The sequence below is a fragment of the Chloroflexota bacterium genome (assembly GCA_026708035.1).
In the GTDB taxonomy this organism is placed as follows: Bacteria; Chloroflexota; UBA11872; order UBA11872; family UBA11872; genus JAJECS01.
This window is the reverse complement of sequence record JAPOVQ010000001.1, coordinates 115,344-173,014: the sequence shown is the minus strand read 5'-3', so window position 1 is coordinate 173,014 and position 57,671 is coordinate 115,344. Positions and strand designations below refer to the sequence as shown.

The 57,671-nt window shown below is 67.5% G+C and carries 46 protein-coding genes and 5 tRNA genes (2 of these 51 cut by a window edge); 24 read left to right on the top strand and 27 right to left on the bottom strand.

What is annotated here, in order from left to right; translation table 11 throughout:
• Window positions 1–1,254: the 3' portion of a hypothetical protein gene (locus OXG33_00755; protein MCY4112453.1), read on the top strand. The gene continues 645 nt to the left of window position 1, outside the view; only the last 1,254 of its 1,899 coding nucleotides appear in the window; its start codon lies off the left edge, out of view; it ends in the stop codon at window positions 1,252–1,254.
• A 533-nt stretch (window positions 1,255–1,787) separates the two neighbouring features.
• Here OXG33_00755 and OXG33_00750 read toward each other — a convergent pair.
• The 11 genes from OXG33_00750 to OXG33_00700 all read right to left on the bottom strand — a co-directional run bounded on the left by OXG33_00750 (window position 1,788) and on the right by OXG33_00700 (window position 10,932).
• Window positions 1,788–1,871 (bottom strand) — tRNA-Leu (locus OXG33_00750).
• Between the two features lie 7 nt (window positions 1,872–1,878).
• Window positions 1,879–1,950: transfer RNA gene (locus OXG33_00745), tRNA-Met, on the bottom strand.
• 225 nt (window positions 1,951–2,175) lie between these two features.
• Complete coding sequence (locus tag OXG33_00740; GenBank protein ID MCY4112452.1) at window positions 2,176–3,477, bottom strand: hypothetical protein; 1,302 nt, start codon at window positions 3,475–3,477, stop codon at window positions 2,176–2,178.
• A complete protein-coding gene (locus tag OXG33_00735) occupies window positions 3,374–5,242 on the bottom strand; it encodes a hypothetical protein (protein MCY4112451.1) in 1,869 nt (622 codons plus the stop codon). Before OXG33_00735 ends, OXG33_00740 begins: the two co-directional genes overlap by 104 nt.
• 225 nt (window positions 5,243–5,467) lie before the next feature.
• Window positions 5,468–7,141 carry a purine/pyrimidine permease gene (locus OXG33_00730; GenBank protein MCY4112450.1) on the bottom strand — a complete coding sequence of 558 codons (1,674 nt, stop codon included), beginning with the start codon at window positions 7,139–7,141 and terminating at the stop codon, window positions 5,468–5,470.
• A 400-nt stretch (window positions 7,142–7,541) separates the two neighbouring features.
• Window positions 7,542–8,999, bottom strand: a complete 1,458-nt coding sequence (locus tag OXG33_00725; GenBank protein MCY4112449.1) for a DUF2867 domain-containing protein — start codon at window positions 8,997–8,999, stop codon at window positions 7,542–7,544.
• A 255-nt stretch (window positions 9,000–9,254) separates the two neighbouring features.
• Window positions 9,255–9,473, bottom strand: a complete 219-nt coding sequence (locus tag OXG33_00720) for a hypothetical protein (protein MCY4112448.1) — start codon at window positions 9,471–9,473, stop codon at window positions 9,255–9,257.
• Between the two features lie 104 nt (window positions 9,474–9,577).
• Window positions 9,578–10,483: a phosphate/phosphite/phosphonate ABC transporter substrate-binding protein gene (gene phnD, locus OXG33_00715; protein ID MCY4112447.1), complete on the bottom strand. Its 906-nt coding sequence runs from the start codon at window positions 10,481–10,483 to the stop codon at window positions 9,578–9,580.
• Window positions 10,484–10,624: 141 nt separating this feature from the next.
• A tRNA-Ile gene (locus OXG33_00710) sits at window positions 10,625–10,697 on the bottom strand.
• Between the two features lie 25 nt (window positions 10,698–10,722).
• A tRNA-Asp gene (locus OXG33_00705) sits at window positions 10,723–10,799 on the bottom strand.
• A 49-nt stretch (window positions 10,800–10,848) separates the two neighbouring features.
• Window positions 10,849–10,932, bottom strand: a tRNA-Tyr gene (locus OXG33_00700).
• Window positions 10,933–11,063: 131 nt separating this feature from the next.
• On the opposite strand from OXG33_00700, the gene OXG33_00695 reads away from it, so the two are divergent.
• A complete protein-coding gene (locus OXG33_00695; GenBank protein MCY4112446.1) occupies window positions 11,064–11,801 on the top strand; it encodes a hypothetical protein in 738 nt (245 codons plus the stop codon).
• On the opposite strand, the gene OXG33_00690 is transcribed toward OXG33_00695, so the two are convergent.
• The gene (locus tag OXG33_00690) at window positions 11,798–13,282 is read right to left on the bottom strand and encodes a hypothetical protein (GenBank protein MCY4112445.1); all 1,485 of its coding nucleotides are present in this window, start codon (window positions 13,280–13,282) and stop codon (window positions 11,798–11,800) included. The genes OXG33_00695 and OXG33_00690 overlap by 4 nt on opposite strands.
• A 93-nt stretch (window positions 13,283–13,375) precedes the next feature.
• On the opposite strand from OXG33_00690, the gene OXG33_00685 reads away from it, so the two are divergent.
• The 8 genes from OXG33_00685 (at window position 13,376) to OXG33_00650 (ending at window position 21,624) form a co-directional block, all read left to right on the top strand.
• Window positions 13,376–13,939, top strand: a complete 564-nt coding sequence (locus OXG33_00685) for a mechanosensitive ion channel (GenBank protein MCY4112444.1) — start codon at window positions 13,376–13,378, stop codon at window positions 13,937–13,939.
• A gap of 4 nt (window positions 13,940–13,943) precedes the next feature.
• Window positions 13,944–14,408 carry a DUF4395 family protein gene (locus tag OXG33_00680; GenBank protein MCY4112443.1) on the top strand — a complete coding sequence of 155 codons (465 nt, stop codon included), beginning with the start codon at window positions 13,944–13,946 and terminating at the stop codon, window positions 14,406–14,408.
• 1 nt (window position 14,409) lies between these two features.
• Window positions 14,410–14,661, top strand: a complete 252-nt coding sequence (locus OXG33_00675; GenBank protein MCY4112442.1) for a hypothetical protein — start codon at window positions 14,410–14,412, stop codon at window positions 14,659–14,661.
• 52 nt (window positions 14,662–14,713) lie between these two features.
• A complete protein-coding gene (gene fdhF / locus OXG33_00670; protein ID MCY4112441.1) occupies window positions 14,714–17,509 on the top strand; it encodes a formate dehydrogenase subunit alpha in 2,796 nt (931 codons plus the stop codon).
• Between the two features lie 24 nt (window positions 17,510–17,533).
• Window positions 17,534–18,016 carry an HIT family protein gene (locus tag OXG33_00665; GenBank protein ID MCY4112440.1) on the top strand — a complete coding sequence of 161 codons (483 nt, stop codon included), beginning with the start codon at window positions 17,534–17,536 and terminating at the stop codon, window positions 18,014–18,016.
• Between the two features lie 187 nt (window positions 18,017–18,203).
• Complete coding sequence (locus OXG33_00660; protein ID MCY4112439.1) at window positions 18,204–19,331, top strand: hypothetical protein; 1,128 nt, start codon at window positions 18,204–18,206, stop codon at window positions 19,329–19,331.
• Between the two features lie 390 nt (window positions 19,332–19,721).
• On the top strand, window positions 19,722–20,621 hold the full coding sequence (locus OXG33_00655) for a hypothetical protein (GenBank protein ID MCY4112438.1): 900 nt from the start codon (window positions 19,722–19,724) through the stop codon (window positions 20,619–20,621).
• Window positions 20,622–20,763: 142 nt separating this feature from the next.
• Window positions 20,764–21,624, top strand: a complete 861-nt coding sequence (locus OXG33_00650) for an endonuclease/exonuclease/phosphatase family protein (GenBank protein MCY4112437.1) — start codon at window positions 20,764–20,766, stop codon at window positions 21,622–21,624.
• A 153-nt stretch (window positions 21,625–21,777) separates the two neighbouring features.
• Here OXG33_00650 and OXG33_00645 read toward each other — a convergent pair whose 3' ends face one another.
• Window positions 21,778–23,385, bottom strand: a complete 1,608-nt coding sequence (locus OXG33_00645) for a sialidase family protein (GenBank protein MCY4112436.1) — start codon at window positions 23,383–23,385, stop codon at window positions 21,778–21,780.
• Window positions 23,386–23,541: 156 nt separating this feature from the next.
• Between OXG33_00645 and OXG33_00640 the strand changes: the two genes are divergently transcribed.
• Window positions 23,542–24,594, top strand: coding sequence for a sialidase family protein (locus OXG33_00640; protein MCY4112435.1), 1,053 nt, complete (start codon window positions 23,542–23,544; stop codon window positions 24,592–24,594).
• Here the strand turns inward: OXG33_00640 and OXG33_00635 are convergent.
• On the bottom strand, window positions 24,591–25,691 hold the full coding sequence (locus tag OXG33_00635) for a Gfo/Idh/MocA family oxidoreductase (protein MCY4112434.1): 1,101 nt from the start codon (window positions 25,689–25,691) through the stop codon (window positions 24,591–24,593). The two genes, OXG33_00640 and OXG33_00635, sit on opposite strands and share 4 nt — an antisense overlap.
• 158 nt (window positions 25,692–25,849) lie before the next feature.
• Here OXG33_00635 and OXG33_00630 point away from each other — a divergent pair, with 158 nt between their 5' ends.
• From OXG33_00630 to OXG33_00620, 3 genes are all read left to right on the top strand, one after another.
• A complete protein-coding gene (locus OXG33_00630; protein ID MCY4112433.1) occupies window positions 25,850–26,800 on the top strand; it encodes an aldo/keto reductase in 951 nt (316 codons plus the stop codon).
• Window positions 26,801–26,844: 44 nt separating this feature from the next.
• The gene (locus OXG33_00625; GenBank protein MCY4112432.1) at window positions 26,845–27,645 is read left to right on the top strand and encodes a phytanoyl-CoA dioxygenase family protein; all 801 of its coding nucleotides are present in this window, start codon (window positions 26,845–26,847) and stop codon (window positions 27,643–27,645) included.
• 157 nt (window positions 27,646–27,802) lie between these two features.
• On the top strand, window positions 27,803–29,719 hold the full coding sequence (locus OXG33_00620) for an ABC transporter substrate-binding protein (GenBank protein ID MCY4112431.1): 1,917 nt from the start codon (window positions 27,803–27,805) through the stop codon (window positions 29,717–29,719).
• A 540-nt stretch (window positions 29,720–30,259) separates the two neighbouring features.
• On the opposite strand, the gene OXG33_00615 is transcribed toward OXG33_00620, so the two are convergent.
• The gene (locus tag OXG33_00615; protein MCY4112430.1) at window positions 30,260–31,168 is read right to left on the bottom strand and encodes an ABC transporter permease; all 909 of its coding nucleotides are present in this window, start codon (window positions 31,166–31,168) and stop codon (window positions 30,260–30,262) included.
• Window positions 31,169–31,245: 77 nt separating this feature from the next.
• The gene (locus tag OXG33_00610) at window positions 31,246–32,208 is read right to left on the bottom strand and encodes an ABC transporter permease (GenBank protein ID MCY4112429.1); all 963 of its coding nucleotides are present in this window, start codon (window positions 32,206–32,208) and stop codon (window positions 31,246–31,248) included.
• A 143-nt stretch (window positions 32,209–32,351) separates the two neighbouring features.
• Here OXG33_00610 and OXG33_00605 point away from each other — a divergent pair, with 143 nt between their 5' ends.
• The 3 genes from OXG33_00605 to OXG33_00595 all read left to right on the top strand — a co-directional run bounded on the left by OXG33_00605 (window position 32,352) and on the right by OXG33_00595 (window position 34,939).
• Entirely contained in the window at window positions 32,352–33,572 is a 1,221-nt protein-coding gene (locus tag OXG33_00605) for a pentapeptide repeat-containing protein (protein ID MCY4112428.1), read from the top strand.
• 110 nt (window positions 33,573–33,682) lie between these two features.
• Entirely contained in the window at window positions 33,683–34,465 is a 783-nt protein-coding gene (locus OXG33_00600) for a hypothetical protein (GenBank protein MCY4112427.1), read from the top strand.
• 57 nt (window positions 34,466–34,522) lie between these two features.
• Window positions 34,523–34,939, top strand: coding sequence for a RidA family protein (locus tag OXG33_00595; GenBank protein MCY4112426.1), 417 nt, complete (start codon window positions 34,523–34,525; stop codon window positions 34,937–34,939).
• Between the two features lie 45 nt (window positions 34,940–34,984).
• On the opposite strand, the gene tatB is transcribed toward OXG33_00595, so the two are convergent.
• The 4 genes from tatB to OXG33_00575 form a co-directional block, all read right to left on the bottom strand.
• Window positions 34,985–36,262, bottom strand: a complete 1,278-nt coding sequence (gene tatB, locus OXG33_00590) for a Sec-independent protein translocase protein TatB (GenBank protein ID MCY4112425.1) — start codon at window positions 36,260–36,262, stop codon at window positions 34,985–34,987.
• 87 nt (window positions 36,263–36,349) lie between these two features.
• Window positions 36,350–37,438 carry a tartrate dehydrogenase gene (locus tag OXG33_00585; protein ID MCY4112424.1) on the bottom strand — a complete coding sequence of 363 codons (1,089 nt, stop codon included), beginning with the start codon at window positions 37,436–37,438 and terminating at the stop codon, window positions 36,350–36,352.
• Between the two features lie 235 nt (window positions 37,439–37,673).
• Window positions 37,674–38,570 (bottom strand): alpha/beta hydrolase, encoded by an 897-nt coding sequence (locus tag OXG33_00580; protein MCY4112423.1) that lies wholly within the window; start codon window positions 38,568–38,570, stop codon window positions 37,674–37,676.
• Window positions 38,567–40,555 carry a glycogen debranching enzyme N-terminal domain-containing protein gene (locus OXG33_00575; protein ID MCY4112422.1) on the bottom strand — a complete coding sequence of 663 codons (1,989 nt, stop codon included), beginning with the start codon at window positions 40,553–40,555 and terminating at the stop codon, window positions 38,567–38,569. The genes OXG33_00580 and OXG33_00575 overlap by 4 nt, the downstream gene beginning before the upstream one ends.
• Before the next feature lie 79 nt (window positions 40,556–40,634).
• On the opposite strand from OXG33_00575, the gene OXG33_00570 reads away from it, so the two are divergent.
• The 7 genes from OXG33_00570 (at window position 40,635) to OXG33_00540 (ending at window position 49,870) form a co-directional block, all read left to right on the top strand.
• Window positions 40,635–41,459 (top strand): sulfite exporter TauE/SafE family protein, encoded by an 825-nt coding sequence (locus tag OXG33_00570; protein ID MCY4112421.1) that lies wholly within the window; start codon window positions 40,635–40,637, stop codon window positions 41,457–41,459.
• A 31-nt stretch (window positions 41,460–41,490) separates the two neighbouring features.
• Window positions 41,491–42,699, top strand: a complete 1,209-nt coding sequence (locus OXG33_00565; protein ID MCY4112420.1) for a CoA transferase — start codon at window positions 41,491–41,493, stop codon at window positions 42,697–42,699.
• A gap of 32 nt (window positions 42,700–42,731) precedes the next feature.
• Window positions 42,732–43,232: a GNAT family N-acetyltransferase gene (locus OXG33_00560; protein ID MCY4112419.1), complete on the top strand. Its 501-nt coding sequence runs from the start codon at window positions 42,732–42,734 to the stop codon at window positions 43,230–43,232.
• A gap of 87 nt (window positions 43,233–43,319) precedes the next feature.
• The gene (locus tag OXG33_00555) at window positions 43,320–44,273 is read left to right on the top strand and encodes a branched-chain amino acid transaminase (protein MCY4112418.1); all 954 of its coding nucleotides are present in this window, start codon (window positions 43,320–43,322) and stop codon (window positions 44,271–44,273) included.
• A 108-nt stretch (window positions 44,274–44,381) separates the two neighbouring features.
• Window positions 44,382–45,107: a ribonuclease III gene (rnc, locus tag OXG33_00550; protein ID MCY4112417.1), complete on the top strand. Its 726-nt coding sequence runs from the start codon at window positions 44,382–44,384 to the stop codon at window positions 45,105–45,107.
• A gap of 3 nt (window positions 45,108–45,110) precedes the next feature.
• Window positions 45,111–48,698 carry a chromosome segregation protein SMC gene (smc, locus tag OXG33_00545; protein ID MCY4112416.1) on the top strand — a complete coding sequence of 1,196 codons (3,588 nt, stop codon included), beginning with the start codon at window positions 45,111–45,113 and terminating at the stop codon, window positions 48,696–48,698.
• Between the two features lie 80 nt (window positions 48,699–48,778).
• Window positions 48,779–49,870, top strand: coding sequence for a PASTA domain-containing protein (locus OXG33_00540; GenBank protein ID MCY4112415.1), 1,092 nt, complete (start codon window positions 48,779–48,781; stop codon window positions 49,868–49,870).
• A gap of 63 nt (window positions 49,871–49,933) precedes the next feature.
• On the opposite strand, the gene OXG33_00535 is transcribed toward OXG33_00540, so the two are convergent.
• From OXG33_00535 to secA, 7 genes are all read right to left on the bottom strand, one after another.
• On the bottom strand, window positions 49,934–51,256 hold the full coding sequence (locus OXG33_00535; GenBank protein MCY4112414.1) for a S41 family peptidase: 1,323 nt from the start codon (window positions 51,254–51,256) through the stop codon (window positions 49,934–49,936).
• Window positions 51,257–51,367: 111 nt separating this feature from the next.
• Entirely contained in the window at window positions 51,368–52,069 is a 702-nt protein-coding gene (locus tag OXG33_00530) for an ATP-binding cassette domain-containing protein (protein ID MCY4112413.1), read from the bottom strand.
• An 11-nt stretch (window positions 52,070–52,080) separates the two neighbouring features.
• Window positions 52,081–52,971, bottom strand: coding sequence for a permease-like cell division protein FtsX (gene ftsX / locus OXG33_00525; protein ID MCY4112412.1), 891 nt, complete (start codon window positions 52,969–52,971; stop codon window positions 52,081–52,083).
• Window positions 52,964–53,644: an ATP-binding cassette domain-containing protein gene (locus tag OXG33_00520; protein MCY4112411.1), complete on the bottom strand. Its 681-nt coding sequence runs from the start codon at window positions 53,642–53,644 to the stop codon at window positions 52,964–52,966. Before OXG33_00520 ends, ftsX begins: the two co-directional genes overlap by 8 nt.
• 66 nt (window positions 53,645–53,710) lie before the next feature.
• A complete protein-coding gene (locus OXG33_00515; GenBank protein ID MCY4112410.1) occupies window positions 53,711–55,012 on the bottom strand; it encodes a peptidase MA family metallohydrolase in 1,302 nt (433 codons plus the stop codon).
• A protein-coding gene (prfB, locus tag OXG33_00510) for a peptide chain release factor 2 (protein ID MCY4112409.1) occupies window positions 55,009–56,140 on the bottom strand; the annotation gives its coding sequence in 2 pieces (ribosomal slippage) (window positions 55,009–56,055 and window positions 56,057–56,140; 1,131 coding nt in all). The genes OXG33_00515 and prfB overlap by 4 nt, the downstream gene beginning before the upstream one ends.
• 11 nt (window positions 56,141–56,151) lie before the next feature.
• Window positions 56,152–57,671, bottom strand: partial view of a preprotein translocase subunit SecA gene (gene secA, locus OXG33_00505; GenBank protein MCY4112408.1) — the 3' portion only. 1,123 nt of this gene lie beyond the right edge of the window; only the last 1,520 of its 2,643 coding nucleotides appear in the window; its start codon lies beyond the right edge, outside the window; the stop codon is at window positions 56,152–56,154.

Here is a 57,671-nt window from a genome sequence, read left to right as displayed (position 1 = left end):
TGGCATGGGATCCAGCGACCGGTGAGGCGGCTGAGGCGTCTCGAAGGACCGGGCGCCGATTCGGGTACCGGCGACACGCCGACGTTGGTCGGCCGTGTGCTGGCGACGCCCTGGTATCCGTGGCCGGCCGCGGCGATCCCGATCCTGCATTTCCTGACCAGCAACCCGGTGCACTTCGCCCCAATCGAGGCCGTCCTTCCGCTGGCCGTTGCCTTGGCGGTGGTGACCGGCGGCGTCGTCAGCCTGCGACTGCTTCTCAAGGATTGGCACCGGCCCGCTGCCGCGACGGCCGGCGTCACGGTCGTCGCTTTTGCGTACGGCCACATCGCGCGCGCGCTCGATGGAATCCTGGACGAACGTGCGCTCTTTGCGGGTGCGGTTGTACTCGCCGCGGGAGCGGTCGTGATGGCCATACGGGCTGGTTTGTTGGCCGCTCGGGGGACGCAACTGCTGAATCTCACAGCCGCCGTCTTGCTTGTCTTCCCGGTCGCAAGCCTCGCCGGCGGCATTGCGGCGGCGATTGCACGGCCGTCGGCGTCGGAGTCCGAATCGGCGGAAGATCTTGCGGCCCGCTTGCTTCCATCCGGCCTGCCGACTGTGAGCGGAGACCGTCCCGACATCTACTACCTCATCCTCGATTCGTACACGCGGGATGCAGGGCTCGGGGAGTTCGATAACACTGGCTTTCTGCGCGAACTTGAGCGTCGAGGTTTCTACGTGGCATCGGAGGCCGTCAGCAACTATCGGCACTCCGTTCCGTCAATACCTTCAATTCTCAACATGTCCTATGCGGACGAAATCAAACGACTCTTGCCGGAACGTGGTAACGACTTGGTCAGTCTCACCGAGAGCCATGCGCTTGGCGCGATCCTGAAGAACCTCGGGTACACATATGTGCATCTTGAATCGGGATTCCGCTACACGAGCGATTCGCCGCTCGCCGACGTCATCGTCACATTTTCACCTGCCGGCGTACGCGCCACTGATCGCTCGGGCGGATTCGTGGCTTCAGAGGGAGCGCCAAGTCAATCTGTGGTTTCAATCAGATTCATCGGTTCGCTCATCAATACTACAATTCTGAAACCGATTGTTGGCAACCGATTCTTGCTTGGCGATTCCACCCCCTATAGCTTTTGGTCATCGCTCCGCACCCTTGAGATGTTTGAGTTCCTAACAAATCCTATTGATGTAGACGGTCCAAAATTTGTATTTGCACACATCAACAAGCCACACGGTCCGGCGACGTTTGATTAGCACGGCAATTTCATTGAGGCTGACACCTCGACTGTGGCGTTCAGACGCAATCATGACCCGAGTGTTCCTGAGCCATATATTGGGCAAGTGATCTATATCAACTCGTTGGTGTTGCGAATGGTCGATGGCATTCTACAATCGAGCGATCAGAATCCAATTATCGTCATTACGGCTGATCATGGCCTCAATAGACCAGGAATAGTGAAGCACTATATTTTGTCCGCATTTTACTTGCCGAACGGTGGTAATGAGGGTCTGTATCCTTCCATTACACCCGTCAATCACTTCCGATATATTCTAGACTATTACTTCGATGTTGATCTGGGACTGCTTGAGGATCGAGTGGTCGGTCTTGAATGAGGCCAATTCAACTTGGCGGTCCGGCGTATGTCGATGTGGGTTGGGGGACGGCGGGACGCTCGGATTGACGCATGCCAATGTGCAAGCGGGCGGGCCACACCCTCGGAATCGCTCGGAAAAGCTAGGGCAGCGGCTGCGAGGATGAGCCTCGCCGCGCGAATTGCAGATCGCGGTGCCGAGGGCGGGATTCGAACCCGCACGAGCGGTTGCTCACAGCCTCCTGAGGACTGCGTGTCTGCCAGTTTCACCACCTCGGCCGGCCGGTAGCGGAGGCAGGAATCGAACCTGCGGCCAAGGGCTTATGAGTCCCCTGCTCTACCTCTGAGCTACTCCGCCGCGCCCCCGCACGAAAGGCGCCGGGGCTGGGCTTGAACGGTACCACGGCAGCGGTGCGTGAAATGTTCTCGACGTCCGTCCACCATCGCGGGGGCCGGGAGACTGAACGCGGTTCGATGGCGGGAGACCGCGGGCATCCGCATCCAGGGCGACGGAGGTCCCGTTCGTCTTCCCCAGGAGGAGAGTGTAAGGACGCGGGGACTCCGCGGCGGGAGCCCCCACCGCCTAGCGCGGCCTGAGGGTTGCGTCCCTGCCGAGCCCACCGTCGTAGCCCGTGCGCTGGTAAATTGAGCCCGGCGCATGGTGCTCGATGGTGACGATCCCGGAAAGCACCTCGTAGGCCACACCGGTCTCACCCACCACCACGCGCGCCACGGGTACGACGTGCTGGATCTCCACCAGGCCGTAGCGCGGGTCCGTGCCCACCACGTTCAGCGTCAGCAGGTAGGTTTTCTCGGGCATGAGGCTGGTCGCCGCGCCGCCGCCCGTATCGCCGTTGATCTCGAGGCGCCGGGCGTCAAACTCGATTCGGGCGATCTGCTCGGGCGCCCGCAGCGCCACGGGACCTGGCCACCACCGCAGCGACGCAGTCCGCGGGTTCGGATTGTCGGGCTGGAGGTCCACCCCGAGCGGACTGGCTTCGTAGAGGCGAAACTCGGTTCCTGTCGTGAAGGCAATGTCCTCGGGATTGCGGAACCAGAAGTTGAGCACCGCGCGCTCGCCGTCGACGCCGCCGTCGAAGCCAAGCCCGGCGCTGGGCGCCTGGCGATCCACGCTTGGGCCCGCGCGACTCGGTCGAATCTGCGCAAACGGCGGAATGTTTGTGCGGGCGCTCAGGCTTAGCGCGCCGCAATCCGGGACCGCGAGCGCGACCACCTGCGGCAGCCCGGTGAGCACTGTTTCCACCGAACCGGCCGTCACCCGCGACCCAGGCTCGCCGAGCAGGTACAGATCAACCTCGCCGTCTGCCGACTCGCAGACGGCTTGCTGCGGTCCCGGCAGTCCCGCGCCGTCGGACCCGATGCGCCAGACCGGCGACCACGCCGTCGCGAGGTCGTAGGCCCGCAGTCCATGCCCGGCCCACAGCGCCTCGTCGCGTGACACGCCCAGCGCAGTCGGTTCGAGCGGCTCGGCGAGTACGACCACCCCGCGCAGCGGCAAGTCGGCCATGGTCTGAATTTGTGGCGTGAGCGTGGCGCGCTCCGCCGGGAGCGCGATCGAGGACTGCAAGATCTCGTGATCGGCAAGTGCGCTAATGGCGACGAGTTGGTGCAAGGGAGGCGGCGATCCCAGCGTGGTCACGGGAGCGCTGCGCGGCACAATCTGGCGCAGGGCGCGATAGCTGGCCGAATCGACCTCGGTCGTACCGGCGCCCGGCATGACCTGATACACGCGGCTTCGCAGGCCTGCGGGCGTGGTCACGTCAGTCAGCAGCCTGAAGTGGCTCGGGTCGTCGAGCAGGCGCTTGGCGGAAGGATCGAGGTTGGCGGCCGTGGCGTCTGTCAGGTGGAGGTGCGTGATGCCCATATCCAAGAGGTCGTCGCGATGCAGGAACCGCAGCCCGTCTTCGTAGACCCACGTGGTGTGAGTGCCCACGAACATTTGCTGATCGCGGTGGGAGAGGGGGGATGCAACGCCGGCGGCTGATGCGCTGATGTGCGGCCTTGGCGTAAGGAGGCGCGCCTCGGTTGGCAGATTGTCCCGGAGCCAGGTGTATAGCTCCCAACTCGCTTCGATCTCCCAGCCCCAGGAGGTCCGGTCTCGGTAGTGATGCCCCGAGTCGTCGGCCGCCGGGTCGACGATTTCGAGGTCCTTGAGCGCCAGCTGCACACCAGCGGCCGCCCGAGGAAGGCCGGTCGGCACGAGAACCAGGAGGGCAACCAAACACCACGGCCAGGCGCCGGTGCACCGGCCTCCGCAACGCACCGATGAGCGCCCCGACGCCGGAAAGCGCAGCGATCATCGCCACGGCGTGGGTAAGCCAGAGAATCCGGTCGTCCTGCCACGGTATAACCGACTGCAGCAGTTGGGCTTCCAGCAGCCCGAAGGCGCCAGCCGCCGTCAGGACGCCCAGACCCCAACTGCGTCGCCGGTAGGCCGCGAAGGCGCCGACCGCGATCAGCGGGATTGCCCCGAGCCTGACCAGCGCCGACCCACTTTGATGGAAGAGCAGGAAATGGTCCACGTCCGGCTCCCATGCCACGCGTACGAGTCCGGCGGTGCCGCCGCGGTCGAAGATTTCATCGGAAATGGGACCGCCGGCCAGCACGACGAGCAACGCGCTCGCGACGAGCGCCCCGGCCAGCGTGAGCCGCTCACTTCCTCGCAGCCGGACCAGGCGAATGACGCCCACCAGCGCCAGCGCCGCGCAGCCGAAGATCGTCACCGAGGTGTCGCCCAGGGCCAAGACCCCGGCTGCCGCGGCCAGCAGCAGCGCGTGCCGTGCCCGCGTGAAGGCGGCGGCGACGAGGACGACGCAGCCGACGGCCAGTGGCCGTTGCAACATTTTCATCCACAAGAACGCTGGCCTAGGGGTCGGCTGCGACCCGAAGATGGCGAGGTCCTCGAGGTATCCGGTGCGATATCCGAGGAACACGCCGCCATCGAAATACCCGAATATCCGTCCATAAAACAACCCCACGGTGACGCCGATCCCAAGCGCCAGGGGAAGCGGCGCGCCTGTGTCGTAGGCGAAGCCGGCGACGGCGAGGACGAGTGCGCCGACGAGGAAGGCCGCGAGGGCGTCGAAAGCCGTCCACGGAAAAACCCGGGCCACGTTGATGATGCTGGCCGCGAGCAGGTCAGCGCCGTAGTGATACCCGATCCCCGCGTCGACTCCGTAGGGCGTCACGGGCGGAAACTCCCCGCGAGCCAAGCGGAAGATCAGCGCGTAGTGCCATTCGCCATCGAATGGGTACTCGTGCGTTCGAGTCGCGTAGGCGAGAGCAAATACGCCGACGGCCATCGCCGCCATGGCCAGCAGCGCGGTCCGGGACCCTTCGGGCGGAAGACGCAGCGCGCCGCTGCGCCGAGCGGCGACGATCCCCAGCGCTGACGTCGCAATCAGCCCAAACCAGGCCGAGGGCGCGCCCGGGATCACGTACGCCGCAAGATTGGTGACCAGTAGCACCACCGCCACGCCCACGAACGGCGCGTAGAACGGCCAGACCAGTCGCGGCCGATCCCGAAAGACGGCGTAGGCGAAGAGCGCGCCGATGGCCGCAATCCACAGGCAGACCGCCACGGACGCGATCACCCCGGGCCAGAGAGATGCGGCCGGATCCAGGCTCATGCCGTCATGCCCCGTGGAGCTAGCGCGGCTGGACCCCTCGTCTCCTTAGGAGACGCGTGCAAAACCATCCGTCATTCCGGCGAAGGCCGGAATCCAGGCCTCGTCGAACCCGGAATCCCCACGAAGCGCTATAGAGACCCAGCGTCCGAGCATGTTTGGCAAGAATCTCCTTGGTCGAGAGCCGCGATGCGGCTCGTCGGCGTGCACGGGGGTGGCTGGGATTGTCTAGCCCGCCTCGGGCGGATCCACGCGCACGGTGATGATATCCGTGCCGTGAAATTGCTGGTGGTTCACGGACGTGGCGTAGTGCCGCAGCAGCTGCAGCGAGAGCTCGCTCTCGGCCACGATTTCCGAGTCGTGCTGCTGGAGTTGGCGCACGCGGTCTTCCAGGTTCTCTTCGCTGCCGCCGCCGATGAACTCCAGGTCCGCCACCGGGCCCTCGCTCGAAGCCACCACGACCAGGCGACGTCCGTCGTCGTCATCATCGTCGTCGTCGTCGAGGCTGAGTTTCATCGGCGCCAGCGTCAGCAGCGTTTCTTCCGCCACCGCGTTCAAGCGGTCTTTCATCGCGGTGTCCCAGCCGCGGCGGTCGGCGAACTTGGTAACGAATGCCGAGAGCTCGGGAAGCACTTCGATGTTGAGCCTCGACTCGAATCGCATCCGCCGATGGCTCGTCAGTTCCATGAACAGGATCATCGCCACCACGGCGAATCCCCCGGTCGTCACGCCGCTCTTGAGCAGCGTGCCCCACACCGTGCCGAGGTCCGGCAAGCTGAACAGCCCGAACTGAAACGCCGCGCCGATCCAAAACGAGAGGCCCGCGATGGTCAGCCGTTGCCGGTTCTCTTCGGTCTGGATCACCGTGCGCGCGCCGTCCACGAACAGCGTGCCCGTCACCAGGATCAGGTAGCCCGCCATCACGGGTCCCGGCAGCGAGCTCAGCAGCCCCGAAACCTTGGGGAAGAACGCCAGCAGGATGAACAGGCCGCCAATGAGGTAGCCCACCCGGCGCGACGCGACGCCCGTGACCTGCGTGAACGACACGATGCCCGGACTGACGATGGTGGGTACCGAGCCTGCGACGCCGGCGAGCACGTTGCTCACACCCGTGCCGGCCAGGGATCCCTGCACCTCGCGGAAGTTGATGGCCAGGTCTTCGCGCCGCGCCACCCGCTGCAGCGAGATGGATTCGCCGTTCACCTGGATGGAGATGATCACGCCCAGGAACAGGAACGCCGGCAGCAGCGTCCAGAAGGGGATGCCGAAGTCGAATCCCAGCTGCGGCCCTTCGCTGGGAAGTCCCACCCAGCCGGCCTCGGTCACCCGGTCGAAGTCGTAGATGCCGAAGGCCGCGGCAGCCACCGAGCCGACCACGATGCCGATCATCGGCGCCCACAGTCGCCAGACTGGTGAACCGCGAAGGGTGAGCGCGGCCACCACGACCAGCGTGACCAGCGCGGTCAACGGCGCCGCCACGGGTTCGGCTTCCGCGGCCTCGTCCAGCAGGCCGAAGACCACCGAAGCCAGCGTGATCGAGAGAATCATCATCACGGTGCCGCTGATCGTCGGCGTCACGATTCGGCGCAGGATGAACAGCCACCTGGAAATCACCAGCTGGAACGCCGCCGAGGCCAGGATTAGCCAGGTCAACGTCGCCGGTCCGCCGTCCTTCAGCGCCGTGATGCAGAACGGAATGGAGAAAGCCGCCGTGAACAGCGGCAGCACGGCGCCGGCGCCGAGGGGCCCGATCCGGCGAACCTGCAAGAACGTGGCCAGTCCGACCACCACCAGCGTCGCGAAGACCATCCAGCCGAGGTAGGCGTCGTCCTGTCCCGACGCCTTGGCCACGATCACCGGCGTGACCAGCAGGGCGGCGGACGCGATCAGACCGAATTGCAGGGTGTACCCGAGCGAGGCCAGCAGCGGCGGATTCTCGTGCGCCTCGTAGCGTGGATGCTGCTGGGTCGCCGCCGCCAGAACTACCTCCCCGCAACCGTGTCGCGCGGCAAGTCTGGGCGCACTATACGACGAACCAGGGTCCGACGATGGATCTAGCGGGCTGCGCGCAGCGTCGGACTCGTCATTCCCGCGGGGTGAGACCCTTGCGTGATCCGCCCGTCATTCCGGCGGAAGCCGGAATCCAGTCCGGTCGAATCCGGACGCGCGCCGGATGCATGGCGTCGGGCGGGTCCGAGACCTGCACCTCCCGGACCTTGCCGAGGTCTCTGGAGGCGGCAAACCCGCCCAATTCACCCCGGAGACTCACCCAGCACTCCGCGCGCCCATCGACTCCCGCGGATCACACCCGCTCGGCGCGGCGGGCGATTGCCCTGATCAGCCCGCCGAAGATCCAGCGATGAAGCGGATACAAGCCATACCAGTACGCCAATCCCGGCAGGCCCTTGGGAATGAACGCCGCCGTTTGCTCCAGGTGAGACGTGCCGTCCCCGGCTTCACGCGCCTCGAACTGGAGCCAGGCTCGGCCCGGGAGCTTCATCTCCGCGCGCAGGCGAACCGAGCGATCGGCCTGCAGGTCCTCGACCCGCCAGAAGTCCAGCGCGTCGCCGATGCGCAGGTGGTCGGGATGGCGCCGCCCCCGGCGTAGACCGACGCCGCCCAGCATGCGGTCCAACGCTCCACGCAGCCGCCAGGTCCAGGTGGCGAAATACCAGCCGCGTCCGCCGCCGATGCCGGTGAACACCCGGTACACCTCTTGCGCCGGCGCCGACACCCGCATGCGGCGGCGCTCGATGATCATCCCGTGACGCGACTCCAGCCCCACGGGTTGCTCGCGCCACGCCGGCGCGCCCAGGGCGTCGCTCCACGACGTGTCGATCCGCCCCGCGTCGAGATCGTCGACCACGCGGGCAATCGCTCCGGAATAGTCCATCGGATCCACGTCTGGAAAGAGCTCTCGGGCCGAATCGTTGGTCACCACCACGTCGTTGTGCAGGCCCTCGATCAGCGCCGAGCTGATTCCCGCATGAATCGGGGTGATCCAATGCACCCAATAGGCGGACAGGCGCGGCGTCAGCACCGGTACCGGCACCAATAGCCGTCTGAGCCCCCGCGCCCGGGCATAGCCCAGCATCATGCCCCGGTAGGTGACCACGTCCTTCCCGCCGATCTCGACGATCTGCCCTTGGCTTTCCGGCGCATCGAGGGCCGACACCAGGTACACCAGGAGATCGTCGACGGCGATGGGCTGGATGTGCGAATAGATCCACTTCGGGCAGATCATCACCGGCAGCCGCTCGACCAGGTAGCGAATCATCTCGAAGGAGATGCTGCCCGCGCCGACGATCACGGCCGCCCGGAACTCGGTGACCGGCACGCCACTCTCTCGCAGCGCCTGGCCCGTGGATTGCCGGGATCGCAAATGGCGGGAAAGCTTCGACGCCGGATCTCCCAGACCCCCCAGGTAGATGATCCGGTTGACGCCCGCGGCCTTCGCGGCCCTGCCGAACGCGCGAGCGGCCTGCATGTCCCGCTCGTGGAAATCGGCGCCGCTCGACATGCTGTGAACCAGGTAGTAGGCCGTGTCGACCCCCGCCAGCGCCTCCGACAACGCCTGCGCGTCCAGCACATCGCCCACCGCCACCTCGACCTGCGACTGCCAGGCACGGGCGGCCACCGGCGACCGGCTGCGGACTAGCACCCGAACCCGACGACCCGACCCGACCAGCCGCGGCACCAACCGCCCGCCGATATACCCCGTCGCGCCGGTGACGAGGATTGTCTGGCGGCCCACTTGCATTCTCCGCCCTACGCCGGAGCGTCCGTTCGTCGGAGTCTTCCCACGCTACCGCTTATTCGCGATGCCAATCGTGCCGATTGTTTCGCAACCACTGGCAGAATCCTCATAAGCAGCCAAGAACTCGGATGGCTCTGAAACAGGCCCCGGGACTTAATCCCATCCGTTCGCCCTGAGCTTGTCGAAGGGATTGCCGAACGGATGGGAGTCGGTGCCTTGCATTCCAGGCCAGACCGTTCGGCGACACGCGCCGACGCCTCAGTACTTGCGCCAGCTCCCGGTCGTCATCAAGTCGCCCCGCACCTCGATCTTGTGCCGCAGGCTGCCAATCAGATCCGCGTCGTCGCCCTCGTAGGGAAGCACGCGCGCCACCGGCTTGCCGCGCCTGGTGACGATCAGTCCCTCGGCGTCCATCTCATCCAGCAACGCCAGCCACTGCTCCTTGAACTTCTCGGCCTCGATCTCTCGCACTGTCATTCCTCCGATATCGACATGTCATCTGACTGGTCACCTGGAACGTCCACTTGGCTGCGCACCGGCACCGGGGAACCGACCGAGTATCGTCACATCTCTCCCGGCTGCTAGTTGACGCTGGCCAATTGCGCCCTGGTGGCCTCGAGCGTACGGACGACGTCGTAGTCTCCGTCCTCGGTAGGGATCCAGCCTTGAATCCGCAGCACGCCGAGAGCCGCCGGGTCGTCGAAACTCAGGAAGGCTTCTTTGACCGCAGTGTGGAAGCTCGCGGGCAGGCTGTTCTGCACCGAAATGGGGTCGGTGGGAATCAGTGCGGACGTCCAGATGATCCGTAGGTCGTCCTCGTTTAGTTTGCCTGTCTCAAAGAGTCGCGGCAGGGTCTCGTTGTTGTTGGAGGCCAGGTCAACGGTGCCGTTGACCACGGCCAGAGCCGTAGCTTCGTGGGAACCCGCGAATGACACGTCGCTGAAATAGGACTCGGGGTCGATGTTCCGTTCCAGAAAAAACACCGTGGGAACCAGGAAACCCGACGTGGACTCGGGATCGTTGAAGGCAAACGTACGGCCCCGCGCGTTTTCGATGGTCGTGATGCCGCTGTTTTTGTGGGTGATGAGCAGGCTGTTATAGCCAGCGATCCCGCTGTCCTCGTTAATCCACCTGACCACCGGCTCGATATCGGCACCCTGTTCGCGGGCCTTGACGTAGGACGTAGGGCCCAGCTGCACGATGTCGACGTCGCCGTTCCTGGCGGCCGTGATGGTGGCGGTGTAGTCGGCGCCTACGAATACTTCCACCTCCAATTCAAGCCGAGCCTCCAGATGTTCCACCACCGGGGTCCAGTCGGCGATGACGTTGGCTTCGGTGGGAATCAGACCCAGCCGGACCTTCGCCGGCCAGCCCGTCCGATCGACCGTGGCCTCGCCAAAGGCTGCTGGCGCTTCCGTCGGTGTCGCGGTATCTGGGCCGCAGGCCATGAAGACTGCGGGAAGGGCCAGCGCGAGGACTACGCCCAAGATTTGAAGCCGTCTCCCCGGCCGAACCTGCGTCATGCTCTTCAGCTCGCGTTTCTCGATGGCAGGAACCTGGAGGAGTCCCCACCAGACGTTCTGGACAATCGTTGAATCAGGCTCGGTTCGCTCTATCGTCAAGTCCGGTGGGCCCACCTGGATTCGAACCAGGGACTGGCCGGTTATGAGCCGGCTGCTCTGACCGCTGAGCTATGGGCCCATGGCAGGCCCGCAACAGGCGTGTCTGGCGGTCCCGACCGGATTCGAACCGGCGATCTTCTCCTTGACAGGGAGATATGCTAGGCCACTGCACCACGGGACCAGCGTTGCGGGCGCGCCGCCCACCATGGTATCCGACGCCACGGTGGCGGTGGGCCGGGTAGGATTCGAACCTACGTAGCCGTAAAGGCGCCGGATTTACAGTCCGGTGGTATTAGCCGCTCACCCACCGACCCGCGAAAGGCGCACCCGTTCGCTTGCGTTGTAAACAATCGCGCGGGCACGACAACCCCTCAGCCGCCGCACCCGCCAATCGCCGCCATGGTACCAAGCACCCGGCGCTCGCCCGCCTTCGCTAGCTAGCCCCATGGAGTGGCTCACCGAGCAGCAAGCCGTGCTCGCGCCCTATTTCTTTCTGCCCCATCCCGTGGCCGTGGTCGCCGTGCTGGCGTTTGGCCTCTTCTGGTCCCGGCTCGGGCCGCCGCTCATGCCGGACCGCCCCGCGGCGTGGTTTGGGTTCGTCGCCGGCGCCGCCGTCTACGCCGTCGCCCAGGTGTGGGTGCGCGGTGAGCCCACAGTCGCGGTGGTGGACCTCATCACCGACAACATCGACCCGGTCCGCATCGCCGACGCCCGACCGCTCACCGGCGTCGTCGAGGCCCTGATCGCCGGCTACGCCCAGGAGATGGTCAAGCTCATCCTGCTGCTGGTGGTGCTCTTTGCCATGGCCTACCCGCGCGAGCCGCGCCCGGTGACCACTGCCGCCGCGGCCCCCGCGCTCGGCTTCGCCCTGTTCGGGGCCAACGCCGCGCTCTCCCCCGCCATCCAGCAACTCCCGGTGGGCGGTGACTTGGTGTATCCGATCGTCCAGCAGTGGCTCTGGATCGGCCTTCACCTCGGCACGGCCTATCTGCTCGCCAAGGGCTGGCTGACCGATCGCCTGGGCGTCTATCTGATGAGCGCCGGGCTGCTGCACGCCGCCGCCGTCTACACCGCCACGCTCGAGTCGCTCGGCTGGCACCCCGTGGTGGTCACCGTGATCCTGGCGGCCGTCGCGCTCAGCGCCTTCTCCGGCGGCGCCGGCGCCATCCCCGCGCGGCGCTAGCTCGAACGCCGCCGACCGACGCGCCCCGACACCACCGAAGCCGCAATCGCCCCCACGGCGACCACGAGGCTCACCACCCCCAACCAGTCCCCGCTGGCGCTATAGGGAGAGCCCGGCGTCGTGACCGCCACGTCGGCGGCCAGCATGGTCTCCAGCTGGGTGGCGTGGGGCGTTGCGGCGACGATGCTCCCATCCGGTGCAACGATGGCCGACCCGTAGCGCCAGTCGGTCTTGACAATCGCCAGCCGGTGCTCGGCCGCCCGCACGCGCAGGTGCGCCAGCTGCGTGCCGGCGTAGGCGGCCCAATCGTGCGTCGGCACCGCCACCACCTGGGCGCCGTCGCGGGCCAATCGCGCCAGCGCGTCGGTGTAGCTGCCATCCGGCCCCAGAGCCAGTCCCACGTTCACGCCGTCAACGGCATACACGGGGTGCAGCCCTTCGGTGATGCTGCGCTCGCCGATCACCCACACCGGATGTGCCTTGGTCGTGGGTGCCGAGAGCCGGCCATCGGGAAAGACCAGCACGGCCTCGTTGCGCGTGCGTTCGCTGTCGATGCGAATGAAATAGGGCCACACGATCGTCGCGTCCGATCGCCCCGCCACGTCGGCCACCTGCTGCGCCAGCGCCTGCCCGGTCGGCGTCAGCGGGTCGACCCAGCCCGAGGCCTCGGGCCACACCACCAGTTGTGCACCCTGCGCCGCGACAGTCGGCGGCCCATGCACCGCCGTGATGACCTCGGTGAGCTCGGCATATTGGCGACGGATGATCAGTGGCCGCGTGAGCGGATGGTCCGGCACGTGCTCGCCCGGTTGCACCAGGGCCGCCCGCAGCGTGCCGGTTGGCGCCGGCGCCGGCAGCAGCGCCAGGATCCCGCCCAGGGCCCAGGCCCCGGCCACTGCACCCACGGTCCAGCCCAGCGCCCGCCGCGATCCCGTCCATCGTCCCCGGGCGAGCAGAATGAGCGCCACGATTGCGCCGTTGGTGGCCATCACGATGATCGCGACCGGCCACATGCCGGCCAGCGGCAGGAACGCCCGCAGCGGCGCGACGTCGATCTGCGCGGTGGCGGTCATGCCCCACTGGTGGCCGGCCGTCGTCACCAGCCGCAGGTACTCGACGCCCGCCCACACCAGCGCCGGCAGCCACACGATCCCCCAGCCCCGCAGCGCCGTGTGCAGGCGCGGCGTCAGCACGGGTAGGGCCTGCAACCCCGCCACGAGGCCGAACGCCGCGGCCACCGCCGCGCTCACCCCGACCCACGCCGCGCCCGTGATCACCTCCGGCGGATCGATGCTCAGCGCCAGAAGACCGAAGAGCGTGCCGCAGCCGAGTCCCGCCAGCATTCGCGCCGCGGCATTCGAACGCTCGGGCGCATGCACCGCCAGCATCAGCGGCACCCAGGCGACGAATCCCAGGGCCGTCCACGAGAGCGGCGGAAAGCTCGCGGCAACGAGGGCGCCCGTCGCCACAGCCGCCAGCACCGGTGGTCCTCCGTGCGCTATCCGACGTCCGGTAGCGGCTACCATTCGACTCGGTTACCGGAACGCCGAGCGTGGGGGAAGTCGCTCGTGGACATGTGGCAGCAAACCTTGGACGTGCTCAACGCACCGATCACGGAAATCGACGGCAAGATCCTGACGCCGCTCGGCGTCATCCAGATCGTAATCATCCTCGCGATCACCATCATTGCGCTGCTGCCGTTGCGGCGGCTCCTGCGCCGGTCCTTGAGCGAGCGGCTGAACACCGACGAACGGGCCTCGGCGTGGATCGTACGCCTTACGACCTGGCTGGTGGTGCTGGTTGGAATCTACGTCGCCCTCACGTCCGTCGGCTTCAACCTCAACGTGCTGCTGGCGATCATCGGCGGACTGTCGGTCGGCATCGCCTTCGGCACCCAGGACATCGCGCGGAATCTGATTTCGGGCGTCATTGTTTCGGCGAAGCGGCGGATTGGCGTCGGAGCCGAGATCGAGATCCGCGGCTTTCGCGGGTTTGTGGAAGAGGTCGGTCCCCGGTCGGTTCGCCTGCGCCTGCCCGACGGTCGCCGTGTGCTGCTGGCGAGCGTTGACTTCATGGCGCAGCCGGTGACGCTGCACGCGCCGCCGGCGGAAACGGACGAGGCCGAGCAGAACGAATGATGACTTGACGCCCGAAGGACGGCCGCCCGACGCGCCTGGCGGCGTCTCGACCGGCGACCGGGCCGAGCGCCGCTTTCACCAGGGCGTGCTGGCGACGTGGTATGCGCTCGGCATCGTCGTGGCGAGCACCGCGGTCGGGCCGTGGATCATCTTGATCGGCGTGCTTGTCCAACTGTCGGGATCGGTGAATTCGCGCCTGAGCTTGCCGCGCGCCCTGCACTGGTGGCTCATCGCGCCCGCGCGGCGCCAACGCGCGTCTGAACCTCGAGCGGCGTTCGATCGCGCCGATGCCTTGACCGGTACCGTGGCGCTGGCCGGGTCGGTGTTTGTGTTCGCGGGCAACCATCCGCTCGGGTGGACGCTCGTCGGTGTGTCCATCGTCTCGCTGGCGCTCGACGCGGCGCTCGACTGTGGGCCGCTGCGGAGCCTCGCCGACTTGCTGGCACGCCTGGCCGCAAAACGCCCCTAGCATGTCGGGGCTTATCCGGCTGCGGGGTTCGGCCGCGCTCGCCGCGCTCCTGCTCACCCTGCTGATGGGGGCCACCTGCGCCGGCCCTACCGGCGCCGCGCCCGACGCCGGCGGCGCGGCGGCTGTCGACACCGGCCTACTGCTTGCCGTGCTCGTACCGCCGGTGATCCTGGTTTCCCTCGGCTGGCTGGCATACGTCTTCCGGCTCCTCTTCCGAGAGCCGCCCGAAGGACCTCCGTCCCGCAAGCGGTGACCGTCGCCTTTCCTGGCGTAATCTGTTGTTACAGGGGTGCGGGGAATTGGCAGTGCCGATCGAAGACATCAGCCTCACGATTGACGGGCGACTTGTGTCGGTGCCGGCTGGCGCCACGCTGCTGGATGCGGCATCCGCGGCCGGCGTCGAGGTCCCCACGCTCTGCTTTCACCCCAACATGGCGGCCTCGGCCAACTGCCGCCTGTGTGTCGTGGAACAGTCGCTCAGCCCTGACGGCTCCCACGCCGAACCCCCGCCCGGCGCCCCCGACCGCCAAGCGTCGAAGCTGTTGCCGTCCTGTCGCGCCAAGGCCGAGCCGGGCCAGGTCGTCTACACGAGCAGCCACAACGTGCTCGCGTCGCGCCGCGGTTCCCTGCGACTGCTCCTCGGCGGCGTCGACCTCAGCGAAGCGCCGGAGCTGGAGGACCTCTGCGCCGAATATGGCCTCGCCGTCGGCACCGCCGCCGAGCGCGAGCCCTTTCCGATCTACGTCGACAACCCCTACTACATCCGCGACTACAACAAGTGCGTCATGTGCTGGCGCTGTGTGGACGTCTGCGGCGACCAGGTGCAGTTCACCTTCGCCATCGAGCCGGCCGAGCGTGGGTTCGAGGTCCGCGTGGGCACCTCCGAGTACGACGGCATGATGGACACCACCTGCGTCTACTGCGGCAACTGCGTCCAGGTGTGCCCCAGCGGCGCCCTCAAGGGCCGCGCCCACTGGGAAGCCGAGCGGCGCGGCCGGCTCACCGACGATCGCGTCGTCGAGACCACCTGCTCCTTCTGCGGCGTCGGCTGTGGCCTCACCGCCCACGTCCGCGATGGGGCAATCACCCACGTGGATTCGCCCGACGATCACCCGGTCAACCAGGGCTGGCTCTGCGTCAAGGGCCGCTACGGCTGGGACTACGCGCAGCATGAAGACCGGCTCACGCATCCCCTCATTCGGGTTGGCGCACGCGGCGAGGGCCGTTGGCGGCGCGCGAGCTGGGACGAGGCGCTCGATCTGACCGCCGAGCGGCTGGCGCACCACCGCGACTCGCAGGGACCCGGCTCGGTGGCGGTCTACGCCTCCTCCAAGTGCACCAACGAGGAGAACTACCTGCTCCAGAAGTTCACCCGCGCGGCCCTGCACACCAACAACATCGACAACTGCACTCGGCTCTGCCACGCCTCGTCCGTCGCGGCGCTCGACATTGCCCTCGGAACCGGCGCGTTCACCAATTCACTTGATGAGATCGCCGAGAACGACGTGATCTTCGTCACTGGCTCGAACACCACCGAAACTCACCCCATCACGGCCCTCAAGATGAAGGCCGCCGTGCGTGACGGGGCACGGCTGATCGTGGCCGACCCGCGTGCCATCGAGCTCACCCGCTGGGCCGACGTGCACCTCCAGTTCCGCACCGGCACCGACGTGCCCATGTACAACGCCCTGCTCCATGTGGTGATCCGCGATGGGCTGGTCGACGAGGACTTCGTAGCGTTGCGGGTCAACGATTTTGATGCCGTCGCTGAGTCGGTGCGCACCTGGACGCCCGAGCGTCAAGAAGCGCTCACCGGCATACCGGCGGCTGAAATCGAGCGCGCCGCCCACATCATTGGCGAATCTGGCAAGACGTCGTTCTACTGGGGCGTCGGCATTTCCGAGCAGACGCATGGCACCGACGCCTGCCTCACGCTCATCAATCTCTGTTTGGCCACGGGGAACGTCGGCCGGCGCGGAACGGGACTCAATCCGCTGCGCGGGCAAAACAACGTCCAAGGCACCAGCGACGTGGGCGCAATTCCGATGTACTTCACGGACTACCGCTCGGTCGAGGATCCTGGAGTTCGCGGCGTGTTCGAGAAGGCCTGGGAAGTCACGCTGCCGTCGGCCCAGGGCCTCACCACCATGGAAATCGCCGATGCCGTGGGGCGCGGAGATCTGCGGGCCATGTTCATCATGGGTGAGAACCCGCTCATGTCGGACCCTGACCTCAACGCCGCTCGCGAGCACTTCAACCACATCGACTTTCTGGCGGTGCAGGACATCTTCATGACCGAGACGGCGCAAATCGCCGACGTCGTGCTCCCCGCCGCCAGCTGGGCCGAGAAAGACGGCACCTTCACCAACACCGATCGGCGCGTGCAACGGGTTCGGCCCATCCTCGACCCGCCCGGCGAGGCGCGGCAGGACTGGGAAATCGTCTTAGACCTCTCCCAGCGGATGGGCTACGACCCCGGATTGAGCACACCGGCGGAGATCTTTGATGAGATTGCGCGGCTCACGCCCAGCCACGCCGGGCTCAGCCACGCCCGGCTCGACCGCGAGGGCGGCCTCCGCTGGCCGTGCCTCGACGACGCCGACCCCGGCGCACTGTGGCTATTCGGCGACCGCTTCCCCACCAGCGACGGCAAGGCCACCATGACGCCCATCGACTGGACTGAAAACGTGGAGATTCCCGACGCGGAGTATCCCTTCATCTTCAATACCGGTCGGGTGCTCTACCACTGGCACACCGGCTCGGTCAGCCGCCGCTCCCGGCTCGACGACGCCTATCCCGAGCCGCTGGTGGAGGTGTCGCCCGAGGACGCCGACCGTCTCGGTATTCCCAAGAGCGGGCTGGTGCGCGTCAGCAGCCGCCGCGGCAGCCTCGAGGCCCGCGCCTGGATCACCCGCCGCGTCCCGCCGGGCACCGTCTACATGGGTTGGCATTTCGTCGAAGCCGCTGCCAACTTGCTCACCATCAACGCCCTCGACCCGATTTCCAAGATCCCCGAATACAAGATCTGCGCCTGCAAGATCGAGGTGTTGGAGTCAGAACCCAGCCGCCAATCTCGCTCGCTGACCAGCGCCCAGGCCTAGACGCTGGCTGATGGTCCACGGCCCATGCCGCGGTTGACCGTCTCACACGCCCCGCCCGGCTACGACTGCCCCTTCTGCGCCATTGCGGCAGGCGCCGAATCGGAGTTCACCGCCTGGCGTGACGCCCACGTCGTGGTGCAAATCTCGAGACGCCATAGCCCGCACAATTCGCAAGGCGGAAACGCGCTCGTGATCCCGCTGGCGCACTACGAAAACCTCTACGCGCTTCCGGACGACTTGGCGAGCCGCATTGCCCAAGTGGCGCGCCGCGTCGCCATCGCCATGCGCACCGGATATCCCTGCGACGGCGTGACCGTGCGCCAAAACAACGAGCCGGCCGGCGGCCAGGACGTTTGGCACCTGCACACGCACGTGATCCCGCGCCACCTGGGCGACGGCGCGACCAAATCGCGCGGCCGGCGCGCGGACGACGCCGAGCGTGCTCGCTACGCGGCTCTCCTGCGCCGCAGCCTCGCCGCCCTCGACCGTACGCCCGGCCTGTCCTGAGGAATCGTCCGCCCGGGCGATCTCGGCAGCCCGATGCGCGACCGCGCCACGGTGCCTGCCGTCATGAATCCTGTGATGTTCATACTGGTTGACGTGTGTATTCGTTTATGAAATATGGGGCAAATGGGCAGAATCTTCCATTGCGTTGTGAGCGTAACTCGATATCTGGTACGATGAAGCCTGAGGAATGCACGACCGTCGTTCGTTCCTCAGGCGCGGCCTGGGGCTGCTGTCGGGAGGCGCGGCAGGAGCACTTTGGGGAGGGCTAGCCGCTGCGTCGGGTCCGACCGAAGCCCGCGGCGCACCCGTTGCCTCGACGCCGGACGCAGAGCCCGGAAATACCGGCCGCCGGTCGATCATCGAGATCATCTGCGATGTCGCCAACCTTGCTCCAACCGAGTGCGAACCGTGGTTGGAGCGACCGCCCACGCCATCCGAACCGCAGTCGGTGTTGCAAGCAACCCCGATGCTCACGGTCTACGGCCGCAGTTTCGGCGTGGCCCCGATTCTCGGCATGCTCGGGGCGCTCAACTCGTTCGATGAGCTTCAGCGGAGCGTCGAGCCGTGGGTTCGCGGCATGTCGGAGCTCGCCAACGCGCCCGTCACGGTTGCGCCGCACCTGATCTATGGGCTGGCTCGCCCCTGCCACAGCGCCGACGACTCCTGCATGATCTTCCTTGACGCGTCGGGCGTGGATCTGATCGAGGACTACATCAAGCCGGCGGCCGATCGCGACATGGCCGTGATCCTCGACACCCAGCTTGGCCGCCTCTCGCCCACCTACTTCATTCGGCGAATGATCGACGCCGGATATCTCGCATTTCCCAATGTGCATGTGGCACTCGATCCCGAGTTCGCCACCGCCCCGGACCAGGACATGCCGGGCCATCCGATCGGCACGCTTTCCGCCCACAGCATCAACGAGGTCCAGGCCCTCTTGGCCTCCTACGTGCGCGAGGAGGGTCTCTCCCACAAGAAGGTGCTCATCGTGCATCAGTTCGTCGACGACCTCTCCGACTCCTGGTCGATGGTTCCTGGCAAGCAGAACATCGAGATCTACCCGGAAGTCGAGTTGGTCTTCGACGCCGACGGCTTCGGCAGCCCCAACGCCAAGGTGCACAAATACAACGCCATCACCGATCCCACGGCGTACCCGCAGCTCGAGTGGCGCGGCATCAAGATCTTTCAGCACAACCCGTACGCGCCCCGCTTTTCGGATACCCCCGTGATGACCCCGCGCCAGATCTACGGCCTCGACCCAACGCCGGCCGGGTGGCGCATCTGGGCGCCGCCGCATTTAGTCGTGGTGGCCTAGCCAGGCGCCGCCGGAAGAGCTCCGCAGCGGGCCACGGGCATCAGGGCCGTAGCGTCGGCCCGTCGGCGTGCGGCTACTGGATATGGGGAAAGTTCCCTAGCCTCGCCTATATGTTGTGTCCAACCCCCATTCTGGTGGTATCATTGCACCTAGGGAATGTTCGACCGTCGCTCATTCCTCAGGCACGGCCTGGGGCTGCTGTCGGGAAGCGCGGCAGGCACGCTCTTGGGGAGGGTGGCCACTGCATCGGCGCCGGCCGAGCCCTCCGGCGCGGCAGGCAGCCTCCATCCTGTTGCCGAGGTCAGCCCTCCGCAACCTCCAGAGTCAATTGCTGACCTGATTTGCGAGGCTGCCGAGCCCGATCCTGGCATCTGCGATTGGTGGTCGCACGTGCTGCCGCCCACGCCGCTCGGACCGCTGTCGGTCCTGCAGAGACACTCGTTGCTTTCGGTCTACGGCCGCAGTTTCGGCGTGGCCCCGGTGCTCGGGATGCTCGGTGCGGTCAACTCGTTTGATGAGCTGGAACACAGCGTCGAGCCGTGGGTTCACGCCATGTCGGAATTCGCCGAGGCGCCCGTCAAGGTGGCGCCGCACTTGATCTACGCGCTGGCTCGCAACTGCCGCGGCACGGACGACAGCTGCATGATCTTCCTCGACGCGTCCGGCGTGGACCTGATCGAGGACTACATCAAGCCGGCGGCGGATCGCGACATGGACGTGATCCTCGACAGCCAGATTGGCCGCCTCTCGCCCACCTACTTCATACGACGAATGATCGACGCCGGCTATTTGGCCTATCCCAACGTGCACGTGGCGCTTGATCCCGAGTTCGCGACCAAGCCGGACCAGGACACGCCGGGCAAGCCGACTGGATCCCTCTCCGCCTACAGCATCAACGAGGTCCAGGCCCTCCTGGCCTCCTACGTGCGCGAGGAGGGCCTCTCCCACAAGAAAGTGCTCATCGTGCATCAGTTCGTCGATGACGTCTCCGACTCCTGGTCGATGGTTCCCGGCAAGCGAAACATCGAGATCTACCCGGAGGTCGAGCTGGTCTTCGACGCCGACGGCTTCGGCAGCCCCAACGCCAAAGTGCACAAATACAACGCCATCACCAGCCCCACGGCCTACCCGCAGATTGAGTGGCGCGGCATCAAGATTTTTCAGCACAACTCGCGCGCACCCTGGGCTTCGGATACGCCGGTCATGACCCCGCGCCAGATATATGGCCTTGATCCCACGTCCAGCGGCTGGCGCATGTGGGCGCCTCCGCACCTGCTCGTGGTGGCCTAGTCGCCGACACCACCCTTCCGCGGCGACGCAGGCTGCGCGGCGTCGGGCACGATGGAATGCACCTCTCGGGTCCGCGGCTCCACAGGGCCTTGGCGGTACCCGGGACTGACCTGACAGGCAGGCTGCGGTGACGGCTCCGAGTGTGCGGCATCGCTCCGCCGATGGATCGCCGGCCAAACTGCGCATCGCCATGTGGAACGTCTGGGGCTTCTCCTGGGAGTGGGAGCGCCGGCGCCCGCTCGTTGCCGCGGAGCTTGCCGACCTCGAGCCGGACGTGGTCATGCTTCACGAAGCGCGCTCCGCCAGACGCCCCTGGGAAGCCGGACGGTCGGTGCCGGAGCAGGTCGCCGACGACACCGGCATCCCCCTCGTCGAGTGGATCGACGCACCGACCGCCGACCCATCCGCGCGGATGGGTCCGGCCCTGCTGGCGCGCGTCCCGCCGGCCGGCACGTCGCGGCTGCGTCTGGCCGACCGCGACTCCGTTCCCGACCTCGGCTTCCACGAACCCTGGCTGCTCACTGCGCAGTGGGAGCTCGGTGGATTCCGGGCCACGGTGGCATCCACGCATCTGCCGATGTCATCGTTGCCCGCCGCCCAGCGGGTTGCCGTGCCTGAGCTGGCCGAGGCCTTGGCCTCGCTGTCAAAGGAGTCGGATCTGCTCGTGCTGATGGGCGACTTGAACGTGCAGTCGCACAGCTCGCTGCTGTTCAGTCTCATGCAGACCGCGGGACTCGAGTCTGTACCTTCCCTTGCCACGGCGCCGCCCACCTGGCCCACCAGTTCGGCCATGTTCAACCGGTGGGCCGTGGACTCCGGGTATCGCCGGTGGGCGCACCATCCCGAGGCGCAGCCGATTCGCATCGACTACGTCCTGGTTCACCGCCGCGACTCCACACCGCTCCACATCGTGGACCAAGGTCGATTCGGCACGGGGCATCGCACGGACGGTCTGTTCGCGTCCGATCACTGGGGCCTCTGGGTCGACCTCGCCATCGCCTGACGGCGATGCGCGGGGACTTCGAGGTCCGCCCTGAAAGAGGTCTGAATCAAGCCGTGGGCTTGACCCAATCCGTTCGCCCTGAGCTCGTCGAAGAGGTGAGCGAACGGATTGGGCTCCCTGTGTGCCGTGGGGCTTGGTTCGTTGAGTGGATCCTCAGGCGTTCTGCACCTGCACGCGCAGCCTGCGCACGTCGGTCGCCGCGCCTTCAGCGGCCGTCGCCCGACCGTGCAGCGTGAGGTAGCTCAGGCCCAAACGCCCTTCCCGGATCGGCAGGGTGCACTCGGTTCCTCCGACCGTCGCGGTCGCCGTGCGGGCCGCGATGTCCCAGCGAAACGTCACTGGCGTCCAGGCGCCGGCGGGCAGCGTTTCCGCGTCCAGCGCAAGCTCCACCGCCGCATCGGGGCGCCGGTCGTCGGGCCGCCAGAAGGTCTCGTCGAGCACCACGTCGACGCCGGCCGAGCCCTCGTCCCGGCGCGCCTCGAACGACAGCGTTCCGCGGGCGCCAATGGGAAAGTTGCGCTCGACGCCAAGCGGCAACTCGCCGGTGTGCCGCAGGCGCAGCACGCGCCCGCCGTCCGCGTCCACCACCGATGCGCCGGCGGTGCCGTTCGTGGACCACCCATCCAGTCCGTGCTCGAAGTCGTCGTGGTCCTCGGTCTCGTCGAGCCAGTCGGGGTCCAGGACCACGTAGTCCGTGACCACGTGCATCCAGGCGTCGGTGATGTGGTTGAACATCATCAGCACGCGACCGTCCGGCAGCTCCAGCATGCGCGGGTAGCTGACCTGGTCGTTGAGCAGCTCGGGCAGCGCCTGCCGGGCGTACTCCCGGTAGCCGTGCCAGGTTCGCCCGTCGTCGTGCGAGACCGCGACGTTGACCACGTGCCGCGAGGAGTAGACCTCCTTGCGCTCGCCGCCGAACGGCGGCCCCTGGGTGTTGTTCCAGGTAAACAACAGCCGTCCGTCTCGCAGGCGCAAGAGGTAGCCCGGAGAATTGGCCGATTTGAACCGACTGCGCTTCGGCTCCGACCAGGTCCGGCCGTCGTCGGAGTACGACTCGTACTGCCACCGGGCCGGTGTGCGGATGATCTTGTAGATGCGCCCGTCGCCCAGTTGAGCCACGGTGGGCTCGTTGGCGCCGGAGTGGCTGTGCCGTCCCCCCGAGGCCACGTGCAGGTCGGTCGAGTCGTTGTGCCAGGTGCGCCCGCCGTCGTCCGAATAGCAGGTCTTACAGCAATACATGCCTTCCGTCTGGTCCCAGTCGTAGTACTCCAGCGGCAGCAACATCCGACCGTTGTCGATTTGCGCCGCCTGACGCAGCGCCCCGGTATAGGGGTGGCCGTAGTCGATGCGCTGGGGCCCTTCCCAGCTGGCGCCGCCGTCGCGCGATACGACGTGATAGACGTCGCAGCGCAGCTCGTCGCGTCCGGGGCGCTCGATGTCCTCGGGCCAAATGAGGACGCGCTTGCCAAAGAGGTGGATGGCGCCGTCGCGGTCCACCAGGATCGGGCCGCTGCCCCAATAGCCGAAGCCAATGGGAAGCTCCATCACGCGCTGCGGCGCGTCCCAGGTGACCGTGCCGTCGGCGAAGCTCCCGTAGCGGATGATGAGGTCCTGCCGCGCCCACGGGTCGTGGAAGATGCCGGTTTCGAGCCCGATGTAGAAGCCGGGGCCTTCGGTTGTCCAGCTGACGAAGCGACCGTCGGGCAGCAGCGCCACCCGGTCGATCGATTCGCCGAATGAGTGTCGTTCGAGTAGCAGCACGGTCCTTCTCCTGCGCCCGGGGGATCGAGAGCCCGACCGGCGCGGTCGTCGCTGACGCGGGCATTGTCGCGCGTTTGCCCGGGCGCGATGTCTCCGAACAGACTTCCGGCGCTCTATGCTGGCCTGGTGGCCTGGCACGTGAGTTGAGGCGGCGCGATGGACGAAATTCAAGACCTATTCGTATCCGGACGGCACGGCTATCACACCTTCCGCATTCCGGCCCTGGCGGTTTCCACCGCCGGCACCGTGCTGGCCTTTGCCGAGGGACGCCGCAATAGTCGGGCCGACACCGGCGACATAGACACCGTCCTGCGCCGGCGCGAGCGCGGCGCCGCCGACTTCGACGCCATGCGCGTCGTCGTTTCGGGCGGCGGCGACGTCGCCGGCAACCCGGCGCCCGTGGTGGATCGCGACACCGGGCGCATCACGCTGCTCTTCTGCCGCAATCCCCACGACGGCCCAGAGGACCTTGTCTGGCAGGACAAAGCCCAGCGCACCGTCTGGCAGACTCACAGCGACGACGACGGGAAAACGTGGGCATCACCCCGCGAGATCACTAGCGCGGTCAAGCGGCCCGGCTGGACCTGGTACGCCACGGGACCGTGTCATGGCATCCAACTGCACAGCGGACGATTCGTCATCCCCTGCGATCACGGCGTCGGCGTGCAGCACGAGCGCTATGTCGACTGGTGCCGCTCTCACCTGCTGCTGAGCGATGACGGCGGCGCCTCCTGGCGCATCGGCGCAACCACCGGCGACGGCACAAACGAGTGCGTGGTCGTGGAGCTGGACGACGGCAGCCTCTATCTCAACCGTCGCTGCGACCGGCGCGATGAGCAGCCGCTCTACCGCCGGCGCTACGCGCGCAGCGTGGACGGCGGCGAGTCGTTTAGCGAGGATGACTGGCACCACGACCTCATCGACCCCCACTGCCAGGCCTCGGCGGTTCGCGCGGGCGGTCCCGGCACGCCGCTCGTCTTCGCCAACGCCGCCAGCGAGGCCCGCGAGCGGCTCACCGTGCGACGCAGCGACGACGGCGGACGCACCTGGTCGAGCGGGCTCGTCGTGCATCCCGGACCCTCCGCCTACTCCGACCTCTGCGACCTGGGCGACGGCACGGTTGGACTGATCTACGAGAGCGGCGACGAGATGACCTACGAGCGCCTCCGCTGGACGCGACTCAGCGTTGACGAGTTGGGCGGCGGCTAGCCACCCGGGATGTAGAGCGTCCGGTCGGCCACGGGCAGGGATACCCGCGCGCCGCCGTTGAGATGCGAGTGCGCGATGCCGAACTGCGCTTCCACCGACTGCATGGTGACGTCGATGTTCCCGGCCGTGCGCTCGCCGGTTTCCAGCTCGCGGATGAGGTTGCGGATCGTGAGCATCGGCGGGCTCTCACCAATTGCTCGAATGGTGTGCTCACGCACGTCGCCGTATTCGCCGGTGCAAATGCGCACGGAGGCGTGGAGTCCGTTGTCCCACATCACGGCCCGTCCTTCGTCGCCGTGCACCTCGATGTCCCATTGCCCCCCCCGCCGGGGAATGAAATATCCCTCCGCGCCGCCGTCGTACCCCACTCGGAAGAACCCGACCATCGGGTCGCCAAGCTCCTGGCCCTCCGCCGCCACATACCGATGCCCCTCCGCGTCGTAGGTGGGCGGTGGCTTCCGCGGCGTGGGGTCGAAGGGATCGCCGGGATCGACCAGGCGGCCCTCAACCCACACGGGCATTGGATCGCCTAACAGCAGCGACGCCGTATCCAGCGTGTGCGGGTGGTGCTTGATGAGGTCCGTGTACCCGTACACGACGGCAATTTGCGGCGTGCCGATATCACCGGCGGCGATGGCGTCCCGCATGGCCGTATACACCGGATCATGGCGGCGCATCGCCCCCCAGTTGAACGCCACGCCATTGGCTGTGCAAGCGCTGTGGATCCGGTCGGCCTCGGCCAGTGAGGCGCACAGCCCTTTTTCGCTGTAGATGCCCCGCACGCCGTGCTCGGCGGCGTAGATCAGCGGCTCGGCGCGGGTGAGCGCGGGCGTCGTCAGGCTCACGATGTCCAGGCGCTCTCTGTCGATCATCTCCCGGTAGTCGAGGTAGGTATTCGTCACGCCGAAGCGCTCGCAGAATCGCCGCAGCCGCTCCGTCCCGCGGTTGGCCACGGCCACGACCTCGGTTTCGGGAATCGCCGCGTAGGCGCCGTAGTGCCCGTAAGGTTTGCGCTGGTCGCCCGCTGGCAGCTCGTCGTCGATCAGTCCGCCGCTTCGGCCCGTCCCGATGATCCCAACGCGATATTTCGCAGCCATGCCGTTCACTCACTTTTGAGGGCCGTTGCCTCGGCCTCTGCGGTCCATCATGCCTGCATCCGGCGACTCCGTGTGAAGCCGTTTCCGATCCGACCGCCCGCTCGGCCTTCCTATACTGGCCGCCCATACCAGCTATTCGCCGTTGCTTGGAGTCGCCGATGGACTACCGGAGGCTCGGTCGATCCGGGTTGGAAGTGTCGCTGGTGGGCGTTGGGTGCAATCAGTTCGGTGGACGGTGCGACTGCAAGCAGACGCGCGCCGTGGTCCACGCCGCCCTGGACGTGGGCATCACGCTGTTCGACACCAGCAACAGCTACGGCCAGAACGGACGCTCGGAGAAGTTTCTCGGCGCAGCCCTCAAGGGCTGCCGTGACGACGCGGTCATCGCCACCAAGTTTGCCTCCCCGATGGGCGACGGCCCCATGCAGGTCGGCGGCTCGCGTCGCCATGTCATGCAGGCCGTCGAGGGCAGTCTGCGCCGGCTGCGCACCGACTACATCGACCTCTATCAGATGCACCGTCCGGACCCCAACACGCCCATCGAGGAAACGCTGTCCGCGCTCGATCTCCTCGTCCGCCAGGGCAAGGTGCGCTACATCGGGCACTCCAACTTCGCCGGCTGGCAGATCGCCGCCGCCGCTGCCGCCGCCGAGCGCGCCAACGTCACTCCGTTCCTCTCCGCGCAGAACCACTACAGCCTCCTCGACCGAAGCGTAGAGGCCGAGGTCATCCCCGCCTGCGAGGCATTTGGCTTGTCCCTGCTGCCCTATTTCCCGCTCGCGAGCGGGCTGCTCAGCGGGAAATACCGCCCCGGTGAAGCTGCGCCCGCCGACACCCGGCTGGCTGAAGGCTCCCAGGCCGATCGCTGGCGCACGCCGGCAAACGTCGCCAAGACCGAGCGATTGCGCGCCGTGGCCGACGCCGGCGGACGCACCCTGCTCGAGCTGGCCATGAGCTGGCTCGCCCGCCAGCCGGTCATCGCCTCCGTGATCGCCGGCGCCTCCCGGCCCGAGCACGTCCGGCAGAACGTGGAAACCGTCGGCTGGGCAATGAGTCCGGATGAGCTCGACGCCATCGAAGCGGCGGTGAGTGATCCGTCCGAAGCCTGAGCGACGATCGATCCCCAAGTCGCGCAGGATTGCATGAGCCGCCCATGACCTCCGACAGCCCCGCGAGTCCAACGCCCGACGAGATCTACGCGTTTCAGACCAGCGGCTACCTGGTGCTGCCGGGTTTCCTCACCCCCGAACGCGTCGCCCTGCTCACCGAACGCCTCGAGTTGGTCATGGAACGCCGCCGGCGCCAGGCCGAAGCCGGCGCGCCGACCAACGGGGTCACCGACGTGGAGGGACCAAACACGCGAATCTTCCACATCCTCGAGGACGACCCGGCGCTGCTGGACCTCATCGACTACGCGCCTCTCATGCCCTACATCCACGCCTTCCTCATCCGCAATCCGCACTTCCACGCCTCGGACGCCATCTGGGAGGTTGGGGCCTCCGACCGCCCGCCGCAGTGGCACCCCGACGGCGGCTATCTGCGCGTGCTCGGTCGGCCCACGCCCATGATGCAGCTCAAGGTCGGCTACTACCTCTCCGATATGCGCGAGCCCGGACGGGGCAATCTCACGCTCGTGCCCGGCTCCCATCGCAGCGCCGCCGAGCCGTCGCCCGAGCAGCAGGCGGGCTACGACACCATGCCCGGCGCCATCCAGGTCTGCGGCCCGCCGGGGACGGCGTTCATGTTCCACAACGCCGTCTGGCACACGCGCGGACCAAGCACCGATCCCAACGCCAGCCGCGTCATGCTCTACTACGCCTACGAGCACGGCTTCATGGTGGGCAACCCCGAGCACTGGAGCTACTCCAAGGCCTTCTACGCCGGCCTGTCTCCAGAGCGCCGCGCGCTGTTCCACGGCTTCGTCTTCGACCCGCCGGAGCGTCGCTGGTCCTGACGAGGCCCTAACGAGACTGCCAGCGGTCGTGTGGACTCGAAATACTCACGGGTGTAGAGTCTAGGTATCAGTGCCGGACCCCCGGGCGCTGTTTGTTCGCTTGGCATCGCTTGGCGTCGGTCTGGCAAGGCATGGGGGGTGCGTCATGAAACGTGGAATGCGTACAGCGGTGTCGCGGCGGCGACTGCTGCAGGGCACGGCGGCCGGGTTGTTCGGAGTAGCCGGCACGGCTGTGCTTGCCGCGTGCGGCGAGACGCAGGTCGTGACCAAGGAAGTGATCAAGGAAGTCCCGGTCGAGACCGTGGTCACCAAGGAAGTGATCAAGGAAGTCGCGGTTGAGACGGTGGTGACCCAAGAGGTCATCAAGGAAGTCCCGGTCGAGCGGGTCGTGACCAAGGAAGTGATCAAGGAAGTCATGGTCACGGCAGCGCCCGCAGAAGAGATGGTGGGCCCTGTCAGCGGTGGCACGATCACCGTGGGGGCGGGCACCCCGTCCACGCGTTTCTGGAACCCCTATGCACAGTGGGGCAGCGAGCATCACTTCATCAACGACTATGTCTGGCTGCAACTGTGGTACGGCGACCAGTGGGGCGATGACCGGCTGCCGGCACTGCCTGGCGGCTGGGGCCAGGGGGCGGCGCAGAGCTGGGACGAGATCGAGCCCTCCCGCGTCTACGACTTTCACATCCATCCCGACCTCGTGTGGCACGACGGGGCGCCGGTGGTCGCCGACGACGTGGTGTGGAGCTACCAAATGGCCATTGACCCGGCCTATGGTGCGAAGTTCGCCGACATCACCTACATCAACATCCAGGGCTCACAGGCCTGGGCCGAGAACCCCACCGACAACGTGGAGGACTCCGGCGGGGTGGTCGCGATCGATAACAAGACGGTGCGGGTTTCGCTCTCGAATCCAAATCCGGGCTGGTGGGGGCGACCGCTCAAGGACCGCTCCATCCACCTCCCGCCGTACCCGAAGCACCTCTACAAAGACATTGACCCCGCCACGGCCTTCGAGGGGCACCCGCTGGCTGCAGCGCCCGTCGGGAACGGAGCGTTGAAGGCCGTGCGCTACGTCGAGGGCCAGTTCTGGGAACTCGAAGCCAACAACGACTTTGCGTATGGGGCGCCCTACATCGACCGCTACATCGTTCGCTACGGGGACCGCGATGCGAACGACGCTGCCATGGAGGCCGGCGAGCTGGACCACATCCGTGCGGGCAGCGTGGAGTCGTTCGTGCGCTTGGGCGAGCAAGCGCACCTGCAGGCCTTCCCCCAGCGCTCGCCGTTCGGCAGCGTCATCTGGCTGCAGCGGGGGTCCGCGATCTTCAAGGACACGAACATCTCGCTACTTGTGGAAGCCATGGTGTTGGCGCTCGACCGCGATACGGTCAACGCGACGCTCGACCGCGGCACACGCTTCAAGACCGACTACGTCTGGGCGCATGTGGGGCTAATTGCCGATCCGCCGCCCGGAACCTACCGGGAGCTCCCCTACGATCCGGAAGCGTCCCGGGAGCTCATCGCGGAGTCGGGCTTCGACACCAGCCAGACCATTCGCTGGATCAGATGGGGTGACCCGGGGCCGCGCGATCTGGCATTCCAGGAGTACTTTGCGGATGTTGGCCTCGACGTGCAGTTCATGCGCATCGACGTCGCGGCTGTTGTCGAGGAGCTCTACGAGGCCCGCAACTGGGACCTCAGCATGCACAACTTCGGCGGCTTCAACACCCTGGAAGACGGCTGGCAGCGCATGAAGTGCGGCTGGTACTACAGCCAGGCCGGCTTCAACGCCGCCGACATCTGCGACCCCGTCATCGACGCGATGTACGAAAAGGCGCAGCAGATTTCCGATGTGGCGGAGCTGCAGGAAGCGTGGTTCGAGATCGCCAAGTACATCCACGCGCGCGGCACCATGGTGGCCGGGCCGGTCGACTACGGCACCGTCCGCAACATCTACCACCGTCGCATGCAGGGCCCGCTCTGGCAGCAGACCTACGTGCAGCCGGTGCGGTCGCCCGTCGAGAAGACGTGGATCGACCCGCGCTGGGACGGCAAGGACTTCAGCGGGTAGTCCTCGGATCGGGTCGGCCTTCTGGCCGGCTCGACGCCCGTTTACCGAGGCGGCGGGGAGCAATCCCCGCCGCCTCGGTGGCTTAATCACTGAAGCCCGGTGGCCCAGGCTGCGTGCAGCCTGGGAACTTCAACCGCGGCCGGTCGGGATCCCTCTCCCCACTGCGAGACCTTTGCAAGGGCCCCCCTTCACTCCCGCGAAAGGCCCGTCATTTCGTCCGATCTGTCGTTCCGAGCGGAGCGAGCAATCTAAGGGGCAGGCGATTGGGCACAACGCCCGTGAACTTCTTCCGGCCGCCGCCCCTTCGCTAGGTGTTGCACTTCGTTTGTGAACGTAGGGAATCCTGGGCCGCCGAAGCTCTTCGTCCAAGCGTCGGGGCGACGCATGCGTCGCCCCGAGCTCTTTACGCAAAGTTCTCCCCTTTGAAAGACGGTTAGTGCCTGCCCCGTGGTGCGGATACGGGGGTAAGAGAGTCGGACGATCCCACGCTGCTCGCAGCGCGGGCCACCGGACACCTGGCTTGTAGAGGAAGCGGCCTTGCTAGTTCCCCGACCCGCTGCCGCGCACGTCAAACGCGTCCCGCAGCCCGTCCCCAACGAAATAGATCGCCAGCACCGCCAGGACAATCGAGAGGCCGGGCGACAGCCACAGAGCCGGCGCGGCGTCGATGAACGCGATCCCGCGGGCGTTGCTGATCATCGTCCCCCAGCTTGCCGCCGGCTCCGAAATGCCGAGACCCAGGAAACTCAGTCCGGCCTCCGCCAGGATCGCCCCGGCGACTCCGAGCGTGATCGCCACCGACACCGGACCCACGACGTTGGGCAGCACATGGCGCCGGATGATGTGCCGCAGGCTGCCGCCCAGCGCCTGTGAGGCGATCACGTAGTCCAGCTCGCGCTGGACCAGGATCTGCCCGCGAATCAAACGCGCCAGTCCCGGCCAGCCGAAAATCCCGATGATCACCATCACGTTGATGATGCTTGGTCCGAGGATGCCGGCCATGATGACGATGAGAATGAATGAGGGAAAGGTCATGATGAGATCCGTGAAACGCATCAGGATGTTGTCGACGCGACCGCCTGCCAATCCTGCGCTTGCCCCAATGGCAAACGCGATCGCCAAGTAGATCGATACCGCCACAACGCCCACGGAGAGCGAGACGCGGGATCCGTATACGACGCGACTGAACGTGTCGCGACCGGATCGGTCGGTTCCGAGCCAATTCAGGGAGTCCGGCGGGGCCAGCAACTTGTGCAGGTGGTTCCGCGTCGGATCGTAGGGGGCCACGAATTCCGCGAAAACCGAGATCAGGACCATATTCAGGAGAATGGCGAGCCCGAGCACGGCCAGCTTGTGCGACATGAAGCGCCGGCGCGCCCGCGTCCAGGGCGAGAGCTCGGGCGGAAGGTCGAGGAGCTCGACCGCCTCCCGGCGTCGCTGCGCGGTCACGGCTGCCGCGCCACCGTCCGCCTCGGCTGGTGGCGGGCGATCGTTCCGTGGGGTCTCCGGTGACACGTGCCCCAGCCTTACGAGTGACGCACGCGCGGATCGACCCAGGCGTAGGCCACGTCCGTGAGCAGGTTGGCGGCGAGGACCGCTGTGGCGCCCATCAGCAACACCGCCATCTGCACCGGATAGTCACGTTGCCGCAGCGCATCGTAGGCCAGCGCGCCCACGCCGGGCCACGAGAAGATGGTCTCGATGATGAGCGCGCCGCCGATGAGCGCCGGCAACGAAAGTCCCAGAATCGTGACCAGCGGCACCAGCGCGTTGCGAAACACGTGCTTCCAAAGGACGAGCGTCTCGCTCAGCCCCTTGGCCCGCGCGGTCAGCACGTACTCGGCGGAGAGCGTATCGAGCATCGACGCCCGCGTGTAGCGCATGTACACCGCAATGTCCTGCAGCATCAGGGCCGAGATCGGCAGGATGGCATGGCGGGCGAGATCCCACAGCTCGGGGTCTTCGCCGGCCGTCCACATGCCGAATACGGGCAGCCACCCGAGCCACACCGCGAATATCAGCATGCCCGAGAGAGCAAAGAAGAATTGTGGGATTGAGATCATAAAAAATGAGACTACCGAGAGCGAATAATCTATCACTGAATACTGCTTCAATGCTGAGATAACGCCAAATATAACCCCAATCGATGAGGCAAGAGACAGGGCCACCCCCATGAGGCTCAGGGAAACTGGCAATTTGTCAAGAACCATCTCAACCACGGGTCGCTTCGTCTGATATGAGAACCCCAGATTCCCGGTCAGCGCTTCTTTCAGCCAGATTACGTAGCGCACCGGGCCCGGCCGGTCAAGACCGAGTTCGCGCCTCATCGCTTCAATGTCTCGTACCGAGAGGGAGATTTGGTCCTCTGGATCTAAGAGCGCGGTGAGCGGATCCCCAGGAGCCATATTGATGATGATGAACGTAATGATAGAAATCCCAAATAAAAGTGGGATTGAGATCAAAATCCGCCGGGTGATGTATTGCGTCATCGCCGCAGTCCCACGGGCTGACGCACACCTAGCCTGCCATCGAGGCGCCGCATGGCCAGCAGTCTCATGCTACGTGGCGCATACTCGCTCTGCAACCTTCGGTAGGGCGTGCCGGCGAGATTCGGCTTGCAAGCCGCGAATCCATGGGAACTATCCTTCGCGCCGTCGTCGCGACGCTGCTTGTTGCCGGCGCGGGTGCGCTGGTCACGTTGGCGGTCGTGCTCACCCTCAGTCGGAACGCCATGGTCGTCAACGGGTGCGCGATTCAGTCGGCATTTGCCGAGTCGTGGCTCCGGGAACCCACTCTCTGTCCCGGCGTTGACCTGCGCGGCGCCGATCTTGCCGGCGTGCATCTTCAGAAGGCGGATCTTGCTGGTGCGAATCTCTCCGGCGCGGACCTTCGGGGTGCGAACTTGCGGCTGGCGATTCTCGTCGATGCCGACCTAAGCGAGGCGCGGCTGGATGGGGCCGACCTGACCGGCATTGCGGCGCATCGCTCGCGCTTCGTCGGCGCGTCGCTTGCGGGCGCGCAGATGGTGTGGGCGGAGCTGCGGGACGCCACGCTCACCGACGTGCACATGGCGGGGGTCGAGGCGCGTTCGATCCAGCTGCAAGGTGTCACGGCCGCGAGAGCCGTCGTTACCGATGCGAACCTGACGCGGGCGTCGTTCACCAACGCCAAGCTGCCCGGCGCCGATTTCACAGGCTCGGTGCTGGCAAACGCGCGGCTGTTCGGCAGCGACTTTCGCGGCGCCACCCTCACCCGCGCGAACCTGACCCAGGCCACGATCCGCGACGCCGCCCTCTCCCAGGTTCGCCTCGACGGCGCCCGCCTTTACGGCGCCGAGATCACCCGCACCGACCTAACGGGCGCGGACCTCAGCGAGGCCAACCTGCGTTTCGTCGACTTCACCGAGTCCAACCTCTCCGGGTATGCCACGGTTGGGCGCAGCGCCGATCTCCGCGGGTCCGACTTGCTGGCGGCAACGCTCGACCGCGCCGACCTCTCCCACGCCACGCTGGCCGGCACGTATCTGTATGGCGCTGGGCTTCGCGGGACGAACCTGCGCCATGCGGACTTCACGGGCGCCACCTTGCACTTCGCCGATCTGCCCAATGCCGACTTGAGCTTCGCCAAGCTCAGCCGCGCGGATCTGGGACGGGCGCTGCTTGCCGGCGCCAGCTTGCGGGGCGCGATTCTGACGAATGCCGATCTCCGGGCCGCCAACCTCAGCGGCGCCGATCTGACCGACGCCTCGCTCGCCGGTGTGGACCTCGCTGGCGCCAATCTTGACCGCGCAATCCTCCCGAAAGGCTTTGTGTTGCCGGATGCAGCCGCGACTCCCGGAACCGCGGCGCGTTGACGGCCTTCGCTCGCCTGCCTAGCATCGGGTGTGACCGTCAGGCGTGAGCATCCGGCGCCTGGCGGTAGACAGGACGAATGGCCGGTGAAAATTCGGGCAAAGACGCTGACGTGACCGCTCGCCTCTCCGGCATTGGGCGCATGCCCGGCAGCGCGCGGTTCCTCGTGGGCTCGGTGATTCTCGTTGGCGTTGCCCTTGCGCTCCTCCGGATCGTGTACGCCCCGGGTGAAGAGGCGCTGCTTGCCAGCATCGAGGCTGCCCGGGAAGCCGAAGAGCGCGCCAGGGCCGGCTCGAGCGTGGCGGCGCCCCCGACCCCAACAGCGGCTGTGGTGATAACCGAGGCGGCGTCCTCCGCGGCGACCGCCGCGGTGACTGCGACCGAAGCGGCTGCGGGCGAGGCTACTCCGGGCCAGCCCACCGCGACCGCCGCCTCTGCAACTCCGGAACCGACAGTTGAGGTCACCGACCTCGCCGTCGGAGAAACGGCCGTCTCGGACACGAATCTCCATATCACCCTGGTCGACCTATACACCGTGCCGTCCATCCCACAGTATTTCGGGCGCGATTTCATGCCCACGAACGGCGTGTACGTCATCGTGGTGGCGAGGTTCAAGAATCCCACGTCGGCGCTCATCCAGTATTCGCCCGAACGGGTGAATCTCATCGACGACAGCGGCGCCAGCTTCGGCTATGACGACGCGGGCACAAACGGACTTTCCACCACTCCCAAGCCTGCCAACGAAGGCCGACCGCTGATGTTTGCCGAGTCATTGCTGCCCGGCAGCGAGGAGACGGTGTCCATTGTGTTCGACCTCGAATCCGCCGCCGCCGAGTTTCGCGTCCAGATAGAGGATCTGATCTACAAGGCGCCGGTTCGCGAAGTCGAGCTGTGACCGAAACCTGGGATCGCCGGCGCATGTCGATGAGCGCCGAGTGAGGAGGCACGCCTGATGCCCAACGGCAACCCATCCGTCCACAACCCAGACGGCGTGCATCCACCCATCGGCGCCTATTCCCACGTGGCGCAGGCTGCGGGCGGCCGCACCCTTTACCTCGCGGGGCAAGTTGGACTCGACGCGGACGGAAGCCTCACCGGTGACGGCGGCGCGCATGCGCAAACGCTCGAAACGTTCCGCAACATCGGGCGACTGCTCGAGAGCGCCGGCGCGTCCTGGGCAAACGTCGTGCAGTTCACCACCTACGTCGTCGGACGCGACGCCGTTCAACCCTTCCTGGACGCGCGACGCGAGGCCTTCGCCAAGTGCTACCCCGAGGGCGCCTACCCGCCCAACACGCTGCTGATCATTCCGGGACTCGTGCGCGAAGACTTGCTGGTCGAGATAACCGCCATCGCGGTGGTCGACTAAGCCAACTACCGCCGGTCTTTCGAGCGCGGCCCGGGCGCCGTCGTCTCAGCTTGCCGGCGGCGCCAGTTCTTCGGCTTCAGCGGCTTCGCCCTCCGCCCCGGCTTCCGCCTCGCCCTGCTCCACCGCCTTCAGGCGTTCGTTGGTGACCACCATCAGCTTGCAGTGCGCCGCGCCGTCCGACATGCGCGCCGCGTACATCGCCGTCATGTCGAATTGCTCGAAAAAGGCCGCGTCGTAGACGTTGCTCACGTCGCACACCGGGTGCGCGTCGCCCGACTTGAGTCCATAGGGACACTCGAACAGCTCGACAATGGCCGACTCGGGCGCCTTCTGTCGCACCGTGATGTGCTCGCTGCCGACCAGTTGGCGCCGCTGACGCACCCACGCGGCCACCAGCTCCAGGACGTCGGGGTCTTCGTCGCCCTCGGCGGCGGTCACGGCGTCGGCGCGCGCCTGCGCGCGCAGCGCCTCTTCCGCCTGTTCGCGAAACGCCGAATCAGTCTCCAGCGCCTTCATGATGATCAGGCGCATGAACCCGCCAAGCTGATTTCGGAGCCCGGGCTCGGGCACCTTGCCGATGCCGACCGAAGGCGCGGCTTCGGGCGACGCTGCCGGCTCCGCCGGGGCCGCCGGCACGGGCGGCTCGGGAAGGGCTTCCCGCGGTGGCGGCAGCACAGGCGCCGCCGGGTGCAGGTCGGGCGGCCGTTCCGGCTCGCCGATGTCCGGCGCAAAGGCCTCCAGCCGCGCTGGAGGTTTGTCGGGCGTGGCCGCTGGCCCCGGCGCCTCCGGCGCTTCCACGGCGCCGTTCTCCGACGCGGAGACCCCGTTGGCGGAAAACGTCTCCGATATGGCCAGCGCCATCGCGTCCGCGGCGTCCGGGGCGAACGACGGCATGCGCGGTCCCTTGGATTCCCCGTTCGCCGCCGCGCCGTTTTCGGTGGTCAAGTCCGGCGGCGGGAGGGCCGGCGTCGACGACGACTCCCGTCCACTTACCGCGTCCACCGCGCCCTGCACGTCCGAGACCACCTCGTTGCGAATGTCCTTGACCTCGTCGGCGGTCTCCTGGACCGTCTGGCCGAGCTCGCGGCGAATCTCCGCCAGCTCGCTGCGGGTGGCGTCCGCCTCCTTCCGCAGCTCGCTCATCTCCTCCTGGATAAAGGCGAACTCTTCGGCGAACTCGCGTCGGAACTCCCGCGACATGTCGCGCAGCTTCCGCACCCAGCGACCGACGTGGCGCATGGCGATGGGCAGCCGCTCGGGGCCCAGGACGATGAGCGCGACCATGATGATCGCGATGAATTCTTCGAGGCCGACGCCGAACATAAAGCTGGCCTAGTGCGTCGCGCGGGCTTCGCGGTGAAGCAGGAATTCCATCCTAGGGGTCATTGGGCTCGCGGACAAGAGTTGATGCTACGCCGCGGCCGACACCGCGCGAGCCCGCAAGGCGTCCCGCACCGCCGCGCCGCACTCCGCGGTGGTGGCGTCGCCGCCGAGATCCGGCGTCAACACGCCGGAGGCCGTCACGTCGCCCAGCGCGCCCATCACCAGCTCGGCTTCCTCCGGATGGCCAAGGTGCTCCACCATCATCGAGGTGGCCCAAATCGTCGCGATCGGGGACGCGATGCCCTGGCCCGCGATGTCTGGCGCCGACCCATGCACCGGCTCGAACATGGGCGGATGCGCGCCCTCGGGATTGATATTGGCGCTCGCCGGCACGCCCAAGCTCCCCATCAGCGCGCCGCCGATGTCCGACAGAATGTCGCCAAAGAGGTTCGAGGCCACCAGCACGTCAAACGTCTCCGGGCTGCTCACCATCCGCGCCGCCGCCGCGTCCACCAGGTTCCGGTCGGTGGTGATGCCGGGATAGTCGGCGGCCACTTCCTCGAAAACCTCGTCCCAGAACACCGGCGCGAACTGCAGCGCGTTGGACTTGGTCACGTTGGTCACGTGGCGTCGCCCCAAACGCTGGGTCATCTCAAACGCATAGCGAATGATGCGCTCCACACCCTCACGGGTGAAGACCGTGGTTTGCAGCGCCACCTCGTACGACGACCCCTGGTGAACGCGCCCGCCGCATCCCGCGTATTCGCCCTCCGAGTTTTCCCGCACGCACAGCAGGTCGAAATCGCCTGGCCCCTTTCCCGCCAGCGGGGTCGGCAGGCCGGGCAGCAGGCGCGCCGGACGCAGGTTGACGTAGAGCTCGAACCCTTGCCGAACCCGCAGCACCCCCTGGTGCTGGGAAATCTCGTCCGGCACCACATCCGGTAGCCCGCAGGCCCCGTACAGGATGGCGTCGAAGCCGTCCAGAATGTCGAGCGCGTCGTCCGGCATGTACTGGCCGTGCTCCAGGTAGTAGTCGCAGCTCCAGGGGAACTCTTGCATGTCCCACCGCATGGCTCCGGTGGTCTGGGCCAGCGTGTCGAGGACGAGTTGCCCTTCGCGGACCACGTCGACGCCGATGCCGTCACCGGGAAGCAGGGCGATGCGGTGCGTGCTCATAGCAGTTGGATGTAAGTGGAGTCGCGCTGGCGAGTATACGGAGGCAAATCAAGCGACCGATCCGGAATACCAGCCAATTACAGTCCGTCATTCCCGCGAAGGCGGCAATCCACCCCTCGCTGGATTTGGGGGCTGGTGGGATTCCTCCGACCGTCCTTCGTCCGACCGGATCTTGAAAAGGTCTCCGGAGGCGGGAATCTAGCCCCGGCATGCCTGCCGACGGGCAGTCTGCCCGCTACCCCTCGCCCCGGCACCGCTCCACGAATGCCCCGATGGCGCCCGCCACGTCTTCGGCCGCCTCCGCCTGCACGTAATGCCCCACGTCGTGGATGAGGTGGAGCTCGGAGTTCGGGATCAGCCGGCGGAATTGGCGCGCCACGTGGGGAGCGAGGTACGGATCGCGCCCGCCCCACACGATCAGCGTGCGGCACTGCAACTGCGCCAGCATGTCCAGGCGCCGTTGGTTGGCATTGATCTGGGCCGGAAGCTCATCGTTGATCCGGTGCAGCGCACGGCGGGCGAACGCAGACGTCGAAATCGTCTCGCAGAGCGTGCGGGTCAACGCGTCGGACAGGGGAGTTTGCGCCGCCCAGACGCGACCGATTTGCCAGCGATAGAGACGGTCGAAGAGCACTGTCCGCAAGGCGCCGATTGCGAGCTGCAGCACGCCGCCGACGATCGGCGCGTGCAGGACCTTCAGCACCGGCGGCATGCGGGCCGAGTTCCAGCCGTAGTAGGTGTTCAGCAGCACCAGGCCGCGAGTCCGCCCGGGATTCGCCGCCGCCCAACGAATCGCCGCAGGCCCCGACATCTCGTGCCCCACCAGCACGACATCCTCCAGGCCTCGCGCCTCGATGAACTGGGCCACGGTGCGGTCGACCGTATCGAAGCTGAACGCCAGCCCCTCATTGGGTTCCGAGAAGCCCCAGCCGAGCAGGTCGGGAGCAACCGTGTGCGCCGATTCCGCCAGCAGCAGTTGCAGGCGGCCGTAGATGCGCGAATCGGTGGCCAAGCCGTGGAGCAGCACGATGGTTGGCCGGCCCTCCCCCGCTTCGCGGTAGTGGCAGACGCCCGAGGGCAGCGCGATGCGCTTGCCGGTCGGGGTCGGCCAGTGATCATCCACTGGGTTCACGCGGGGGCGCGCCGCAACGCCTGCAGCGCCCACAACCACTCGCCGACGCCCCACGCTTGGGCAAACGCGCCGTCCGACGCGTATGGAGACTCCGGCTGGAAAATTTCGCTGACCGTGCCGATCGCTCCTTCAGCCAGGTGCCGTTCCAAGCCGCCTTCGATCCATTCCAGATCGCGCTGCGTCCGACCGAGGGCCACGGCTGCGCGCACGTACATGCCGAGCAACCAGCTCCACACGGGTCCTTGATGATAGGCGCCGTCGCGCCGGACCGGGTCCCCGCCATACTCGCGCCGATAGGCGGCATCGGAGGGTGACAGGCTGCGCAGGCCCACGGGCGTGACCAGGTCCCGTTCCACCACCTCCAGCGCCGACTCGGCGCGGGCCGCCGGCAGCAAGTTCGGACCCACCGCCAATGCGAGGACCTGATTGGGCCGGATGGCCGGATCGTCACCCGACGGCCCATCCACCACGTCGTAGAGGCAGCCGGTTTCAGGATTCCAGAACCGCCGCGCGAACGATGCCGCTGCCTGGTCCGCGAGCTTTCGGGTATCGCCCGCGTCCCACTGCAGGTTTTCGAACGCGCGGGCGGCAAACGTCAGTCCGCGCCACCACAGCGCATTGATCTCCACCGGCTTGCCGCGCCGCGGCGTGACCACCCAATCGCCGACTTTGGCGTCCATCCAGGTGAGCTGCAGACCCTCGGCCCCCTGGGTGATCAGACCGTCCTCCGGGTCCATCTGGATCCCGTGGCGCGTGCCGCGAACGTGCCAGTCCACGACGTCCAGCACGGCGGTTCCCAGGCCCTCAAGAATTTCCGTGTCGCCCGTGGCGTCCACATAGGCCTCGAGGGCGTGGAGGAACCACAGCGCCGCGTCGACCGAGATGTACTCCGGGGCATCGCCGGCATCCGGCCAGCGGTTCGGCACCATGCCCCGGTCCACGAAGCTTGCGTACGCCACCAAAACGGCTCGCGCCACGTCGGCCCGTCCCGTCGCCAGGCACAGGCCGGGGAGGGCGATAAACGTATCGCGTCCCCAATCGCCGAACCACGGATAGCCGGCAATCACCGTGTTCGGCAGCGCGGCGTGCGCCGGCCCGCCGCGCCGCACCAGGACTTGGTCCGCGGCCAGCCGCAGCTGGGCTTCGAGATCGCTCCTGCACCCCTCCACCAACTCGGCGGCGCGCCGGTCCGTGGCGGCCGGTTCGCGCTCGACGTCGCCGACGTCCTCCGGCTCTCCCGCGGCCAGCACCAGCGAAGCGGCGTCCCCGGGCTCGATGGTCGTGCGAAAGACGCCCGGCGTGAACGCGTCTTCGTGATCGTCGAAGCCCCGCCCCCGCTCGATCGCACGCGCCAGATTCCAGTGCCAGTCCGGCGCCGCATGAAACTCCCAGCCGCTGTGGTCCACGACGAGCGGCGGCGCGTCACCCGAATTCATCACTGCGCGGGCGTCCGGGACCTGTGTGAGTTCGACCTGACGCGGTCCGGTGACCAGTTGATGAAACCAGCGCAGCGACACCAGGGGCTGCCACTCCAACTCGACCGGCGCCTCGCCGTCGTTGCGATAGCGAATCACCGTCTGGTTGGCGCCGTACGGCATCCACAGGTCGCTTCGCAGCGTCTGGCCGGCAACGTTCCAGGTCCAATTCGGTCGACTTCCGACCAGCTCGAATCCGGTCAGGTGGCGGTAGCCGTCCGGGTGGACCGTGCCGTCCAGGTACTCGTGCGTGGTGAGCCAATAGCGCTCGTCGCCCACGGTGGCCTGGACCTGGGCGCCGGCCACCAACACCCAGCGGGCGTTGGGCGGGGGAGCCGCGGCGACGAGCAATCCGTGATAGCGGCGCGTGGCGGGCCCGCCCACCGTGCCTGCGGCATAGCCGCCGAGGCCGTTCGTTACGAGCCACTCGCGCTCACGCAGGGGATCGAGCTGCTGTCCGAAGAGGGACGCAGCCAGGTGGAGGTTGGGAACCTGCGGCGGGGAGGACACGGCGCTCCCCATCTACACGTCGGCGGGGTGCGAGTATACGCGGCGGCGACTCCCCGCCTCCCTATAATCCGGCAACCTTATGTCGTCTCCGCCAGCGTCGCCTGCTCGGCGTCCGCCCGCCCCCTTTGTCATCGCGATCGGCCTCACCGGCGGTCTGATCAGCGGGCTGGTGGGCGTCGGCGGCGGCATCGTCATGGTGCCCCTGATGGTCGCGATCCTGGCCATGACCCAGCACCGCGCACATGGCACCTCGCTGGCCATGATCGTGCCGATTGCCATCAGCGCCGTGATTCCCTACTGGATCGCGCACGGCATGGACTGGCTCGTCGTGGCCTCGCTGGCCGGCACGTCGGTCGGGTTTGCGGTGGTGGGCGCGCGCCTCACCAAGCATCTGAACGCCACGGTCCTCCGGCGCGGATTCGCCGTGCTCCTCATGCTCACGGCGATTCGGCTGCTGCTCTCGGCCCAAAGCGCCGCCATGTTCGGGCAAATGGAAGGGATTCAACTCATCGTCGCGGCGCTGATCGCCGGCACGGTCACCGGGTTGGTGGCCGGGACGATGGGCGTGGGTGGCGGCATCGTCATGGTTCCCGCCATGGTCATCGTGATGGGCATCGAGCAGCACGTCGCCCAGGGCATCTCGCTGGCCGTCATCGTTCCGACCGCGATCTCGGGAGCCGCGCAGCACTTTCGCCAGGGCAACGTCGATTTCCGCTGGGCCCTCTATATCGCCGCCGGGGGCATCGTGGGCGGCGCCGTGGGCGCGCAGTTTGCCCAGTTCATTCCCGCGTTCGGCTTGCGCATCTTGTTTGCCGTGTTTGCGCTCTACTCGGCGCAGCGCATGGTTGGCGTCCAGGGATGGCTGCTGCAGCGCATCCGCGCGGCGCGCTCGACCGCGTCGTGATTCGGCCGCGGCGGTTCCGGACGAGTCCCTGATGGCCGGATTCCTCGACGGCGCCCTGGTGCTGGACTTCACGCGGGTGCTGGCCGGGCCGTTCTGCACCATGACGCTCGCCGATCTGGGCGCGCGCGTGATCAAGATCGAAAGCCCCGAGGGCGATGAAGCCCGCGGCATGGGACCCTTCGTCGACGGGCACAGCCTCTACTTCGCCAGCATCAACCGCGGCAAGGAGAGCGTGGCGCTCAACCTCAAGCACCCGCGGGCGGTCGAATTGGCGCTCGGGCTCGCCGCGCGCGCCGACGTGCTCGTCGAAAACTACCGGCCCGGCACGCTCGAACGGCTTGGGCTCGGCTTCGACGCGGTCAAAGAGCGAAACGCCGACATCGTCTATGTCTCCGTCTCCGGCTTCGGCCAGGTCGGCCCCTACCGTGATCGCGGGGCCTATGACGTCATCATCCAGGCCATGGGCGGTCTGATGGGGATTACCGGGCCCGCCGGCGGCGGGCCCACGCGCGTGGGCGCTTCCTTGGGCGACATCGTTCCCGCCCTCTACGCGGCCATTGCGGTGCTGGCCGCGTTGCAACGCCGCGAACGCACCGGAGAGGGCTGCCACGTCGATCTCGGGATGATGGACGCCCTGGTCGCGGTGGTTGAAAACGCCATGGCGCGCTACTGGGTCAGCGGCGAGGACCCCGGACCCATCGGCAACCGGCATCCGGCCATTGCGCCCTTCAGCACCTTTGCGACGGCTGACGGACAGATCGTGATCGCCTGCGGCAACGACGCGCTCTGGCGACGCCTGTGCACCGCGCTCGGCGCGCCTGCTCTGGCGGACGACGCGCGATTCACCACCAACGCCCTCCGCGCCGAGCGCGCCGAAGAGCTGGCCGAATCCTTGGAAGACGTGCTGCGGGCGCATGGGACGGATCATTGGCTGGAAATCCTGCTCGAGGCCGGAATCCCCTGTGCGAAAGTCAACCGCATGTCGGACCTCTTGAACGATCCCCACTTGCGCGCCCGCGACATGATCGTGGAGATGGACCAGCCGCACATCGGTCGGCTGCCGGTGCCCGGCGCCCCCATCAAGGCCTCGGGCGTGGAGACCGACCTCGGCGATCCGTCGCCCGCCTGGGGCGCGCACACCCGTGCCGTGCTGGGCGAACTGCTCGACGTTGACTCGACCGAGCTCGATCGCCTCGCGCAGGAAGGCGCCATAGGCGTCCCCGAACCCCAGTCGCCATGACGATTGAGATTGCAGCCGACGGATCTCATCGGGTGACCATCGACACCCCGATCGAGATCAGGCGCGCCGCGCCCGAGGATCTCGAGCCCATGAGCGAGCTGTGGGGTCCCGAGCGACGGATCGCCCAGCGGCGCGTGCTGCGACGGTACTTCGACGAGCAGCGCCAGAACGTCCAATCCGGCCTTGTGGCGACATTCAATGGGGCGCTCGTCGCGCAGCTGTGGATCCGGCATCGGCATCTCGACCGCGGCATCGCGGACGGGCGGCGGGCGGTGTATCTGCATACGCTCATCGTGGCGCAGTCATTCCGACGCCTGGGCATTGCCGAGGCCTTGACCCGCGCCGCCTCGGGCGAAGCCGAGGCGCGCGGCGCCGACGTGCTCACAATTGGCGTCGACGGTCCCAACGCCTACGCACGGCGCTTGTATGAGAAGTGGGGCTTCAAGGCCTACCACGCGACCACCGACCTGCGTGGCGAGCTCGTCTTTCTGCGCCGGCGAAGTTACGGCGCAGAGCCGGACGCGGGACCCTAAATGCTAAGCTCGCCGCGGTTCATTCGGCTCGTATCCGGAAGCTCCTTGCACGCCGCCGTGCGTGCTTACCGCGCCTAGGACCCGCCCGTGCAGGCCTTCTTTCAAGGCTCGTATGTAGATTTCGACGACGCCAAGGTGAGCGTCATGACGCATGCGCTCAACTACGGTACCGGCGTGTTCGAAGGCATCCGCGGCTACTGGAATGAAGACGACGAACAGATGTACCTGTTCCGCGCGCCTGAGCATTTCCAGCGCATGCGGCAGTCCGCCAAGATCCTGCGCATGGCGATCCCACACTCTGACGATGAGCTGGTTGAAATCGCGCGGACGCTGGTGCGGTCGGGCGACTTTCAGGAAGACGTGTACGTGCGGCCGCTCGTCTACAAGTCGGCGTGCCAAATTGGCTTGAGCATGGTTCGCCAGACTGAGAACGGCCCGGCGCTCATCGACGACGAGTTCACCATGTTCGTCGTGCCGTTTGGGCCCTACCTGGACGTCGAGCGGCCCATTCGCTGCACGATCGCCTCGTGGCGGCGGATCAATGACAACATGATCCCGGCCCGGGGCAAGGTGAGCGGGTTGTACGTCAACTCGGCGATGGCCAAGACCGAGGCGGTCGAGACGGGTTTCGACGAGGGCATCATGCTCACCGAGGACGGCCACGTGAGTGAAGGAACCGCCGAGAACGTGTTCCTCGTGCGTAATGGCGTCCTGGTCACGCCCTCCGTGAGCGACGACATCCTCGAGGGCGTGACACGGCGTACGGTCATCCAGATCGCGCGCGACGAGCTTCAGATCGACACCATTGAGCGCAGCGTCGACCGCACCGAGCTTTACATCGCCGACGAGCTGTTCCTGGTCGGCACCGGCGCGCAGATCTCGCCGGTGCGCGAGGTTGATGGGCGCGTGATCGGTGACGGCGGCATCGGTCCCGTCACGCGCGCGCTCCAGGACTTATACTTTGACATCGTGCGCGGCGGAAACGCCCGCTATCGATCGTGGTGTGCGCCGGTCTATCCGGTTCCGGCGGCGCAGACCTAGCAGGGGGGCAAGGAGGTCATCGTCTGAGTTCGCGGACCCTCCGCACGGCCACTCGCCCATTCGTTTCACCCACCCTTCGTTCAGTCGCTGCCACTGCGCTGGCGTTCCATGGCTGCGCCGACCGCTGACCCCGCGCCCCACGAGGCGCCGGCAGCGCTCCAGGCGCAGATGGGCGTTCGGTTCGCCAACCCCGCCCTCCTGCGGCAGGCGCTGGTGCATCGCTCGCTCATCAACGAAGCCGACTTGGCGCCAACCGACTCCAACGAGCGGCTGGAGTTCCTGGGCGACGCCGTTCTTGGCCTCGTGACGACCGAGCTGCTGTACCAGCGTCATCCCGACTATGACGAAGGGGAGCTCACCCGGGCTCGCGCCTCGCTCGTCAATCTGAACGCTGCGGCCGGCTTCGCCAAGACGCTTGGCCTTGGGGCGCATCTGATGCTCGGGCGCGGCGCCGAAATGACCGGCGCCCGCAAGCGCTCCTCGGTGCTCGGTCGCGCCTTCGAGGCCCTGGTCGGCGCCGTCTATCTCGACGCCGGTCTGGAAGCGGCACGGGACTTCATCACTCCCTTCGTCAGCGATGCGCTTGGCGCGCGCGGTCGCGCCGGTCCGCAGAAGGACTACAAGACCCAGTTGCAGGAGCGGCTGCACGTCGAGCGTGCGGCCACCCCGGTCTACGAGCTCGTCGACGCGAGCGGGCCGGACCATGACCGCCGCTTCCGCATGGCCGTCACGGTCGACGACGAGCAGTTGGCGCAAGGCGAAGGATCGAGCAAGCAGCGGGCCGAGCAGGACGCGGCGCGCGCGGCGCTGCGTCTGTTGAACGGGAGCGGCTGAGCGGTGCACCTGCGACGCATTGAATTACAAGGCTTCAAAACCTTTTCGCGGCGCACCGTCGTCGAGCTGCCGCACGGAGTGACAGCCGTGGTCGGACCAAACGGGTCCGGCAAGAGCAACCTCGCCGACGCCATTCGCTGGGCGCTCGGGGAACAGACGCTGCGAACCCTGCGCGTCCGCCGGTCCGAGGAAATGATCTTCGGCGGCACCGCGTCGCGCCCGCGCACCGGCATGGCCGAGGTATTGCTGGTATTCGACAACGCCGACGCCTGGCTGCCCACGCCATACGCCGAAGTCGTCATCGGTCGCCGGCTGTTTCGGTCCGGAGAGAGCGAATACACCCTCAACGGCGCACGAGTGCGTCTCCGCGACATTGTCGACCTGATGAGCGCGGGCGGGATCGGGGCCGGTGGAGCCTCGATCGTGAGCCAGGGACAGATCGACGCCACGCTGCGGCAGCGCCCTGAGGAGCGGCGTAGCTTCCTCGAAGAGGTGGCGGGCATTGGCCGATTTCAGGCCCGCCGCGACCAGGCCGAGCGGCGACTCGCCGGGACGCGCCGAAACTTGGAGCGACTGCGCGATCTTGTGGCCGAAATCGAGCCTGGCCTTGAGACTCTCCGGCGCCAGGCCGAGATTGCCGAGCACGGCCGGGAGCTCGAATCCGAGCTGCGGGCCGCGCGCATCGCGCTGCTGCGGCACCGGCTTGACGCCGTCGGTCGACAGATCGCCGAAGCCGAGGAGCGCGAGCAAGCCGTGGCGCGGCGCATGGCGGCGCTCACGGCAACTCCCGCCGCCGAGCTGCGACGGCAAGCGTCGGCGGCCGATCTGGACGCGCAGCGCCATGACGACGAGCTACGCCGGCGCCGCGCGGACGAAACCGCGGCCGCCGGTGCCCTGGGCGCCCTGGAGGCTCGGCAGCACCAGTTGCGCGAACGCCTGGTGCATCTGGAGGCGCGCGCCGCCGACGTACCCGCGCGCGCCCAGGCCCTCGGCGCCCGCCAGGCGGCGCTCAAGGCCGAAGCCACCCAGGAGGACCGCACGCACCACGAGCTGGCGCAGCGCGTCGAATGCCGCGCCGAGCGACTGGAACGCCTTGCCGCGGCGTTGGCCGATGCGCGAGCCGCAGCCGACGCCAGGCACGCACAGGCAAGCAAGCTGGCGGAACTCACGGCCCGCGACGCGATGGTGCGCGAGCGCGCCGATCAGCTGACGAGTGAGCAATCCCGCCTTGCCGGCGACCAGTCCAGCCTGGCGCACGCCCAACATGCGGCGGACCAGGAGGCTGTGGCGAGCACCCAGCGTGCGGCGGCCGCGCGGCGACGCGTCGAGCAAGCCGCTGCCGACGACCAGGCGGCAGAAGCCGAGGCCGGCGCCGCACATGCGGCCCAGCAAGCGCGGGCCAGCGACCTTGCGGCCGCCGAGCGTCTGCTGGCCGACCGCGCCGGCCGGCTGGATACCCTCCACGCCGAGCGGCGCGCCCTGCTGACCGCCCAGGCGTCACAGCGGGAAGCCGGGCCGACCGACGCGACGCTGCGCAAGCGAGTGCCCGGCGTCCTGGGCCGGCTTCGCGAGTTGCTGCCGGACGCGCTCACGCGCAACGAGCCGCTGCTCGAGGCCGCGTTGTCCGATGTGCTCAACGACTGGATGATTCGCGATCGCGCCGACCTTTCGGCCGCCGTCGCCGCCATTCGGGCGCTTGACCTCGCCCCGGCGCGCCTGCGTCTCCTCGAGGCCTCCGGAGCACCGGAGATCTCGGACGACGTGCGGACGGACCCCAACGTGCTCGGCAGCCTCGACGCCTACGTGAAGGTTGGCGACGACAGGCTCCGCCGTCTCCTGCGGCGGATCGTCGTCGTGACCGATCTCGATGCGGCGCTGCGCGTGCGTGCAGCTCACGCCGCCAACGGTCCGCTGCCCATGATCGTCGCGCTCGCGGGCGCCGCCATCGACGCGGACGGGTCAATTCGGATCGGCGCAACGGAAGCCACCGCCGATCCCATCGCCGAACGGCTGGCGAGCATTGGCGAGGCCATCGCGCAAGCGGGCCGGGATCGCGACCAGTCGGCGCGGGCGCTGGAATCGGCATCGGAAGCGGCGCGGGCAGCCATCGCGCGAGCCGATGCCGCGCGCAAATCCCGCGCAGAGCGAACCGCCGCGCACGCCGCGGCGCGCGAAGCGCTCACCGTGGCCGCGGTGGCGACGGAACGCCTCTCGGCCCGGGCAGCCTCGCTGGCGGAGCGGCATGCCGACGCTGCGGCGCGTCTCGCCGCCCTGGACGCCGAGCTCAAGCGCCTGGCGGACGAGCGCGCGGATGTCGAGCGTGCGCGCGACGCGCTGCCGACGCAGTCAAGCTTGGCGGTTCAAGGCCAACCCGACCTCGCTGCATTGGAGCGCGAGCACGCGGCGGCGGCCGCGGATCAGCGCGCCGACACGGCCCGCGTGGCTGAGCTCCGCGCCCGGCGCGTGACGCGCGCCGCATCGCTGCAGGAAGTGACCGCCGAGCGTGAGCACGTGACGGCGCTCGCTGACGAGATCGCCGCCACCCGCACCGCCACGCGCCAGCAGCGCGAGGCGGTTGGCGCCGAGCACGACGCAGCCGTCGCGGCCGCCGAGGCCGCGCGTGAGGCCTCGCGGGCCGCGGAGCGTCAGCTGCTTGAGGTCCGCCTGACCGCGCAGCGTCTCCACCTGCAGGCCGCGCAGCGGGCGGACGAAGAGCGGCGCGTGGGTGAGGACCTCACCGCGGCCCAGCGCGAGACGGAGCGGCTGGCCGAGCGGCAGACCGAGTTGCGGCGCGCCGCTCGCGACGATCTGGGTCTCGCGGACCTGACGCCGAAGCGTCTCGACGAGCCGCTCGGGCGCGTCGAGCGGCGGGCCGCCGACTTGCGGCGGGACCTCGCGGAGCTGGGTCCGCTGAATCCGCTGGCGCCCGAGGCATATCGCGAGCAGCAGGCGCGCGTCGACGATGCGCGGTCGCAGATCGCCGATCTCGAGGGTGCCGAGGCGAACCTGCGGGCCCTCACGGCCCGCCTGCAGCGGGAGCTGCACAGTCAATTCGTCACGACCTTCGACGAAATCAACGCCCACTTCAGCCGCCTCTTCCGCGAGCTCTTCGGCGGCGGCTCGGCCACCATGGCGCTCACGACCCCCGATGACGTCGAGACCACGGGCGTTGAATTCCACGTCAAGCTCCCCGGCCGCCGTAAGCAGGAGCTGGCCGCCCTCTCCGGCGGCGAGCGCGCCCTCGTGGCCGCGGCGCTGATCATGGCCCTGCTGCATGTGCGGCAGAGTCCGTTCTGCGTGCTCGACGAGGTCGACGCCGCGCTCGACGATGCCAACGTCGCGCGTTTCTGCCGGCAGCTCCACAAGCTTGCCGATCACAGCCAACTCCTCGTGATCACGCACAATGCCATCACGGTCGAGTCGGCGGCTGCGATCTACGGAGTGACCATGCACGAGGACGGCGTTTCAGACCTGCTCTCGCTGTCGCTGAACGGCGCCGCGGCAAATGGCGTGAACGGTCGGCAGTCCGCGAACGGTCACCATGCCGCGAATGGCCAGACAGCCTCCGCGAAAGCGCCGTCCCTCACCTAGCCGGCGCAGGAACGAACATGACCGGGCGTAGCCCGAGCCGGAGATGGGCTGCTCTGCTGGCCCGCACGCCGCGGCGTCCCATGGGACGCCGCCGACGCGTGCCCGTGGCCCGTCGACCGCCGCCCGAGAGCCGCACGGCCTCTCCGCGCGCCTGGCTGCTGCTCGGAGTCACGGCGGCCGGAGCTGTGGCGTTTTCCCTCATCCTGGCGGTCATCGGGAACCCGGTCGAAGGCGTGGACGAGATCCTAGGGGAGGCCCAGCTTCTCCTGGCCCCGGCGCCGGAGGCGGCGAACCCCGAGGCATTGCTGGTGCCGCGGGCCGACGACGGCCGTGCCACGCAAGCGAGCGTGCCGGAATTGCTGGGGCTCACCCGGTCGGCCGCCGAGGCCGCCGCGGCCGCCGCCGAGTTCCGCATCGTGTTTGACCAAGACTTCAGCGAAACCGTCGCGGAGGGTTTGGTCAGCCGGCAAACGCCGGACGCGGGCAGCCTCCGAAGCACCGGGGAGCCGCTGCGGGCCACCCTGAGCCTGGGAAGGCCGCAGGCGGCCGTTCCCAGCGTGGTGGGTCTCGCCGCGACGGAGGCACGCGCCCGACTCGCTGCTGGTGGCTTCCAGGTGCTGGAGGTCGCGGCGTTCAGCCGCGACGTCCCGGCCGACCATGTGCTGCGACAGGATCCGATCGCCGGCAGCGTGATCAATCGGCGCTCGGCCGTGGTGCTGCACCTCAGCCGTGGCGTCGAAACCGTCACCGTGCCGCCGCTCGCCGGACGCTCCGAAGACGACGCGCGCCGCGCCGTCGAGCTTGCCGGTCTCGCGCTGGCCGAGGTGGTCTACAAGGAGACCGGCAGCGTGCCGAACGGGGTGGTCGAGTCCCAGCATCCCCCATCTGGCGCGTCGCTCGCCCGCGGAAGCGAGGTGGAGCTGACCGTTGTGCGAGTGGGTGAGATCGAGGTTCCGGAGCTGCGCGGCTTGCCGGCCGCGGCGGCCGAGCGCGAGTTGCTCGACCGCGGCTTATTCATCGGCGCCCTCACCCGGCTGCCCACGGCGGGCGTGGCCGACGAGCAGGTCACGGAGCAGGAGCCCGGCGCCGGCGCGCGCGTGCCCCGCGGGTTCAGCGTGCGGCTCACGGTGGCGATACCCGGCGAGGTGCAGGCGGTTCCGCCGAGCGGATAACCGGCCGCTTTGGGTCGGCGCAGGCGTGTCCCGGCCCCGCCCGACGTATGCCGCCTACCGTGCTTACGGCTGCTTTGGGTCTACGTCCGGAATGCGGTCGGCGCCAAGCCGGCGCAGCGCCTCCTGCAAGAGCTCGTCATCCTCGCCGCCGTAGGGCCCGTCCGAGGACTCGTGCGGCACGTCCGGTGTAAGCCCCGAGTCGTTGAGATTCACGTCGTTCGGCGTGATCCAGATGCCGCTTGTCACTCGCATCACGGACTCGTCCGACAACTGATGCAGCTCTTGCATCGAGCCCTTCCCGAAGGTCTCGTCGCCCATCAACTGGGCGCGGCCGTGCGCTTGGAGCGCGCCGGCCACGATTTCGGAGGCGCTGGCCGATCCGCCGTTCACGAGCACCAACATGGGCGTCGTCGTATCGCCCCCTTCGTCCTGAACGCGCCAGCGCGTGCGACCCTCATGGCGGTGATCCTGGATCAGAATGGTCTGGCCCTTGGCCAGGAACTGGGCCGCGACCCGCACGCTCGCGTCGAGCAGCCCGCCCGGGTTGTTGCGAAGGTCGAGCACCAGGGCGGAAATGTCTTTAGCCGCAAGATCGTCCAGGGCCTGCCGCAGCTCGCCGGACGTGCGGCTGCCGAAATTGGCAATGCGCACGTAGCCGATTTCGTCGAACCGATCCTTCGTGACCGACGGCACGAGAACTCGCGCCCGCTCGACGCTGACGTCGCGCGTGTCCTCGCTCCCCTCGGGCTGCATCGTGAGGACTACCGACGTCCCCTCCTCGCCGCGCACGAGCCTGCCGAACTCAGCCAGCGACATCCCGCGCGTGGCCACGCCGTCCACCGCGACGACGAACTCATTGGCGCGAATCCCGGCACGCTCGGCCGGTGAGTCTGGCAGCGGCGTGAGCACGAACGGCGTTTCGTCGCGCAACTCGATGCGGATGCCCACGCCAACGAAGCTGCCGCGTATTCGCTCACGAGAGCGCTCGGCTTCCTCGGAGTTCTGATAGACCGTGTGTTGATCCTCGGTCGCCTCGGCAAGCCCGCGAATCGCGCCTTCCCGCAGAATCTCCGGGTCGAGTGGACCGCCGTAGAAGTGGTCCTGAATGACGGTCCAGGCCTCCCAGAACAGGGCGAAGTCAACGTCGTCGAACTCGGCGGGCGTCTCGGGCCGAGCGTCCGCGGTCGGAAAGGCCAGCGGACGAGGATCTTGGTCTGCGTCAACGTCAGCCGGCAGTTCGGGGTCAACGGCGCCGGCGAACTGGTCCCGTGGCTGAGTCCCCTGATCCCCGGCGATGGTCCCGGTAATGAAGCCCGCGCTGAACACCGCGCATAGGGCAACGACAGCGGCCGCAAGCAGCATGCCCGTCCGCGGGTTGCGATTCATGCGAGGAGCCCTTGGCGATGTCGCCCCAAAACCCTAGCGCAGCGCTGCGTGCGGGTCAGTGGCGCAGCCCACGCTGGCGCTCCGGGGGGGAGCCAGTATGCCAGTGCGGGCCTAGCCTGGACCGTTCGTGGGCTGTGGCTGCGCCGCGGAGCCAACCAATGTGTCCGATTGCACGCAGCCGTCGTCCATGTGGATCACGCGCCGGCGCAGACGGTTCACCGTGCCCGTGTCGTGCGTGGCGACCACCGTGGTCACGCCGTCGGCGTTGATGTCCAGCAGCAGGTCCACGATTTCCGCCGCCCGCTCGGCGCTCAGGCTTTCCGTCGGCTCATCGCAGAGCAGGATCTCGGGATTCGCGACCACCGCGCGCGCGATGGCCACCTTCCGCTGCTCGCCGCCCGACAGCTCCCGGGGAAAGCGCGACTCTTTGTCGGCTAGTCGAACCCGCTCGAGCACCGCCTTCACGTCGGACGTCAGATCGGCACCGCCCATGCCACGCACCCGGAGCGGCAGCGCCACGTTCTCGGCCACCGTGGCGTTCGGCAGCAGGCGCGTGTCTTGGTAGACCACGCCCATGCGCCGCCGCAGCCGCGTCAGCCCCGGCCCGGTCAGCTCGGCGGTATTGCCGCCCCCGACGAGGACCACGCCGGTGTCCGGCTGCTCCTCGCGGGAAATCAGGCGCAGCAGCGTGGTCTTGCCCGCGCCGTTCGTCCCCATCAGAAAGGCGAACTCGCCTCGCGAGATCGCCAGCGTGACGCCGTTTACCGCCCGCACGTCGCCATAGCTCTTGGTGACCGACTGCAGCACGATCACGCCGACGCGCCCTACACCGAAAGGTAGCGGCGAACCGAGAAATAGCTGCCCAGGCTGCCGACGATCAGACCCACAAGCAGCGTAAAGACCGCCAGGTTGCGCACGAAATCGGTGTCAGTCGACACCGGCAGGAACGACACGATCCGCGTGACGACCGGCGCGGCTTGTGCGTAGAGCACCACCAGCGCGATGGCCGCGATGCCGGCCCCAACGCCGCCAATGATCGCGCCCTCCGCCACGAACGGACCTCGCACGAACCAGTCGGTCGCACCCACCAGCTTCATGATTTCAATCTCTTGGCGCCGCGCGAACACGGCGATCCGAATCGTGTTCACGATCACGAACAGCGTCACGCCGGTCAGGGCAATGATGATCACCGAGCCGGCCACGCGGGCCAGGTTGGAAATCCCAATCACCTCTTCGACCACGTCCAGCGGCACCACCACGTCGTCGAAGACCGTGGTCATCGTTTGCAGCTCCTGCGCCAGCTCGGGGACGACGGACGGATCGTTCAGACGAAGCTCCACGCTGGCCGGCAGCGGATTGCTCTGCAACACGTCCAGGATGTCGCGCTGGTCCACGAACCGCGACTCGAAGATCGCCAGCGCGTCCTCCTTGGACACGAACTGGACTTCGCCGACGCCGGGCCGCGTGCGCAGATCGTCGATGATCGCCATCACCTGCGTGGGGCGCGCCTCGTCGCGCACATAGGCAATCAGGTTGCTCTTGCGTCCCAGCGCCGTCACCATCTGGTTCAGGGTGTCGTTGATGGCCAGAAACCCGGCCAACGTGATGAGCATGATGGCCGTGGTGACGATGGCGCCGCCCGTCATGGTGCGGTTGCGCCAAAGGCCCGTGAGCGCCGAGCCGAGCAGGTAGCGCGCGACGTGCAGCCTAGCCATAGTAGCCACCCTCGGGCTCGTCCCGAACCACTCGCCCGCGCTCGATTTCAATCACCCGCCGCCGCATCGTGTCGACCAGCGTCCGGTTGTGGGTGGCGATCACCACCGTGGTGCCCCGCGCGTTGAGTTGGACCAGAAGTTGGATGGTTTCCCAGCCCGACTCCTGATCGAGATTCCCCGTCGGCTCGTCGGCCACCAATATCGGGCACCGCCGCACCAGCGCGCGCGCGATAGCCGTCCGTTGTTGCTCGCCGCCGGATAGCTGGTGGGGGTAGTGGTTGGTCCGCCGGGTAAGCCCCACGGTCGCGAGCGTCTCCTCCACCAGCCCGTCGGACAGGTGATCGAACTCGTTGGTGGCCTTCAGCACGAACTCCACGTTTTGCCGGACCGTCAGCGAGGGCAACAGCTTGTAGTCCTGGTAGATCACTCCCACGCGCCGCCGCAGCTGGGGCACGTCCCGGCGCCGCAGCCGGGTCACGTCGGTGGCTTCCACGAACACGCTGCCAGTAGTCACGGTCTCGTCGCGGTTGATGAGCCGAATGATGGTCGTCTTGCCCGCGCCGCTGGGACCGACCAGGAAGGCAAAGTCGCGTTCGGGAATCTCCAGGCTCACGCCGTTGAGTGCTTGCGTGCCGTTGGGATAGACCTTGTGCACGTCCTCCAGGACGATCATGGCTGTCGCCCGCGCCGCACACGGATCGGTGCCCGGAGATGCTGGAGAATTCCGTCCCGGCTCACGTTAGTACCGAGCATATCCGCGCGCGACGCGTACACGCCGGACGAGGAGCACGGTTGCCGCGGCCGCGATGACGGCCAACGCGGCCGCGGCGGCAACGACGGGGTCGGGCGCCGGCCGGGCGGGTGGCGTCCCTTCGCCGTCCGGTGGCGCCGTCGCGCCGGCGATCTCGGGCTGCGTCAGCGCCGAAAATGTCGGGCTGTCCACCCCATGGGTGCCCAGCCACGCACGATCAAGCTCGTCGAGCGAGATGCCCAGCGCCGCCTGCACCGCCTCGTTGTCGGACACGCCGCCCGCATACGCCTCGAGCAGGTCGGCAATGCCTTCTCTTCCCCAGGTCTCGATGATGTACGTCACGAGCGAGTTGCTCTGGGCATACGCGTTCACGGCCGCCTGGCTGTCCGCCGGAAAGCTGCCGGTGATGCCGCGTAGGGAAACGAAATTGTCCTCGTCAACGAGCCTTGTCATGATGTCGCCGTAGGCAAATCGCTCCTTGATCTCCGCCTCCACGGTTGTGGCCAGGCCCTCGTGGAGCCAGGCCGGCAAACCGCCAAACGAGTTGTGCGTGCGGTGTTCCAGGACGATATGCGTGATCTCGTGCGCAACTGTGGCCTGGAGGTCGAGCGGGTCGCGGTTCACCACCGGGGCATGCAGCACGGTGACGTTCAAATCGGCGATCGCTGCGCCGCCGACCCAGGCACTCGTACCACCCCCCAGGTCCCGGCGCATCTGCGCGATGTCGGCGTACAGCATCAGCCGCGTCGGTCGCTCCAGCTCGGCGCCGAAGCTGTCGCGCAAGATGTCCAGGGCCGCGCGAATGCCGGCCCGCGCGTCCATCTCGACCGCCTCGCCTCCCGCGTAATACCAAATCTCGACCAGGCCTTCGCTGGCAGTTGTCCAAGGCAGCGTCGCGTCGATATAGCTCACGGCCGCCGGGGCGGTTTGAGTCTCCGACCCATCGGCCGAACGGACAACGAACCGGTACTCGACCTCGGTGCCGACCACTAGCGGGTCGCGAGGCTCCCAGGCGAACGCGGCGCGCAGGAGCCCGTCGGCCACCGAAAACTCCGCCGCCGACCGGCGGACCACGATGCTGTCCGGGAGCCCGTAACGCACCTCGACGCTGGCAGGCTCCGCGGCCGCATGCGGCATTTCCAGGCGAAAGGTGATGCCGGTGCCAAACTCCACGTCCGTGGTGAGCACCGCCGAATCGAGCTCCGCTGCCGCCGACGTGGTCCAGGCCCCCACGAGCGCCAGGGCTACCAGCATCGCGACGAGCGGGGCTCGGACGACGCGCCGCCTCATGAGGGCCGCTCCACGGTTGAAGGCGCCGTCGCCCGCAGGTAGGTGTCGATGAAGACATCGAGATCGCCGTCCAGCACCGCTTGCGTGTTGCCCACCTCCACGCCGGTGCGCACGTCCTTGACCATGCGGTAGGGGTGCAGGACGTACGAGCGGATCTGGCTGCCGAAGTCCACGGCTTTCAAGTCGCCCCGCAGCCGCACCTGCTCAGCCTCTCGCGCGGCGATATCGCGTTCCAGCAGCCGTGCGCGCAGCACCTGCAGGGCGACCTCACGGTTCTGGTGCTGCGACCGTTGGTTTTGGGAGCTCACCACGATGCCCGACGGCTGGTGCGTGATTCGCACCGCCGAATCGGTCTTGTTGACGTATTGCCCGCCGTGCCCGCCGGCCCGAAAGGTCTCGACGCGGAGGTCGGCCGGGTCGATCTCGATGTCGCCGGCCTCTTCCAGCACCGGAATCACGTCCACGCGGGCGAATGAGGTGTGCCGCCGGTTGCCGGCGTCGAACGGCGACTGGCGCACCAGCCGATGCACGCCGCGCTCGGCCTTCAGATAGCCATAGGCGAAGTCGCCCTCGATCTGCACCGTCGCGCTCTTGATGCCGGCTTCCTCGCCGGGCGATACCTCGATCACCGTCGCGTCGCACTTGCGCCGCTCGGCCCAGCGCGAATACATGCGCAGCAGCATCTCGGCCCAGTCCTGGCTCTCCGTGCCGCCCGCCCCGGACTGGATCGTGAGGAAGGCATCGTGGGCGTCGAATTCGCCGCCCAGCAGCAGCTGCGTCTCGAGCGCATCGAGGCGGCGTGTCAGCGCGGATGCTTCGGCTGCCACGTCGCCGAGCATGTCGGCGTCATCCGCGTCCGCCAGCTCGGCGAGCTCCAAGACCTCGGCGGCTGCCGTTTCAAGCTCGTCCCAGATCTCGATCTGCGACTTCAGACGCGTGATTTCGCGCATGGTGTCGCGAGCCCGGACTTGGTCCCCCCAAAACTCGGGCTCGGCGATTTGCGCCTCTAGCTCGGCCAGGCGCTCGGCGTTGGACGCAAGGTCAAAGATGCCCCCGAAAGTCGCGCACCCGGTCGCACAGTGAGCGAGCGGATTGCAAGACGTCGGCGGAGTCGAGAGCGGATGGCATGGCGCGGCGGACTAGCCGGACCGGACTTTCTTGCCGCGTCGCGCCTGGCGCTTGGCGCGCTTCTTCTCGTCGCGTTCCCGGCGTCGGCGCTCGCGCCGCGTCAGCCGCGGCGCCTGGCCCCCGCTGCCGTTGGCTCGGCTGGCGCCCGCCGCCGGTGCCGCTGGTGTCGCCGCGGCGGCCTGCTCCCGGTGCCGCGAAAGGACGGTGCTGGCCGGGAGCTGCTGCTGCACCTGCGCGCGAAACACGCGCCGCAAGATGTCGGACTGCATGGTGGTCATCAGCTGCTCGAACATCTGAAAGCCTTCGCGCTTGAAGGCCACCAGCGGGTCCTGCTGCCCGTAAGCGCGCAGCCCGATGCCCTGCCGCACGTCTTCGATGGCGGTCAGATGCTGTACCCAGAGATAGTCCGTGTTTTGGAGCATGATCCAGCGCAGCAGCGGCTGCACGGCGTCATCCGGCAGCTCGTCGATCTTGCGACGCCAATCCTCGTGGGCGCGGGCTTGCAGCGCTTCGCGCAGGTCGTCCGCGCGCAGCCCTTCGAAATCGTCCGCCCGCAGGCCGCGGGCGGGTCCGCCGCTGATCGCCAGATATGACTGCACCAGCTCTTCCAGCTCCTCCGGTTCCGTTTGCGGGGAGATGTCGTGCGCGTCCACCAGGTGGTCGACTTCGCGCTCGAGCATCTCGTCCACCATGTCGACCAGGTCTTCGGCCTTGATGATGCGATCGCGCTGCTGGTAGATCACGCCGCGCTGCCGGTTCACCACGTTGTCGAACTCGATGACGTACTTGCGCGTCTCGTAGTTGTGGGCCTCCACCTTGGTCTGGGCGGATTCAAGCGCCTTCGTCACCATGCCGCTCTCGATCGGCTGGTCCTCTTCCACGCCCAGCCGCTGCATCAGCCCCTGGATGCGATCCGAGCCGAACCGCCGCATCAGCTCGTCTTCCAGCGACACGAAGAACTGGCTGGCGCCGGGGTCGCCCTGGCGGCCGGAACGACCGCGCAGCTGGTTGTCGATCCGGCGGGCGTCGTGCCGCTCGGTGCCGAGGACATGCAGCCCGCCAAGCTCGATGACCTGGTCGTGCTCCGCCTGCCACTGCGCGGCTGAGCGCCCCTCGGGCCGACCGCCCAGGATGATGTCCGTGCCGCGGCCCGCCATGTTCGTGGCAATGGTGACCGCGTCCAGCCGGCCCGCCTCGGCCACGATCTGCGCCTCCTGCGCGTGGTACTTGGCGTTGAGCACGTTGTGCACCACGCCCTCGCGCCGCAGCATGCCGCTCAGCTCCTCGGACTTTTCGATCGACGTCGTGCCGACGAGTACGGGCCGCCGCTCGCGGTAGGACGCGACGATGCCGCTGATCACCGCCCGGTCACGAGCCTTGGCCGAGGCATAGACGAGGTCGGGGGCGTCGTCCCGGATCATCTCGCGATGCGTCGGGATCACCCGCACGTTGAGGTCGTAGATGGTCTGAAACTCTTGCTCTTCCGTTTTGGCGGTACCCGTCATGCCGGCGAGCTTCTCGTACATGCGGA

Bases quoted from the DNA above. Each gene is read 5' to 3' on its own strand.
- OXG33_00585 (MCY4112424.1), bottom strand. From the start codon at position 37,438: ATGAGCACGCACCGCATCGCCCTGCTTCCCGGTGACGGCATCGGCGTC.
- OXG33_00695 (MCY4112446.1), top strand. From the start codon at position 11,064: ATGGAGTGGCTCACCGAGCAGCAAGCCGTGCTCGCGCCCTATTTCTTT.
- OXG33_00620 (MCY4112431.1), top strand. From the start codon at position 27,803: ATGCGTACAGCGGTGTCGCGGCGGCGACTGCTGCAGGGCACGGCGGCC.
- OXG33_00565 (MCY4112420.1), top strand. From the start codon at position 41,491: ATGGCCGGATTCCTCGACGGCGCCCTGGTGCTGGACTTCACGCGGGTG.
- OXG33_00515 (MCY4112410.1), bottom strand. From the start codon at position 55,012: ATGAGGCGGCGCGTCGTCCGAGCCCCGCTCGTCGCGATGCTGGTAGCC.
- OXG33_00640 (MCY4112435.1), top strand. From the start codon at position 23,542: ATGGACGAAATTCAAGACCTATTCGTATCCGGACGGCACGGCTATCAC.
- tatB (MCY4112425.1), bottom strand. From the start codon at position 36,262: ATGTTCGGCGTCGGCCTCGAAGAATTCATCGCGATCATCATGGTCGCG.
- OXG33_00610 (MCY4112429.1), bottom strand. From the start codon at position 32,208: ATGACGCAATACATCACCCGGCGGATTTTGATCTCAATCCCACTTTTA.
- OXG33_00625 (MCY4112432.1), top strand. From the start codon at position 26,845: ATGACCTCCGACAGCCCCGCGAGTCCAACGCCCGACGAGATCTACGCG.
- OXG33_00685 (MCY4112444.1), top strand. From the start codon at position 13,376: ATGTGGCAGCAAACCTTGGACGTGCTCAACGCACCGATCACGGAAATC.
- OXG33_00595 (MCY4112426.1), top strand. From the start codon at position 34,523: ATGCCCAACGGCAACCCATCCGTCCACAACCCAGACGGCGTGCATCCA.
- OXG33_00540 (MCY4112415.1), top strand. From the start codon at position 48,779: ATGGGACGCCGCCGACGCGTGCCCGTGGCCCGTCGACCGCCGCCCGAG.
- ftsX (MCY4112412.1), bottom strand. From the start codon at position 52,971: ATGGCTAGGCTGCACGTCGCGCGCTACCTGCTCGGCTCGGCGCTCACG.
- rnc (MCY4112417.1), top strand. From the start codon at position 44,382: ATGGCTGCGCCGACCGCTGACCCCGCGCCCCACGAGGCGCCGGCAGCG.
- OXG33_00665 (MCY4112440.1), top strand. From the start codon at position 17,534: ATGCCGCGGTTGACCGTCTCACACGCCCCGCCCGGCTACGACTGCCCC.
- OXG33_00570 (MCY4112421.1), top strand. From the start codon at position 40,635: ATGTCGTCTCCGCCAGCGTCGCCTGCTCGGCGTCCGCCCGCCCCCTTT.
- OXG33_00675 (MCY4112442.1), top strand. From the start codon at position 14,410: ATGTCGGGGCTTATCCGGCTGCGGGGTTCGGCCGCGCTCGCCGCGCTC.
- OXG33_00735 (MCY4112451.1), bottom strand. From the start codon at position 5,242: ATGAGCCTGGATCCGGCCGCATCTCTCTGGCCCGGGGTGATCGCGTCC.
- OXG33_00635 (MCY4112434.1), bottom strand. From the start codon at position 25,691: ATGGCTGCGAAATATCGCGTTGGGATCATCGGGACGGGCCGAAGCGGC.
- OXG33_00720 (MCY4112448.1), bottom strand. From the start codon at position 9,473: ATGACAGTGCGAGAGATCGAGGCCGAGAAGTTCAAGGAGCAGTGGCTG.
- OXG33_00535 (MCY4112414.1), bottom strand. From the start codon at position 51,256: ATGAATCGCAACCCGCGGACGGGCATGCTGCTTGCGGCCGCTGTCGTT.
- OXG33_00725 (MCY4112449.1), bottom strand. From the start codon at position 8,999: ATGCAAGTGGGCCGCCAGACAATCCTCGTCACCGGCGCGACGGGGTAT.
- OXG33_00740 (MCY4112452.1), bottom strand. From the start codon at position 3,477: ATGGGCATCACGCACCTCCACCTGACAGACGCCACGGCCGCCAACCTC.
- OXG33_00630 (MCY4112433.1), top strand. From the start codon at position 25,850: ATGGACTACCGGAGGCTCGGTCGATCCGGGTTGGAAGTGTCGCTGGTG.
- OXG33_00660 (MCY4112439.1), top strand. From the start codon at position 18,204: ATGCACGACCGTCGTTCGTTCCTCAGGCGCGGCCTGGGGCTGCTGTCG.
- OXG33_00520 (MCY4112411.1), bottom strand. From the start codon at position 53,644: ATGATCGTCCTGGAGGACGTGCACAAGGTCTATCCCAACGGCACGCAA.
- OXG33_00605 (MCY4112428.1), top strand. From the start codon at position 32,352: ATGGGAACTATCCTTCGCGCCGTCGTCGCGACGCTGCTTGTTGCCGGC.